Genomic DNA, 40,407 nt, shown 5'->3' with positions numbered 1-40,407 from the left:
GCGACACCGCACCTGCGTCACGGCCACTCGACCACCGAAAGCCCGCGACACCGCACCTGCGTCACGGCCACTCGACCACCAAAATCCCGCGACACCGCTCACCCTCGCGGGGGTATCGAGACCAGGAACGCCGCAGGGGCGGGGCCGCCTGGCCCCGCCCCTGTCTTCACCGGCCCGTCAGCCGGGGTCGAGGCGGCTGACGAAGTCTGTGGTGGCGCTACTCGGTGGGGACCCGGAGCTGCTGGCCGGCCACGAGCACGGTGGAGTCGAGGCCGTTGAGACGCTCGATGCGGGAGATCATCGAGCGGACCTGACCGTCCTCGGAGGCGTCGGCCGCGATCTCCCAGAGGGTGTCGCCCGTGCCGACCGTGACCACGGTCGTCGGCTCGGCCGCGCCGGGCTCCGGAGTGGCTACCGAGCCGGCAGCCAGGACGAGGCCGATCCCGAGCACTACCGCCAGGCCGAGCAGGAACACCACGAGCCGGCCGCGGCGGGTGAGCCGGAGCTCCCCGCGGGTCGTCGGCAGGGTGCTCAGTCGGACGGGGCTCAGCTGGATCGTGCTCATTGGGACCTCCTGGGGAAGTGGCGGTCAGCCTCGGTGCCTGACCACGACCGCATGTCTAACGGCGGCCACCGACAGTCCGGTGCGGGCCAGCTGGTCGATCAGACGTTCGATCGAACATGTGTACGAGGTTAGAGCAGGTGTTCGAACGAAATCAAGGGCTCGACGAACATTCGTTCGAACGAGAACAGCCCGACACGCCGTTCGAACACGTGTTTGAAGCAGGGCGGTCGGATCGGTACGGTGTGGCCACGAGCATCCCGGCGAAAGGCGTCACCATGGCCAGCAAGAAGAACGTCAGCGAGCTGCCCGACGGGCCGCCGGACGCGACGGGCCTGACCCCGCGTCAGCAGCGCGTGCTCGCCCACATCAAGGACAGCATCGAGAAGCGCGGCTACCCGCCGAGCATGCGTGAGATCGGCGACGCCGTCGGCCTCACGAGCTCCTCGAGCGTGGCCCACCAGCTGAAGTCCCTCGAGGAGAAGGGCTTCCTCAAGCGCGACCCGCACCGACCGCGGGCGCTGGAGGTCTTCCTGCCCGAGGTGATGGCCGCCCGCCGCACGCTCTCCAGCGCCGAGGAGACGTCGTACGACGAGACCGGCCTCGGCGACTCCGCCCCGACGCCGGCCAACGTGCCCCTGCTCGGCCGGATCGCCGCCGGCGGCCCGATCCTCGCCGAGGAGCGCTACGAGGAGGTCTTCCCGCTCCCCCGTCAGCTGGTCGGGGAGGGCGAGCTCTTCCTGCTGGAGGTCGCCGGCGACTCGATGGTCGACGCCGCCATCTGCGACGGCGACTACGTCGTGATCCGCAAGGAGCAGACCGCGGAGAACGGTGACATCGTCGCCGCCCTGCTCGACGGCGAGGCCACCGTGAAGACCTTCAAGCGCAAGGACGGCAAGGTCTGGCTGATGCCCCACAACGAGGCCTACGACCCGATCGACGGCACCCACGCGACGATCCTCGGCAAGGTCACGGCGGTGCTGCGACGAGTCTGATCCGGGTGGGTGGGCGTGCGAGGATGACGCGTCCGCCTTCCCCTTGGATGGAGATCTCGTTGCGCGCTCGTCACCGTTCGCTGCTCGCCACCGTCGGCGCCGTCGCCGTCGCCGCCGCCCTGTTGAGCCCTCCCGGGGCTGCTCGCGCGGCTGACGACCCCGCCGTCGTGCCGATCACCGAGCCGACGGCGGCAGCCGACGCCACCGCCCGCGCCGTCGAGGTGCTGGAGCAGGCCGACTCGATCGTGAGCGGTGAGGTCGACGGCCGGGACGCGAGCCTGGCCCTGCTGGAGCTGGCCCGCACGCGCTCGGCCCTCCCCGCGGCGCGCCGCGCGGAGGCCGATCGGATCCTGGCCCGTCCGACCGACACCCCGGACACCGACGCCGGCGGCCGGTTCGGCTACGCCGCCAACGCACTCCCGACCCAGGCCTGCCAGGGCGGCTTCTGCGTGCACTGGGCCCGCGCCACCTCCGACGCCCCGGACCTGACCGACGCCGACGCGAACGGTCGGCCCGACTACGTCGACCGGGTCTTCGCGACGCTGCTGAAGGTCAGTGGCACCTACGTCGCCGCCGGCTACCGCAAGCCGGTCTCCGACGGGACCCGCGGTGGCGGGACCAACCAGTTCGACGTCTACCTCGTCGACACCGGCCGCGAGGGCCTCTACGGCTACTGCGTCCCCGAGGGCGTGACGTCCAGCACCCAGCGCAGCGCGCAGGCCTACTGCTCGCTCGACAACGACTTCGCCAGCAAGCAGTTCCCGGCCAACACCCCGGTCCACAACCTGCAGGTCACCACGGCCCACGAGTACTTCCACGCCGTCCAGTTCGCCTACGACATCAGCGACGACCTCTGGTTCCTCGAGTCGACGGCGACCTGGGCCGAGGACGAGGTGTACGACGCCGTCAACGACAACATCCAGTACCTCCGCAACAGCCCGATGTCGCAGCCGCGCACCCCGATCGACAAGGGCCAGGACCTGCGCGTCTACGGCAGCTGGATCTTCTTCCGCTACCTCAGCGAGCTGGAGCCGGGCTCGCGCGGCGGGATGCCGACCATCGTCCGCGACATCCTGACCAGGGCCGCCGGACCGGCGTACTCGCTGCAGGCGGTGCGAGCGGTGCTGAAGGAGCGCGGTCGGTCGATGACGGCCACGGTCGCCCGCTTCTCGGCGGCCAACCGGCACCCGGCACGCACCTACCGCGAGGGCGCTCGCTACCCCGTGACCCGGCCCGAGGGCACCGCGCGCGTCGCCCGCAACCAGCTCCGCCGCGCGTCGCTGAAGCTGAACCACCTCAGCAGCGGCACCGTGCGCTACCGGCCCGGCAAGCGGACCAACCGGGCGAGCGCCCGGCTGCGGATCGCGGTCGACCTCCCCCGCCGGACCCGGCCGACCGCCGCCGTGGTCACGGTGCGCCGGGAGTCGGGCAAGATCTCCTCTCGCCTGGTGCGGCTCCGGCCCTCCGGGGCCGGTCTCCTGAGCGTCCCCTTCGTCGACGGCCGGATCGCCTACGTCGACGTCACCCTCGTCAACGCCGGCACCCGCTACGCGTGCGGCCGCGGCACGGTCTACTCCTGTCAGGGCCGTTCGCTCGACGACGGTCTGCGGCTGCGGGTGCGGGTGCGCGCCGTCACCCGCTGAGCGGCTGCCGGATGAACAACGCGTGACGTCCGCGGTCAGGGCGTCACGCGGGCGCTGACGGGTCGTTGGACGATCCGTGACCGCCTCCGGACCTGACCACGTCCTCCCGCTGCCCCGCCGTACCGTGCTCGCCACCGGCGCGGCGGGGACCGCGCTCACGGCGACTTCGCTGGTGGCCGGCGAGCCCACCGCGGAGGCAGCGCGCCCCGGCGCGCGCTTCTTCCGGCACGGCGTCGCCTCGGGTGACCCGCTGCCGCACCGGGTGGTGATCTGGACCCGGGTCACGCCGACCCCGGCCGCACAGCCCGGCTCCGGCAAGGGCCCTCGGGTCCGGGTCGGCTGGGAGGTGGCGACCGACCGCCGGTTCCGGCGCGTCGTACGACGGGGTGCGTTCGCGACCGGCCCGAGCCGCGACCACACGGTCAAGGTCGACGTCACCGGGCTGGAGCCGGCCCGCTGGTACTACTACCGGTTCACCTACCGCGGCGCCCGGAGCCGGCTGGGACGGTTCCGCACCGCCCCGGACCACGACGCGCTGCCCAGCCACGTCCGCTTCGGGGTGGTGTCCTGCGCCAACTGGCAGGCCGGCTACTTCGGGGCCTATCGCGGGCTCGCCGCCCGCGACGACCTGCACGCGGTCGTGCACCTGGGCGACTACTTCTACGAGTACGCACCCGGTCAGTACGGCGCCGGCTCCGACGACGCCGACGTACGCCGGCACGTGCCGGCAAAGGAGGTCGTCAGCCTCGCCGACTACCGCCGACGACACGCGCAGTACCAGACCGACCCGGACCTCCAGGCCCTGCACGCCCGCTACCCGTGGATCGTCACCTGGGACGACCACGAGGTCACCAACGACCAGTGGAGCGGCGGTGCTGAGAACCACACCCCCGGCGGGGGCCCGAACGGCGAGGGCGACTTCCGGCGGCGCCGCGCCCGGGCCCACCGGGCGTACGACGAGTGGATGCCGGTCCGCCTCGACGGGACCGCGCGGCTCGGCGACGGCGACCGGCTGTTCCGGCGGCTGCGCTTCGGCCAGCTCCTCGAGCTGAGCATGCTCGACCTGCGCAGCTACCGCAGCGAGCTGGTCTCGACCCCGGCCGTGGACGCCGGCGTCAGCGATCCCGACCGCACGATCCTGGGCGGCCGGCAGCTGGCCTGGCTGAAGTCGTCGCTGAGCCGCGAGCGGGCGCAGTGGAACATCGTCGGCAACCCGGTGATGATCGCGCCGCTCGGCCTCGGCGGGCTCCCCGACGAGCTGATCGCGCCGCTGAACTCCTTCCTCGACCCTGTTCCCCGAGGACGGGGTCACCATCAACACCGACCAGTGGGACGGCTACACCGCCGACCGCAACGAGATCTTCGGCCACCTGCGTGACCACCAGGTCACCGACACCGTCTTCATCACCGGGGACATCCACGGCGCCTGGGCCGCCGACCTTCCGTACGACGCGTCGACGGACCCGCTCACGGGGTCGGCCGGCGTCGAGTTCGTCTGCACGTCGGTGACCTCCAACAATCTCAAGGACGCGCTCGGCACCCCGCGGCGCAGTCCGGTCAACCTGGCCGCCGAGCAGGCGATCCTGGCCGCCAACCGGCACCTGAAGTACCTCAACTTCGACGACCACGGGTTCTCCGTCCTCGATGTGACCCCGGAGCGGGCGCAGATGGACTGGTACGTCATCGGCTCCCGGAGCACGCGCCGCACGCCGGTCACCTGGGCGCGGTCCTTCCAGACCCGGGCCGGCACCGGCCGGGTCGTGGCGGTCGACCGACCGGTGGGTCGCTGATGTGCCGGGACGGCACCCCAGGTGCCTTCGAGCGCGGCCTGGCCGAGGTCCGCACCGGGCGTCGTACCCTCCTGCAGGCGGGTGGCGCCGGACTGGTCTTCTCCGCCGTCGCGGGCCTGCCCGAGGTCGCCGAGGCGGCGGTGCGCGCCGGTCGTCGGGCCTACGTGCTGGTCATCGACGGCTGCCGGCCCGACGAGATCGACAGCGGGCTGACCCCGAACCTGCGGGCGCTGCGGGACGGCGGCCTGCGGTTCCCGCGGGCCTCCGCGATGCCGATCGCGGAGACCATCCCCAACCACGTGATGATGATGACCGGGGTCCGGCCCGACCGCAGCGGCGTCCCCGCCAACGCGGTCTACGACCGGCGTGAGCGGGCGGTCCGCGACCTCGACCGGGCCTCCGACATCCGGGTCGACACGATCATCGAGCGGCTGAACCGGCGTGGGCTGCGGACCGGGACCGTGCTCAGCAAGGAATACCTGTACGGCGTGTTCGGCGGCCGGGCGACGTACCGCTGGGAGCCGGCGCCGATCATCCCCGTCTCGGGGCACGCCCCCGACCTGTTCACCATGCGCGCGGCCCTGGACATGCTCGACGACCTCGACCCGCACCTGATGTTCGTCAACCTCGGCGACATCGACCGGTTCGGTCACGTCGACCTGACCGGCGGGTCGCTGAAGGCGCTGCGCCGGGTGGCGCTGGCCGGCACCGACCGGCTGGTCGGGCGGTTCGTGGACCGGCTGAAAAAGACCGAGCGCTGGGAGCGTTCGATGGTCGTCGTGCTCGCCGACCACTCGATGGACTGGTCGACGCCGGGCAACCTGATCTCCCTGCAGCCGGTGCTGGCGGCCGACCCGTTCCTGGCCGGCCGCTTCGTGATCGCCGACAACGGCGGCGCCGACCTCGTCTACTGGACCGGCCCGGCCTCGCAGCGCAGCCAGGCGGTGGCCCGGATCCGGCGGCACGCGGCGGGCGTCCCGGGCGTGCTGGCGTCCTACGACCGTCGTACCAAGGGTCTGCGGCTCGGCCCGGAGGCCGGCGACGTCGTCGTCTACTGCCGGGCCGGTTGGCGCTTCAGCGACCCCGACCCGACCAGCAATCCGATCCCCGGCAACCACGGCCACCCGGCGACCCGGGCGATCCCGTTCTTCATCTCCGGCGGGCACCCGGTGGTCCCGCGACGCCGGGTCTCGTCGGCCCATGCCCGGACCGTCGACGTCGCACCGACCGTCGCCCGGTTCTTCGGCCTGCGCCGGCCGCGGCGGGGATGGGACGGTCGCTCGCGGCTGTGAGCATCGGCATCCGGCCGACGGATCCGGCCCCGGCGGTCGAGCGGTGAGCTGTCCACCTCGTCAGCCCCCGGGTCGGTGCATGGAGCACCGCCACTCCGGGCGCCGTGCCCGGACACGCCGTACGGCGGTGTGCTGTCCACCGGAACGACCCTCGGTCGGGTGGACCACTCACCGCCCAGGCCTCGCCCCGCGACGACTCAGCGGGCGGTGGCGGACAGGCGGGCCAGGGCCTTGCGGACGACGGCCGGGTCGGTGGTGGTCCACATCGGCGGCAGGCTGGAGCGCAGGAAGCCGCCGTAGCGGGCGGTGGCCAGCCGGGGGTCGAGGACGGCAACGACGCCACGGTCGGAGGTGGTGCGGATCAACCGGCCGGCGCCCTGGGCCATCAGGAGGGCGGCGTGGGTGGCGGCGACCTGCATGAAGCCGTTGCCGCCGGCCTTGTCGGCGGCCTTCTGGCGCGCCGACATCAGCGGGTCGTCGGGCCGCGGGAACGGGATCCGGTCGATGAGCACCAGCTGGCAGGTGTCGCCCGGGACGTCGAGGCCCTGCCACAGCGACAGAGTGCCGAACAGGCAGGTGTGGGGGTCGGCGACGAACTGCTTGGCCAGCTCGGGGAGTTGGGCGTCGCCCTGGGCGAGGGTGGTCAGGTGGGGCAGCCGCTCGCGGACCGCCTCGGCCGCGGTCTCGGCGGCCCGCCGCGACGAGAAGAGCCCGAGGGTGCGGCCCTCGGCGGCGTCGACCAGCTCGACGATCTCGTCGAGCTGAGCCTTCACCAGCCCGTCGCGCCCGGGCGGCGGCAGGTGGCGGGCGACGTAGAGGATCGCCTGCTGGCCGTAGTCGAACGGCGAGCCGACGTCGATGCCCCGCCAGGGCAGGCCGGTGCCGGACGCGTGGGCGTCGGCGGGCGCGCCCTCCAGGACCCGCTCGGTCGGCTTCAGCCCGACGCCGGTCGCGACCGCCCCGAAGTCGCCGCCGAGCATCAGGGTGGCCGAGGTCAGCACGACGGTCTTGTCGGTGAGCAGCTTGTCGCGCATCGTGCCCCAGACCTGCAGCGGCGCCACGCACAGCCGCGGCGGGATCCGCTCGGTGCCCTCCCCCATCCACAGCACGTCAGCATCGGAGAAGGCGGCCATCCGCTCGGCGGTCGCGAACACCTCCTGCACCGCGCCGCGCGCCTGGGTCCGGCCGGCGTCGGCGTCGCCGTCCTTGTCGGGCTTCGGGTACGCCGAGATGCAGGCCCGGGCCGCGTCCCGCACCAGGACCAGTGCGTCGGCGAGGTCCTCGGGCACCGTCTCGAACCGGCCGGGCGAGGCCTCGCCCATCGCGGACCGGAGCGCGTCGGCCGCGTCGGCCAGGTCGTCGGCCTCGGAGCCGTCGACGTAGCGCTGGGAGCGGCGCGCGGAGCGCTCGACCTCGGCCGCCCACAGCTCGTCGGTGGCGGCCTGGGTGACCCGGGCGGTCAGCTCGTGGGCCTCGTCGACGACGACGACGTCGTAGTCGGGGATCATCGGGACCCCTTCGATCGCATCGATCGCCAGCAGCGAGTGGTTGGTGACGATGAGGTGGGAGCGGTGGGCCTTCTCCTTGGCCAGCTCGGCGAAGCACTCCTGGCCGAACGGGCACTTGGCCGCGCCGAGGCACTCGCGGTGGTTGACGCTGACCTGGCGCCACTCGCGGTCGGTGTGGCGCGGGGCGTGGTCACGCTCGCCGCTGCCGCCGTCCTCGGCCGTCTTCTCCGCCCAGGCCCGCAGCTCCAGGATCTTGGCGCCCATCGAGCCCTCGGGCATCTGCACCAGCGCCCCCTGGTCGTCCGGGACGCCCTCGCGGACGCGGTGCAGGCACGCGTAGTTGGACCGGCCCTTCAGCACGGCGTACGACGTGTCGACGCCCGGCGTGCCCTTGACCGCCTCGGCCAGCCGCGGCAGGTCGCGCTCGACCAGCTGGTGCTGGAGGGCGAGCGTCGCGGTGGCGACCACGACCCGCTCGCGGTGCAGCAGGCTGGGCACGAGGTAGCCCAGCGACTTGCCCGTGCCGGTGCCGGCCTGGACGAGCAGGTGGCGCTCGTCCTCCATCGCCGCCGCGACCGCTTCGGCCATCGCGACCTGCCCGTCGCGCTGCTGACCGCCCAGCGCCTCGACGGCGGCGGTCAGCACCTGCGTCACGGCGGGGGTCTCGGGCACCCGTGAACCCTAGACGCCCGGACCGACGCCCGCGGCGGCTGTCCCCAGGCCGCCGCGGGAAGCCCCGGTGGACCCGGCTAGAACCGCAGGTGCTCCAGGTAGAGCCGACCGACGGCGGCGCTGGTCAGCGGGCTGACGTCGGGGGTGTCGTTCTCGACGATGTACTCCTCGACGCGGTGCCGGCGCAGGATCCGGGCGAAGTCCACGACGCCCGTGCCGAGGTCGCTCATGTCCCCGGTGGCGGCGTCGCGGTCCTTGACGTGGAACTGGCGCACCTCCTGCGGAGCCCGCCGTACGACGTCGATGGCGAAGCGGTCCGGGTCCGCCGCGCCGGTGTTCACCCCACCCGTGTAGGCCCAGTAGAGGTCGACCTCCAGGTGCACGAGCCGCGGGTCGAGCCGCTCGGTCAGGACCTCCCACGGCGTCACCCCGCCGCCCAGGTCGGTCGTGAACTCGTGGGCGTGGTTGTGGTAGCCGTAGCGCAGACCGTAGCGCTTCGCGAGGGCCGCCTCCTCGTTCATCCGGTCGGCCCAGCCCTGCCACTCGGCGAGGCTGTTGGAGGCGAGGTAGGGCACCACGACGTAGCGCTGGCCCAGGGTCGCGGCGTTCTCCAGCTTGGTGCGCAGCGCGGTCCGGTCGGCGCTGAGGCCGTCGTGGCTGGACGTGGCCCGGATGCCGAGCCCGTCCAGGAAGGTGCGCAGCTGGGCGGCGGTGCGTCCGTAGTAGCCGGCCAGCTCGACGCGGGTGTAGCCGTACTGCGCGAGCCGCTGCAGCACGACGTCGAAGCCCGGCTGCCCGCCCAGGGCGGCGCGCAGCGTGTAGAGCTGGATGCTGATCCTGTCGTGCGGCACGCCGCGCGAGCGGCCGTCCCCGTGGCGGCCGCCCGCGGCGGCGGTCGAGGCGAGCCCCGAGGCCAACCCGGAGCCGGCCGCGGCGACCCCGGCGGCACCGAGCGCCGCTCCCCTGAACAATGAGCGGCGACTGGCGCCCTTCTCCTCCAGCGAGCGGCGCAGCGCGCCCTCGCCGTCGTAGCCGAAGCACATGACGGTGGTTCCTTTCCCGAGAGTGGTGGTGCAGGTGAGTCAGTCGTCGGTGGCGAACGCCGCGTCGAAGGCGGCCGTGGGGGCGTCGAAGGCGAGTCCGCGCACGAACTCGAGGGCCTCGGGCGCACCGCGCAGCCGGTCCATGCCGGCGTCCTCCCACTCGATGGAGATCGGGCCGTCGTACCCGATCGTGTTGAGCATCCGGAAGCACTGCTCCCAGGGCACGTCGCCGTGGCCCGTGGAGACGAAGTCCCAGCCGCGCCGCGGGTCGGCCCACGGCAGGTGCGAGCCGAGCCGGCCGTTGCGGCCGTTGCCGGTCTGCCTCTTCGCGTCCTTGCAGTCCACGTGGTAGATCCGGTCCTGGAAGTCCCAGAGGAACCCGACCGGGTCGAGGTCCTGCCAGACGAAGTGCGACGGGTCCCAGTTGAGGCCGAACGCCTCGCGGTGGCCGATCGCCTCCATGGCGGCTTTGGTCGTCCAGTAGTCGTAGGCGATCTCGGACGGGTGCACCTCGTGGGCGAAGCGCACGCCGCACTCGTCGAAGACGTCGAGGATCGGGTTCCAGCGGTCCGCGAAGTCGCGGTAGCCGGCGGCCACCATCTCCTCGGTGGCCGGCGGGAACATCGCGACGTACTTCCAGATCGAGGAGCCGGTGAAGCCGACCACGGTCTTCACACCGAGCCGCTGAGCGGTCCGGGCGGTCATCTTCATCTCCTCCGCGGCCCGCTGGCGGACGCCCTCGGGGTCGCCGTCGCCCCAGATCCGCGACGGCAGGATCGCCTGGTGCCGCGCGTCGATCGGGTCGTCGCAGACCGCCTGGCCCTTCAGGTGGTTGGAGATCGCGAACAGCTGCAGCCCGTGCTGCTCGAGCAGGTCGAGCTTGCCCTGCACGTAGGCGTCGTCCTCGGCCGCCTGCCACGGATCGAGGTGGTCGCCCCAGCAGGCGATCTCGAGGCCGTCGTACCCCCAGCCGGCGGCGAGCTTCACGACCTCCTCGAAGGGCAGGTCGGCCCACTGGCCGGTGAACAGGGTGATCGGGCGGCTCATGTCGGGATCTCCTGCCAGGTGCGGGTGTCGGAGCTGGACTCGACGGCGGCGAGCACGCGCTGGACCTGCAGGCCGTCGGCGAAGGTGGGAGCGGGGTCGGTGCCCGCGGCGATCGCGTTCACCAGGTCGACGACCTGGTGAGTGAAGCCGTGCTCGTAGCCGAGACCGTGACCGGGCGGCCACCAGGCCTCGACGTAGGGGTGCTCGGGCTCGGTGACGAGGATCCGGCGGAAGCCCGCGGTCTCGGCCGGCTCGGAGGCGTCGTACAGCTCCAGGACGTTCATGTCCTCGAAGTCGAAGGCCAGCGAGCCCGCCGAGCCGTTGAGCTCGATCCGGATCGAGTTCTTGCGGCCGGTGGCGAACCGGGTGGCCTCGAAGATGCCCAGCGCGCCACCGGTGAAGCGGCCGATGAACACCGCGGCGTCGTCGACGGTGACCGCGCCACGGTCGCCGTCAGCGGTCGGCCGCTCCTTCACGAAGGTCTCCAGCTGCGCGGACACCTCGAGGATCCGGTCGCCGGTGATGTGCTGGGTCAGGTCGATGATGTGCGCGCCGATGTCGCCGAGCGCGCCGGAGCCGGCCTTCTCCTTGTCGAGGCGCCAGGTCAGCGGGGCCTCGGGGTCGGAGATCCAGTCCTGGAGGTACGACGCCCGCACGTGCCGGATCTCCCCGATCCGACCCTGCTCGACGAGCCGGCGGGCCAGCGCGATCGCCGGCACCCGCCGGTAGGTGAAGCCGACCATCGCCCGCACCCCACGCTCCGCGGCGGAGGCAGCAGCCGCGGCCATCTCCTCGGCCTCGGCCACCGAGTTGGCCAGCGGCTTCTCGCACAGCACGTGCTTGCCGGCGGCGAGTGCGGCGATCGCGATCTCGGCGTGGGTGTCCCCCGGCGTGCAGACGTCGACCACGTCGATGTCGTCGCGGGCCACGACGGCCCGCCAGTCGGAGGAGCTCTGGGCCCAGCCGAGCCGGTCGGCGGCGTCCGCGGCACGAGCGGCGTCGCGCCCGACGGCGACCGTCATCACCGGGTCGAGCGGGAGGTCGAAGAAGCGGGGCGCGCTGCGCCAGGCCTGCGAGTGGGCGGCGCCCATGAAGGCGTGCCCGATCATGGCGACGCGCAGGGGTCGAACGGGGTCGGTCATCAGGGATCCTCCCGGATGGGGGGCGTGCCCGCCCCGGGAGAGAGGGGCGGGCACGCCATTCGTGGGCGACGGTCAGGAGTCGAAGCAGAGGTCCCGGTACTCGGCCACGTTGTCGGCCGAGACCACCGGTGCGTTCAGCACGACCCGCTTCGGCACCTCGACCTGGACCAGGTCGGAGAGCCCCTTGCCCTGGGCGATCAGTCGCGCCAGCTTGATGCCGTCGGCGGCCTGGGTCGGCGGGTAGATGACCGTGGCCTCCATCTCGCCGGCCTCGATCCAGTCCATCGCGTTGCAGGAGCCAGCGCCGCCGATGAAGGCGAACTCGTCGCGCTCGGCGGCGTCGAAGGCCGCCTTCACGCCCACGCCCTGGTCGTCGTCGTGGTTCCAGATGATGTCGATCTTGTCCTCGGCCTGCAGCAGGTTCGCCGCGACCTCCTCGCCGGACTCGACGGTGAACTCGGCGGCGACGCGACGGTCGACCTCCTGGTCGCACGCCTCCAGCGCGTCCGCGAAGCCCTGCGAGCGGTCCTGGGTCAGCGGCAGGGCGTCGATGCCGGCGATCTCGGCGATGACCGGGTCGGAGATGTCGTTGTCCTCGATCAGGCCGCAGGCGTAGGTGCCGGCCGAGACGCCCATGCCGTAGTTGTCGCCGAGCACGGTGGTGCGGGCGGCGAACGGCGAGGAGAACTCGCGGTCGACGTTGATCACCGGGATGCCGGCCTCCATGGCCTGGATGGCGGTCTCGGTGAGCGCGGCCCCGTCGGTCGGGAGGAGCACGATCGCGTCGACGCCGTCGTTGATGAAGGTCTCGACCTGGGCGATCTGCGCGCTGGGGTCGTTGGTGCCCTCGGCGAACTTCAGCTCGATGTCGTCGTACTTCTCAGCGGCCTCCTGGGCGCTGCTGTTGATGGCGGCGAGCCATCCGTGGTCGGCCGCCGGTCCCGAGAAGCCGATGGTGACCGTGTCGCCGGTGTCGTCGTTCGAGCTCACCGTGCTGGCGGTGGTCTCGTTGTCACCGGAGTCCTCCGGCTCGTTGCTGGTGCAGGCGCTGAGCACCAGGCAGGCGACCGCCGCGACGGCGACGCCGACGAGCGGGCCCCGGCGACGCGGAAGGGGACGTGCGGACATGGTTTCTCCTCGGGTTGTGTGGTGCTGGACGGCGTGGGCGGGTGCCACGCCGCCCTAGGTGGTGTGGGAAGAACGGCCGGCGAGGCGCTGCTGGAGCAGCACGGCGACGACGATGATCAGGCCCTTCGCGACGGCCTGGGCCGAGCTCGAGAGGTCGTTCTGGACGAAGACGTTCGAGAGCGTGGTGAAGATCAGCACGCCGAGCACGGTGCCGACGATCGTCCCGCGGCCACCGCTCAGCAGCGTGCCGCCGATGACCACCGCGGCGATCGCGTCCAGCTCCCAGAGCGTGCCGTGGGTCGACGACCCGGTGGTGGTCCGGGCCGTGATCATGACGGCGGCGATGCCGCAACACAGGCCCACGAGGCCGAAAATCATCACCGTGTGCCGGCGGACGTTGATGCCGGCCAGGCGGGCGGCCTCGGGGTTGCCGCCGACCGCGACGGTGCGACGCCCGAACGTCGTGCGGTTGAGCAGCACCCAGCCGATCACGGAGACCAGCGCGAACATCCACACCAGCATGGGGATGCCGATGAGGTCCGCGCGGAAGAAGTCGGCGAAGCCGTCGACCTTGACGATCTGGGTACGCCGGTCCGCGATGATCTCGGCGAGTCCGCGGGCCGACGCCAGCATGGCCAGGGTGGCGATGAACGACACGATGCCGCCGTAGGCGACCAGCAGGCCGTTCACGAGCCCACACGCGACGCCGACGAGGAGCGCCGTGCCGACCATGACGATCCAGTGGATGTCCTCGGCCATGGTCTGGGTGGCGAGGGTGGTGCACCAGACGCTGGCCAGGGCCGCGATCGCGCCGACCGAGAGGTCGATGTGGCCCGCCGTGATGACGAAGGTCATGCCGATGCTGACGACCCCGATGACCGAGGCCAGGCGCAGGATCGTCAGGAGGTTGTCGACGCTCGCGAAGTTGTCGCCGGCCGTCGCGACGCCGACCACGCACAGCACGATCAGGGCGACGACCAGGCCCAGGTTGCGCCCGACCCCGCTGCCCATCACCGCGGCCAGCGAGCTCTGGGGAGTCGCGGTGTGGAGTGCGGCCTTCTCGACGCGCACGCTGTCCTGGCTCATGCCGGAACCTTTCCTTCCATGACGAGATCGAGGACCGTGGCCTCGTCGATCGCAGTGGCGGCGGACTCGTGGACGACGGCGCCCTCCCGGACGACGAGCACCCGGTCCGCCAGGCCGAGCACCTCCTCGATCTCGCTGGAGACGACCACGACGGCGACGCCGCGATCGGCCAGGGACCGGACGAGCTGGTAGATCTCCGAGCGGGCCCCGACGTCGACACCGCGGGTGGGCTCGTCGAGGAGCAGGACCCGGCACTCGCGCATCAGCCAGCGGGCGAGCACGATCTTCTGCTGGTTGCCGCCCGACAGCGTGCGGACCGCCCGGGTGACCCCGGTCGGGCGTACGTCGAGGCTGGTGGTCAGCGCCTCGGCCTCGCGCTGCTCCGCGCCGCGGTCCAGGAACCCGAACCGGGCGAAGCGCGACATCGACGAGACGGTCACGTTCTTGAAGACGGCCTCGTCGAGCAGCAGGCCCTGGCTCTTGCGCTCCTCGGGTGCGAGCCCGATCCCGGCCCGGACGGCCCGGTCCACCGAGCCGCGGCGCAGCGGCTTGCCGTCCACCGCGACCGTGCCGGCCGAGGCGCGGCGGGCGCCGTACACGGTCTCCAGGATCTCGGAGCGACCGGCGCCGACCAGGCCCGCGAGCCCGACGATCTCGCCGGCGTGGACGGTGAGGTCGACGTCGCGGAAGACGCCGGCGTGGGCCAGCCCGCGCACCTCGAGCACCGGGGCGCCCCGGTCGCGCTGCTCCGCGGAGCGCTCGGGGAAGACGTACTCGATCGAGCGGCCGGTCATCAGCTGGATCAGTCGGCTGGTGGGCGTCTCCTCGACCGGCAGTCCGGTGGCGACGGTGACGCCGTCCTTCAGCACGGTGATCCGGTCGCCGATGGCGCGGATCTCCTCGAGGCGGTGGGAGATGTAGACGATGGCGACGCCCTCGGCGGTGAGGCCGCGGATCACCCGGAAGAGGTTGTCGACCTCGCCCTGGTCGAGGACCGCGGACGGCTCGTCGAGCACCAGGAGCCGGGTGTCGTGCGAGAGCGCCCGGGCCATGCTGACGACCTGCTGGCCGGCCGGCGAGAGGTCACCGACCAGGCGGTTCGGCGAGATCTCGGCGTGACCCAGGCGGGCGAGCAGGTCGCGGACGATGTTGTTGGTGCGCTGCCGCTGCGTCAGGCCGCCGCGGGAGAGCTCGTGGCCCAGGAACACGTTCTCCGCGACGCTGAGGTGCGGGACCAGGTCGAGCTCCTGGTAGATGGTCGCGATGCCGGCCTTGATCGCCGCCATCGGGGAGCCGAGGCTGATCTCCTCGCCGTCCCAGACGATGGTGCCCTCGTCGGGCTGGTGAGCCCCGGCCAGCACCTTGATCAGGGTCGACTTGCCGGCGCCGTTCTGGCCGAGCAGGCAGTGCACCTCGCCCGCCCGTACGTCGAGGTCGACCCCGCCGAGAGCCCGGACGCCCGGGAACTCCTTGACGATGCCGCTCATCCGGAGCAGCGGTCGATCGGTCATGCGCACCTCGTCCACCTCGGGCCGAACGAGTGACGGCTGTCACTCGTGGCGTCAAGGTAGGACGGCCAGGACCAAACTTGCAAGCGTTTCAGCGAAAGTAATGAAACTTGAGTGCAAACTTTCGCAACTGTCTGGACAAAGTCAGTTCACGGACTCCGGGGCGTAGACGGAGTCGCTGATGAGCCGGGCCGCGCCGACCACGCCGCCCTCGTCCCCCATCTCGCTGAGCACGATGGGCAGGCTCCCGGTGGCCAGGGAGAGCGAACGGCCGTACGTCACGCCCCGGATCTCGGCGAGGAACGGGTGCCCCAGCCCGGTCACCCCACCGCCGATGACGATCATGCCGGGGTTGAAGAACGACACCAGGGTGGCGAGCACCTGGCCGACCCGGCTGCCGCCGCCGCGGATCAGCTGCACGGCCGAGGCGTCGCCCCGCTGCACGGCCAGCCCCACGTCGGCCGCGGTCAGCACGCCGTTGGCCTCCAGCACCTCGGCCAGGAAGGGCGACTCACCGGCCCGGGCGGCCACGGTCGCGTCGCGGGCCAGGGCCGCGCCGCCGGCGTACGCCTCGAGACAGCCGATGTTGCCGCACGCGCAGGTCGGACCCTCGTCGGAGACCCGGATGTGGCCGATGTCGCCCGCGCAGCCGTCGACGCCGCGGTAGAGCTCGCCGTCGATGACGATGCCGCAGCCGATGCCGGTCCCGATCTTCACGAACAGGAAGTCCCGCGCCCGGCGGGCCACCCCGCTGTGCTGCTCGCCGATGGCCAGCAGGTTGACGTCGTTGTCGAGCAGCACCGGGCAGCCGAGCTCGCGCGAGACCGCGTCACGGACCGGGTAGCCGTCCCAGCCCGGCATGATCGGCGGGGTCACCGACATGCCCCGGTCGAAGTCGACCGGACCGGGTACGCCGATCCCCGCGCCCGCGGGCTGCTCCACCCCCAGCTCGTCGAGGACCTCGCGCACCCCCGCCAGGGCGATCCCCAGGACCTCCTCGGGGCCCTGCCGGATGTCACAGCCCAGCTGGCGCGTGGCCAGGGTCGCCAGCCGGCCGTCGGTCACGCCGACGGTCATGCCGGTGGCTCCGATGGCGATCCCGACGAAGCGGATGTCCTCGGCCAGGTCGACCATCGTCGAGCGCCGCCCGCCGCGCGAGGCCGCCGGCCCCGCCTCCTGGGCCAGGCCGAGCTCGAGCAGCCGGCCCACCTCGGCCGCCACCGTCGTCCGCGAGACCTGCAGGCGGTCCGCGAGCTGGGCCTTCGACAGCGGCCCCTCGTCACGCAGCCGCGTGAGCAACCGGGCCTGGATGGCGCTCTCCGCCCGACCCGCCAACGAATGTCGCACGGGTCGATACTCGCACGCCGCTACGGGACCAGCGCGCCGATCTGCTCGGCGACGTGGTCGCCGAACTGGCGGTGTCCGTCGGCGGTCAGGTGCAGCCGGTCCTCGAGGTAGGGCAGGTCGAGGCCGGTCATGGCGACGTACGTCGCGCCGTACTGGTCGCTCAGGCGGGCCAGGAGCGCGTCGATCGCCGGCACCCGACCGGCCCGGGAAGGGGCCAGGGCCGGGCCGACCACGACGAGCTGGCGGTCACCGACCACGCGGACCAGCCGCTGGAAGCCCGCGGTGATCGCCGCCGGGCTCTGGTCCCAGTCGTTGAGACCGCCCTCGACCACGACCGGGCCGGTGCGGACGTCGCGGACCGCCTCCCGGGCCCGGGCCGCGAAGGCCACGCCCTCGCAGGGGCTGGCCGCGCGGCTGAACCCGGAGCCGGAGAACCCGGCCACGTGCACGCGGCCCGGCAGCCGGCTGGGCCAGGAGTCGACCGCGTCGTCGAGGCCCAGGCCGGCGGAGTAGGAGTCGCCGACGACCAGCACGTCGGCGCCGGACCCGGTCACCTGGGCGGCGCGGGCGAGCGACTCGGCGGCGAACCGGTCGCAGCGGCTCTCGTCGGCCCCGGCGCGGGCCGTCACCCAGCCGGCCGACACGGTCGCCAGCAGCACCACGACGGCGAACAGCGTCACGCGCGCGCGGGCCGAGCCCGCGACCCCCCGGAGGACCACGGCACCAGTCTGGGGCCACGACCCCCAGGGACACATGACCCGTTGGAACTAAAGAGGGACTAGACCAAAGTTCAGACGAGGTAGTCCGCGAGCTCTCCCGCGAGCGCCTCGCTGGCCCGTCCGGTGACCCGGGTGCCGTCGGCGGTGTGCTCGAGGGAGCCGATCTCGCCCTGCTGGTGGATCTTGTTGACCAGGTCGCCGCGCGCGTAGGGCACCAGCGCGTCGAACTCGATCGACGGCCGGGGCAGCTCGGACTCGACCAGCGCGATCGCCTCGGCGATGCCCTCGCCGGTCTTGGCGGAGACCACGATGCAGTGCGGCTCGCGCTGCTGCAGCCGGGCCAGGACCAGCGGGTCGGCCGCGTCGGCCTTGTTGACCACGATGATCTCGGGGACCCCGGTCGCCTCGATCTCGGCGAACACCTCGCGGACGGCCGCGATCTGGCCCTCCGGGTCGGGGTGGGAGCCGTCGACCACGTGCAGGATCAGGTCGGCGTCGGCGACCTCCTCCAGCGTCGACCGGAACGCCTCGACGAGCTGGTGGGGCAGGTGCCGGACGAACCCGACGGTGTCGCTCATGGTGTAGACCCGACCGTCGGCGGTCGTCGTACGACGGGTGGTGGGGTCGAGCGTGGCGAAGAGGGCGTCCTCGACCAGGACGCCGGCACCGGTGAGCCGGTTGAGCAGCGAGGACTTGCCGGCGTTGGTGTAGCCGGCGATCGCCACGGCGGGGATCTGGTGGCGCTGCCGCTCCTGCCGCTTGGTGTCGCGGGTGCCCTTCATCTCCTTCAGGTCCCGGCGGAGCTTGGCGATCTTGGTGTTGATCCGGCGGCGGTCGTTCTCGATCTTGGTCTCACCGGGACCACGGCTGCCGATGCCGGCACCGCCGGCGACCCGGCCACCGGCCTGGCGCGACAGGTTGCCGCCCCAGCCGCGCAGCCGCTGCTTCATGTAGTTGAGCTGGGCCAGCTCGGTCTGCGCCTGAGCCTCGCCGGAGCGGGCGTGCTGGGCGAAGATGTCGAGGATCAGCGCGGTCCGGTCGACGACCTTGACCTTCAGCTTGTCCTCGAGGTTGCGCAGCTGGCTCGGCGCGAGCTCGCCGTCGCAGATCACCGTGTCGGCGCCGGTGGCCTGCACGATCTCGGCGATCCCCTCGACCTTGCCGCGGCCGACGTACGTCGCGGGGTCGGGGGTCTGGCGGCGCTGGTAGATCGCCTCGAGCACCTCGGAGCCGGCCGTCTCGGCCAGCAGCGCGAGCTCGGCCATCGAGTTCTCGGCGTCCTCGGTGGTGCCCTGCGTCCAGACGCCGACCAGGACGACCTTCTCCAGCCGCAGCTGGCGGTACTCGACCTCGGTGATGTCCTCGAGCTCGGTGCGCAGGCTCGCGACCCGGCGGAGCTGGTGGCGCTCGGCGAGCTCCATCGCGCCCACCGTGGGCTCTTCCTCGGGGTCGGGCAGGCTCAGGTCGGGCTCGTCATAGCCGGACTCGGCGTCGTCCTCCCAGTCGGAGGTCTCGGCGAGCTCGGGGGCGAGGGTGAAGTCAGATGCGTTCGTCATACGCCTTCCAGAGTAGGTCTCTCCTTCAACGCGCGCGACGGGTTAACTCTTCCCCGTGAGACTGCCGCCGCTGCCGACCGACCTCCGCCTGCTCGGACTCACCGGCGCACCGGGCGTCGGCAAGTCCACCCTGGCCGCGGCGCTGGGCCTGCCGGTGGTGCCGATGGACGGCTTCCACTACGCCGACGTCGAGCTCGTACGGCGGGGGCTGCGCGAGCGCAAGGGCGCGCCGGAGACCTTCGACGCCGAGGGGTACGCCGCCCTGCTACGCCGGGTCCGCGCCGGCGAGCCCGGCGTCGTCGCGCCGATGTTCGAGCGCGGCCTGGAGCAGCCGCTGGCCGGCGCGATCGCCGTCCCGGCGGACGGGACGGTCGTGACCGAGGGCAACTACCTGCTGCTCGACGAGCCGCGCTGGCGGGCGGTGCGCGCCGAGGTCGAGGTGGTCTGGCACCTGCACGTCGACGACGTCGTACGACGGGAGCGGCTGGTCGCCCGGCACGTGCGGTTCGGGAAGTCGCCGGAGGCGGCGGCCGCCTGGGTCGAGCGGGTCGACGAGCCGAACGCCCGGCTGGTCGACGCGGCCGCCGCGCGGGCCGACGTCGTCGTCGACCTCACGACCTGGGCTCCGCCGCGAACCGACCCGGCGTGAGACCGGTCGCCGTCCGGAAGTCGCGCGAGAAGTGGGCCTGGTCGCTGTAGCCGAGCTCGGCGGCCACCCGGGCCAGGTCGACGTCCGTGCCCGCGGCCAGCCGCTCGGCGGCCTCGTGGAGGCGGCGGCGCTGGACCAGCCACTTCGGGGTCAGGCCGAGTCGACTGCGGGTCAGCCGCTGGAGGGACCGCTCGGAGAGCGCGAACTTCTCGCACACCTGGCCGACCCGCTGCACCCGCGGGTCGCCCTCGACGTGCTCGACGACCGCGTTGACCAGCAGTCCCTCCTCGTCGACCGGGAGCAGGTCGCGCAGCGCGCGCTCCACGGCGGCGACCGCGGCCCGCTGGGCGCCGTCGTCACGCGGGTCGTCACCGACGGCGGCGCGGACCGCCGCCGCCAGCGCCGCGCCGTCGAGGCCGTGCGCCTCGGCCAGCGGGACGGCGGAGTCGGTCAGCCGGTCCACGCTCCCGCCGGCGAGTGCGCGGCCGACCGCGGGCTGCAGCATCGTGCCGACCGCCCAGCCGTCTCCCGTCAGCGCCTGCACGGACATCCCGCGCTGCGGCCCGACCAGCAGCGCGTAGTCGTGGGCGACGACCAGCAGGCAGACGGGGTACTGCAGGACCCGCTGCTCGCTCACCCGCCCCTCCGGCAGGGACCACACCGGCAGCCAGTAGCGGCGGACCACGTCGGCCAGGTCGGGGCTCGGCGAGAACCGGAAGATCGGCGGCGTGTAGCCGGTCTCGTCGCGCAGGTGGGCCCGTTCGCTCGGGTCGATCCGGTCGGGCATGTGTCGGATTCTTGCAAGAGCCGCCGACACCGGTGGCCCAGGCTGGGGGCATGACTCCCCTCGACGACTTCCTGACCCACGCCGGCCCCTTCAGCGACGTCGTCGCCGCGGGCGGCGACTGGTCGGCACCCAGCCCCTGCGCCGGCTGGAGCGCCCGGGACGTGCTCGACCACGTCGTCGACACCGAGCGCGAGTTCTTCGAGCGGCACGAGGCGGGCCTGGGACCGCGGCCCGACGGCGAGCCCGCGACCGTCTGGGCCACGCACCTCGACGCGGTCCGTGCCGCGGCCACGCCCGAGCTGCTGGCGCGCGAGTACGACTCCGTCTTCGGCCGTACGACGGTCGCCGCGACCCTGGCCTCGTTCTACGGCTTCGACCTGGTCGTGCACCGCTGGGACCTGGCCCGCGGGCTGGGCGGCGACACGACCTTCACCGAGCCCGAGCTGGACCTGATCGAGGCGGCGCTGCCCGGCTTCGGCGAGCACCTGTACGCCGACGGGGTGTGCGCGGCCGCCGTACCCGTGCCGGAGGACGCGTCGCGTCAGGTCCGGCTGCTGGGGACGATGGGGCGCGACGCGACGTCGACCGGCTGAGGCTCCAGGTCGGTCGACCAGAGCGCGGCGCCCGACCCGTCGTGCAGGGTGACGGTCAGCAGGCCGTCGGCGGCGATCGCCACGTGGCCGAAGAACTGGTTGCCGGCCCGCGGTGACTGCCGGCGGCCGGAGTCGTTGCCCTTCGCAAAGACCACCTCGGCCCCGAAGGTGGCGTCCGGCTCCTTGACCGGGAACGTCTCCGCGGCGATCGGCCCGGAGACGAACTCCCAGAACGGGTCGAAGTCGGTGAAGGCCGTGGCCCGCTCGGGGCGGTGGTGGTGCGCCGCGGTGTAGTGCACGTCGGCGGTCAGCCAGACGACGTTGCGCACCCCGGCGGCCTTGAACGCCGCCAGCACCCGCGCGATCTCCTCCTCGCGGCCGGCCGGGGCACCCGGGTCGCCGTTGCCCACGCTGTCCAGGTCGTCGGCGTGGTTGGAGCGCAGCGAGAGCGGCAGGTCGGCCGAGATCACCTTCCAGGTGGCGGTGGACCGGGTCACCTCGTCGATCAGCCAGCGCTCCTGGGCCCGCCCGAGGATGCCCGCCTCCCCCGCGACGCCGGCGACGTCGTTGGCCCCTCGGTGGCTGCGCATGTCGAGGCAGAACAGGTCGAGGTGCGCGCCGCGCGGGACCCGCCGGTAGATCCGGGTCGCGGCGAACCCGTCCCCGCCACCGTGGACCAGCCGACGGACCGGCACCGGCTGGTACTCCTGCCAGGCCCGCCGGCCTCGCCGGGCGAGCACGTCGCAGCGGCGCTCGGTGTAGCGCTCGTCGTCGTGCAGCTCACCCGGGTACCAGTTGTTCAGCGTCTCGTGGTCGTCCCACTGGGCGACGGTCGGCACCTCGGCGTACAGGGCCCGGACATGCACGTCGGTGAGCGTGTAGCGGTGCCGGCCGCGGAAGTCCTCCAGCGTCTCGGAGACGTGCGCGACGGCGTCGGTCATCTCGTTGCGCCAGACCTGCCCGTCGTCCTCGACGACCCGCTCCTCCATCGGCTCGTCGCCGTAGATCGTGTCGCCGGAGTGCAGGAAGAAGTCGGGACGGGTAGCCAGCATGGCCGAGTACGCCGTCAGGCCGCCCAGGTCGGGGTTGATCCCCCACCCCTGCCCGCAGGTGTCTCCGGACCAGACGAACGACGTCGCCGCGGGGTGGATCGGCGCGGTGCGGAACCCGATCCGCTCGGTGCGGCCCCGGGTGCCGTCCGGCGCGGTGAACCAGACGTCGGCGTCGTACTGCCGCCCGGGCGCCAGCCCGGTCAGGTGCAGCCTCGCCGTGTGGTCGCTGCGCGCGTCGGTCCACGGCCCGCGCAGCGAGCGCAGGGTGCGGCCGTTGCTGCGCAGCCGCAGCGTCATCCGGCCCTCGTCACCCGCCCGCGCCCACACGACCGCCGAGTCGGTGGTCACCTCCCCGGAGCGTGCCCCGGTCGGGAGATCGATGCGGTCGCGGACCTGCGCCGGGGCCCCCCGGCCCCACCCGCCGGCCACGAGGGCCGGAGCGGCGCCGATCCCGATCCCCGCGAGGAGGGTCGTCCGTCGTCCGAGCTGGACCATGGGGTCAGCCCAGCGCCGTCACCTGACGGCCGACCCACCGGCAGGTGACGGGTCGACCAACAGGACCCGGCCACTCGTCGGTCTCTCGCGAGCCCCCGGCAACCCACCTCGTTGGCCGAGTAGCGAGCGCCAGCGACCCACCTCGTTGGTCGAGTAGCGAGCGCCAGCGAGCGTATCGAGACCCCCGGTCCAGATCTCGGTACGCCCGTCGCGAGCTCCTTCGTCGCTCGCGGGGCTACTCGATCTGGCGCCTGGTCTCGTCGGCGGCGACTCCGTCGCCGCCGACGAGGGCGCTCACTTCGGGGGCATCCGGATGCCGCCGTCGACGCGGACCGTCTCGGCGTTCATGTAGGAGTTGGTCAGGCACTCGACGACCATCGACGCGAGCTCGTCGGGGGTGCCGAGCCGCTTGGGGAACAGCACGCTCTCGCCGAGCTTGGCCTTGAACGCCTCCGACTCCGGGCCCTCGCCGTAGATCGGGGTCTCGATCAGGCCCGGGGCGACGGTGTTGAGACGGATCGCGGCGGCGGAGAGGTCGCGGGCGACCGGCAGGGTCATCCCGACGACGCCCCCCTTCGAGGCGGAGTACGACGCCTGCCCGATCTGGCCGTCGAACGCCGCGACGCTGGCCAGGTTGACGATCGCGCCGCGGTCGCCGGATTCGGTCGGCTCCTGGGTGCTCATCACGGTGGCGGCCTGGCGGACCACGTCGAAGGTGCCGACCAGGTTGATCGCGACGACCCGCTTGAACGAGTCCAGGTCGTGGGCGGACTCCAGCTGGCCGTCGCGGCCGATGGTGCGCTGGGCCCAGCCGATGCCGGCGGAGTTGACCACCGAGCGCAGCGGCGCGATCTCGGCGGCCGCCTTCACAGCGGCGGCGATCTGCTCCGTGCTCGTCACGTCGACCTGGGCGAACACGCCGCCGATCTCCGCGGCGAGCGCCTCGCCCTTCTCGGCCTGCAGGTCGGCGACGACGACGATCGCCCCGCGCGCGGCCAGCTGGCGGGCGACCGCGGCGCCGATGCCGGAGGCGCCGCCGGTGACGATGGCACTGGTTCCCTTGATGTCCATGCCGCGGAGCATAGCCACCGCGACAGTGGTGCTGTCAGGGTCGCGATCGCGGCGGCCCGTCGTACTTCTCGGGGGATCCCGGACGTTCCTGGGGGTTGCTTTGCCCGGGAACGTCCTACTTACCCGGTGATCCGGGGAAGTAGGACACCCCCCGGCTCAGAGGTCCGTGACGCCCCGCGCCACGATCACGGCCGGCCCGGTGAGCAGGACCCGGTTGGCGGCGGTCCAGGTCACGGTGAGGGTGCCGCCGGGCACGTCGACCCGGTACGACGTGTCGCCGGCCGGGGCGTCCCCGGCGACCAGCCCGTCGCGGAGCGCCGCCGCGACCATCACGGCGCACGCGCCGGTGCCGCAGGACCGGGTCTCGCCCGAGCCCCGCTCGTGGACCCGCATGGCGACGTGCCGCTCGCCCCGGTCGACGACGAACTCGACGTTCACGCCGTGCGGGTAGACCGCCGCGTCGTGGACCGGCGCCTCCAGCAGCGGCCCGGCGTCGTCGAGCGAGGACACGAACGTGACGGCGTGCGGGTTGCCCATGTCGACGTGCCGGGCCGTCCAGGTGCTCGGCCCCACCGACACCGGGGACTCCCCCAGCACCCGCGGCGTGCCCATGTCGGCGGTGACCAGCTCACCGTCGACGCGCAGCACCTTCACCCCGTCGCGGGTGCCGACGGCGAACGGCTGCGATCCGTCGACCAGGCCCTCGTCGACCAGGTGGCGGGCGAAGACCCGGATGCCGTTGCCGCACATCTCCGAGAGCGACCCGTCGGAGTTGCGGTAGTCCATGAACCACTGCTCGCCCTCGCGCACGACGCGCAGCACGCCGTCCCCGCCGATGCCGGCCCGGCGGTCGCACAGTGCGCGCACCCGCTCGGGCGACAGGTCGCCGTGGACGCTGCCGTCGTGGTCGGGCAGCAGCACGAAGTCGTTCTCGGTGCCGTGCCCCTTCAGGAACGGGTAGTCAGGCATAGAGGCCCTTGCTGTACGTCGCGTCCGAGTAGTAGTCGTCGAGCTGCTCCAGGCTCATCCCGGTCGGCTCGACCCGCTGGGTCACCACCGCCCGCCGGGGTACGACGCCCTCCGGGTCCCAGGTCTCGGGCCTCCACAGACCCGAGCGCAGGAACGCCTTGGCGCAGTGGAAGAACAGCTCCTCGATCTCCACGACGACCGCCAGCACCGGCCGGTGGCCCTTGACCACCATCTCGTCGAAGAACGGCGCGTCGCCGACCAGCCGCGCGCGGCCGTTGACGCGGAGGGTGTCGCCCCGCCCGGGGATGAAGAAGTTCAGCCCCACGTGGGGGTTCTGCAGGATGTTCTTGTAGCCGTCGGCCCGGCGGTTGCCGGGCCGCTCGGCCAGCGCGATCGTCCGGTCGTCGAGCACGTGCACCAGCGACCCGGCCGGGTCGCCCTTCGGCGAGGCGTCGCACTCGCCGGACGCCGAGGCGGTGGCCAGCACGCAGAACGGCGACGCCGCGAGCCAGTCGCGGTCGACGTCGAGCAGGGCCGGGCGGGCCTTGTCACGGGCCCGGTCGGTGGGCAGGCCCAGGAGCGTCACGAGCTCGTCGACGGTCGTGATCTCGGTCCAGGCGGTGGTCGACACCCCCCAACGATACGTGCGGTGTCACCGCTCCCGTTGGTTGAGGAGGGACGAAGTCCCGTCTCGACACCTTGTCAGCCGGGGGCCTCGATCGACGCCGAGTCCTGGCAAGACGGGTTTCGAGACGGTTGCTGCGCAACCTCCTCAACCACCGGGGAGGGGTGGTCAGCGCTTGCGGGGCCTCACGACCCCGGCCGCCCCGCCGCCGCGTCGGTCCGGCTCCGCGACCGCGACCAGCCGACGGCCGCGGATGCCGATCGCGGTCGCGGCCCCGATCTCGGCTTGGCTGGTGAACGCGTCGCCGGCGGGCACCAGCGAGTGGCCGTAGGCCTCCAGCGCGGCGCCGTACCGGGTGATGAAGGCCGGCTCGGCAGTGACGTCAGCGGTGTTGCGCTGGGCGGCCCGCGGGGCGGCCATGGCCTGCGGCAGGCTCATGCCGAGGTCGAGCCGGTTGACGAGCATCTGCAGCACCGTCGTGATGATCGTCGAGCCACCGGGCGAGCCGAGGGCGAGGACCGGCTTCCCCTTCTTCGTGACGATGGTCGGCGACATCGACGAGCGCGGGCGCTTGACGGGCTGGATCCGGTTGGGGTCGTCGGCCTCGTAGACCGTCGAGAAGTCGGTCAGCTCGTTGTTGAGCAGGAACCCGCGTCCCGGGACGACGATGCCGGAGCCGCCGGTCTGCTCGATGGTGAGTGTGTACTCGACGACGTTGCCCCACTTGTCGACCACGGTGAGGTTGGTCGTGGAGATGTTCTCGGTGTCCTCGGCCGGCTCGGCGGTGGCCGGCGCCGACGGCCCGCACTTCCCGTCGTACGACGAGACGTCGCCCGCGGCGATCGGCTTCGGCAGCGCCTGGTCGGCGTCGATCGCGCAGGCCCGCTCGCGGGCGAACCGCTGGCTGAGCAGGTCCTTCAGCGGGACCTTCGTGAAGCGCGGGTCACCGACGTACTCGCCCCGGTCGGCGAACGCGAGCGCGCTGGCCTCCAGGTAGCGGTGCAGGGCGGCGGGCCGCTGCAGCTTCCCGAGGTCGGAGCCCTCGAGGATGTTGAGCGCCTCGCCGACGGTCGAGCCGCCGCTGGACGACGGCGGCATGCCGTGCACCTGGTAGCCGCGGTAGGCGACCTGGGTGGCCCGGCCCGCGACGGTGCGGTAGCGCTTCAGGTCGCGGGCCGTCATGAAGCCTCGCGGGACCGGCAGCGTGGTGCTCTTCGTCTTCGGGGGCTTGCGGACGGTGCGCGCGATCTGCCGAGCCAGCTTGCCCTCGTAGAACGCCCGGGTCCCGCGCTTCGCGAGCAGGTCGTAGGTGTCGGCGAGGTCGGGGTTGCGGAAGGTCGAGCCGACCCGCGGCGCCCGGCCCTTCTTCAGGAACAGCCGCTTGGTCGTGCGGAACGCCGCGAAGCGCTCCTGGTTGTCGACCGTCTGGTCGCGGAACGTCTTGTCCACGCGGAAGCCCTTCCGGGCGATCCGGGTCGCCGGCGCGAGGGTCTCGGCCAGCGACCAGGTGCCCCAGCGGTCCAGGGCCCGCTCCCAGGTCGCCGGTGTCCCGGGCACGCCGACCGAGACGCCGCTGGTCACCAGGTCGGGGGTGAACGGGTAGGGCTCGCCGGTCTTCGGGTCGACGAACGCGTCGCGCGGCATCTTCCGCGGAGCGGTCTCGCGGCCGTCGATCGTGCGGACCTTGCCGGTCTTGGCGTCGTACACGACGAAGTAGCCGCCGCCACCGATGCCGGCGCTGTAGGGCTCGGTCACGCCGAGCGCGGCGGCGGTCGCGACCGCGGCGTCGACAGCGTTGCCGCCGGCTTTCAGGACGCGGAGGCCGACCTGCGTGGCGTACGGGTCGACGGACGCGACCGCGCCGCCGGACCCGCGTGCGGTCGGCTTCTTGGGTACGGCGGCCGCGGGCGCGGCGCTCGTCGCCACGAGCGCGCCCGCGGGCAGGGCGAGGGTGAGGAGTACGGCGGGGAGCCGCCCGAGAGAACTGGTCATCTGTCGCCGTTACCCCGGAACCCGTGCTCCCACCACCTCGTAGCGTGCGCACAGGAAGGCCCCGTTCACGCCGTGCTCGACCAGCCGCAGGTCGAACGGCCGCGTGAACAGGGGCCGCCCGGAGCCGAGGGTGACCGGCGCGATCGACAGCACCAACTCGTCGAGGAGCCCGGCCGCCGCGAACTGCGCGGCCAGGTCGCCGCCGCCCACGACCCAGAGGTCCTTCCCGCCGGCGGCCTCGACCATCGCCGTGTGCACCTCGCGCACGTCGCCCCGTGCGAACCGAACGTCGGCACCCTGGATCATCGGCAGGTCGGCGTGCGTCATCACCCAGGCCGGCATGTCGTAGGACCAGGCCTCGCCCTCGCTCGCGAGGTGGTCGCGGACCCACTCGTAGGTGGTACGCCCCATCACGATCGCGCCGACGTCCTGGATGAACTCCTCGTAGCCCATCGGGCCGTCCTCGTCCTGGGGCTGGCTCAGCAGCCAGTCCAGCGAGTCCTGCGCGTCGGCGATGAACCCGTCGAGGGTGGTCGCGGTGTAGAAGGTGGTCTTCACTGGTCTCCTCCGCTGCGCTGCCGCAGCCACATGATCGGATCGCCCGCCGGCCACTCGCTGCCGAGCAGCCGCCGGGCCTGGAGCCGCCCGTGGGCGGAGTAGGTGAGCACGTGCGCGAGCACGCTGCCGAGCACGAAGCTCTCGGGCGGGTCGCAGAGCGCATCGACGAGCCGGTCGCCCCAGGCGCCCCGGCGGTCGACGTCGCGGACCATCGCGAGCCACCGCGGCGCGACTGCGTCGTACCGCTCGAGGAGGGCCGGTACGTCGCTCGTGGTGCTGACCGGGCCGGTCGGGTGGTCGTGGCCCTCGATCGCCGCGAGCCAGACCTCCTTGCTGCCGACCAGCTCGGTCAGCAGCTCGCGGAGCTCCGCGGTGACCTCGGCCCCCTTCGCCAGCTCCAGGAGCTCCCGGGTGTCGTCGAGGTCGTGCTCGACCATCAACGCCGTCACCGTGCCCGCGGACGGCTGCGCCGCTGCCCCGGTCCCCTCGATCCACAGCGAGGTCGGCGGGTGGAAGTGGATGCCGTTCGGGGCCGGCAGCCAGTGCTGGCCGGGCTCGCGCGCGACGGACCCCGGCGACTCGCCGTACGCCCGCTGGAAGGCGCGGCCGAACCCCTCGACCGACTCGTAGCCGGCCGCGAACGCCGCGTCCGTCACCGAGCTCCCCTGCCGCAGCTGCCAGGCGGCCCGCTCCAGCATCACCCGCCGCCGCATCGCCACCGGCGGCTCGCCCGTGCCCCGGCTGAGCTGACGGCTGAAGTGGTACGGCGACGCGTAGGCCCCGCCCGCCATGTCGCCCAGCGTGCGGTGGTCCTCGTCGAGCACCGCGTCGAGCAGCTCGCGCAGCCGGTCCCTCCCGGTCTCGGTCCCGCCTGAGTCGGTCATGGCGCCAGTCTCGCTCCGACCGGCCCGGCCGCGCCTGACCGATCTTGCTCCGATGAGTCGGGGGGTCGGACCGGGTCCCGACGCCCGTCCGAGGCACCTGATGAGCGGTACGGGGAGGGGCATACGTGTGCCCCTCCTTATACCGCTCGGACGGCCGTCAGCGCCTGCTCCACCCGGTCCGGGTCGTCGTAGTCGACCCAGACGATCCGCGGGTCCTTGCGGAACCACCCGTCCTGGCGCCGGGCGAACCGGCGGGTCGCGAAGACCGTCCGGTTCCGCGCCTCGGCGAGGGTGAGCTCGCCGCGCAGGTGCGCCACCACCTCCCGGTAGCCGATCGCCACGGACGCCGTCCGACCGTCGGCCAGCCCCTCGGCGAGCAGCCGCTCGACCTCGGCGACGAACCCGTCGGCGAACATCGCGTCGACCCGCTGCTCGATCCGCGCGTCGAGGGTCGGCCGGTCGATGTCGACGCCGATCTGGACGGTGCGGGGGTCGGCGTACTCCAGGGTCGGGAGGGAGGCGCTGTAGGGCCGACCCGTGAGCTCGATGACCTCGAGCGCGCGGACCGTACGGCGACCGTTCTCGACGAGCATCCGCGAGGCCGCCTCCGGGTCGAGCGAGCGCAGCCGTTCGAAGAGGACCGCCGGCCCGACCTCGGCGAGCTCCGCCTCCAGGCGCGCCCGGACCCCCTCGTCGGTCGCGGGGAACTCGAAGCGGTCCAGGATCGCCCGGGTGTAGAGCGCCGAGCCGCCGACCAGCACCGGCGTCGTGCCGCGGCCGCGCAGATCGGCGACGCAGTCGCGCGCCCACCCCTGGAACTCCGCGACGGTCGCCGAGTCGCGCACCGAGCGGGTGTCGAGCAGGTGGTGCGGGACGCCCCGACGCTCGGCCGGCGGCAGCTTCGCCGTCCCGACGTCCATGCCGCGGTACACCTGCATCGCGTCGGTGTTGACCACCTCCCCGCCGAGCCGCTCGGCCAGGTCCAGCGAGAGCGACGTCTTGCCCGACGCGGTCGCGCCGACGACGGCCACGATCGGCACGTCGACGGGGTTCGGCACGTGGCTAGTGTGGCAAGACGGGTACGGGACCCGCACACCGACCGTTCAGCGACAGGGGAGGGAACGATGAGCTTCTTCGACAAGGCCAAGGACAAGCTGTCCGACGCCGTGGACAAGCACGGCGACAAGATCAGCCAGGGCATCGACAAGGCGGCCGCCGAGGCCGACAAGCGCACCGGCGGCAAGCACGCCGACAAGATCCGCAACGCCTCCGCCAAGGCCAAGGACGCGCTCGACAAGCTGGACAAGAAGGACGACGGCGACCTCGGACCCGGCAGCACCCCGGGGAACCCTGGGACGCCGCCGCGATGAACCAGAAGCAGCACGACGACCTCGACGCGCCGACCCCGCCGGGCGGGCCGCAGCGCACCGACGCCCCCGACGGTCACGACACGCCCGGCGAGGCCGCGACCGCGCCCGCACCGAGCACGCCCGCCGCCGGCACCGACGTCCCCGAGCCCTCCGGCGACCGTCCCGAGCAGGACGCCGCCGAGCGCGACGAGCAGGAGGAGAACGCCGAGACCTCCCTGGACCAGCCGTCCCAGTGACCCAGGAACCAGTGACCCAGGAACCAGTGACCCAGGAACCAGCGACCGACGAACCAGCGACCGACGAACCAGCGACGGACGAACCAGCGACGGACGAACCAGCGACGGAGGAGCGGTTCGTCGTCGTCCCGGCGGCCTACGTCTACCTGCTCCGCGACGGGGTCGGCGGCCCCGAGGTCCTGCTCCAGCTGCGCCAGGGCACGCCGTACATGGACGGGCACTGGGCCGCGGCCGCCGCGGGCCACGTGGAGCGCGGAGAGACGGCGTACGACGCCGCGCACCGCGAGGCGCTCGAGGAGATCGGGGTCCGCGACCTGGACCTTGCGTTCCTCACCACCATGCAGCGCACCCGCGGCGGCGAGGCCATCGACGAGCGGGTCGACTTCTTCTTCACCGCCCGCTCCTGGACGGGGGACCCGCGGGTGGTCGAGCCGACGAAGTGCGCCGAGATCCGCTGGTTCCCCCTCGACGCCCTCCCGGACCCGGTCGTGCCGCACGAGCGCGCCGTGTTGGAGCTGATCGGCCCGGGTACCGCTCCGGCGTACACCACGTTCGGCTTCTGAGGAGGATGCGTTGAGCGACGACACGACGACCGACCTGGGCCCGAAGCCCGAGCCCGAGATCGAGCCCGGCGAGCCCAACCCCGGCGGCGTCGACGCCGTCCCGGAGACCGAGGACGCGCTGCCCGCCGACCTGACGACCGCAGAGAACCCGGCGGTCGACACCGAGTCGATGCCCGACGAGGTCCAGTCCGGCGAGGACACCTCCACCGAGGCCACCAAGGAGGGCCAGGACGGCCAGGACGTCCCGGCCGAGGAGGAGTCCCCGGCGTGACGTCCGAGGAGCCGCGCGACGGCGACATGGGCGTCAGCAGCGAGCGGGTCGGCCCGACCGGGCCCGGCCAGGTCGGCTCCAGCGGTGTCCGCGACGTGACCCCCGCCGAGCCCGCCGACGACGCTCCCCCGGAGCAGTCCTCCGGCGGCCCCGAGGTCAACCCGGATCCGCCGGTGCCGCCCCGAGCGGGCTACTCCAGCAAGGACCCGCGCTCGGGCTGAGCGGCGTCAGCGGCAGGCGGGCGCGTCCGGCAGCGGCGCGGGGACGCCGATCGACGGCATGCCCAGCCCGACCCCGGCCGGCGTCGCGGGCGCGGCGTTGCGGCGCTCCCACGCGTCGCCCGACCGGGTACGCCGGACCGCGAGGACCGGCCCGTCCGCGACCAGGTGGTGCGGGGCGCCGTACGTGACCTGGACGGTGACCATGTCACCCGGCCGGACCCCGTCCGCGCCCTCCGGGTTGAAGTGCACGAGCCGGTTGTCGGGCGCGCGCCCGGAGAGCCGCAGGGTCGCGGCGTCCTTGCGGCCCTCGCCCTCGGAGACCATCAGCTCGAGGGTGCGACCGACGATCCGCTTGTTCTCCTCCTCGGCGATCTCGTTGACCAGGGCGACCAGCCGGCCGTAGCGGTCTTTCACGACGTCCGGCGGCACCTGCTCGTCGAGCGTCGCGGCCGGGGTGCCGGGGCGCTTGGAGTACTGGAAGGTGAAGGCGCTGGAGAAGCGCGACTCGCGCACCACCCGCAGCGTCTCGAGGAAGTCCTCCTCGGTCTCGCCGGGGAAGCCCACGATGATGTCGGTGGTGATCGCGGCGTCGGGCATCGCAGCCCGGACCCGCTCGATGATCCCGAGGTACTTCGACGATCGGTAGGAGCGCCGCATCGCCTTGAGCATCCGGTCCGAGCCGGACTGCAGCGGCATGTGGAGCGAGGGCATCACGGTGGGTGTCTCGGCCATCGCCTCGATCACGTCGTCGGTGAACTCGGCCGGGTGCGGCGAGGTGAACCGGACCCGCTCCAGCCCCTCGATCTCGCCACACGCGCGCAGCAGCTTGCTGAACGCCTGCCGGTCACCGAACTCCACGCCGTAGGCGTTCACGTTCTGACCGAGCAGCGTCACCTCGGTGACCCCCTCGGCGACCAGCGCACGGACCTCGGCCAGCACATCGCCCGGACGGCGGTCCTTCTCCTTGCCGCGCAGCGCGGGGACGATGCAGAAGGTGCAGGTGTTGTTGCAGCCGACCGAGATCGAGACCCACGCGGCGTACGCCGACTCGCGCTTGGTCGGCAGCGTCGAGGGGAAGACGTCGAGCGACTCGAGGATCTCGACCTGCGCCTCCTCCTGCACCCGGGCCCGCTCCAGCAGCACCGGCAGCGACCCGATGTTGTGGGTGCCGAAGACCACGTCGACGTACGGCGCCTTCTGGGTGATCGTCGAGCGGTCCTTCTGGGCCAGACAGCCCCCGACGGCGATCTGCATCCCGGGGTTGGCGGCCTTGACCGGCGCGAGGTGCGACAGGTTGCCGTAGAGCTTGTTGTCGGCGTTCTCGCGCACCGCGCAGGTGTTGAACACGACCACGTCGGCCTGCTCGCCCGCGGGCGCGGCGGCGTACCCCGCGTCCTCCAGCAGGCCGGTGAGCCGCTCGGAGTCGTGGACGTTCATCTGGCACCCGTAGGTGCGGACCTCGTACGTGCGCGCCATGACCCGACGAGGGTACGGCTCCGTCCCCGGACGAGTGAAAAGCAGAGCCGGCCGCTAGCCGGGTCCGAGCAGCTCGTCGACCGCGGTGGCCACCTGCGGACGCAACGACCGGACGAACGTCGCCGTCAGGTGGTGGGTGTCCCACAGCGTGATCACCCCACCGACCACCGCACGGCAGATGTCGTCGGGGCACAACCAGGGCCGGAGGTCGAAGACGCCTACCCCGTCGTCGGTCCTGGCCATCTCGGTGGCGACATCGCCCTCCGGGTCCCAGACGTCGGCCTCGGCGAGCGGGCGGTCGCAGGCGGCGAGGTCGTCCGGGTGGAGGTCGATGCACTGCGGGACGGTCTCCTTCTCGTGGCGTCGGGGGTTGTCCCGCATCACCAGGACCCTGCTCCCGGCGTCCCGCCACGTGGTGATGATCCGGCGGTACGACGCCTCGGTCTCGCGCTGGTTCTCGTCCTCCTGGTCGTCGCCGTCCAGTCCGACGAGCGGGATGAGGGTGCGGTTGGCCAGGACCACCAGGTCGAAGTCCTGGTCGGCGACCTCGGAGATCGCTCGCTGGTTGAACGTCTCGCAGTTGTCGGTCTGGACCTTCTCCGGGAAGGCCACCGGCCGGTCCGAGGTGTGGCACTCGAAGGCGAAGTACGTCGTGAGGCTCCACCCCCGCTGCCGGGCGATGGCCCGGAAGACGGGCAGCCAGTGCGCCCCGTGGGAGTTGCCGACCATCGCGACCTTGAGGGCGCCCGGATCGTCGCTGCCGTAGTGGCAGGCCGGGTCGGCCAGCAGCCCGGTGGTGCTGGACATGCAGTTCCGGTCCCGGACGGCCTTGTTGTCCTCGGACGCGAAGACGGTCGAGGTCGCCAGCTCCTGGCCGTCCAGGTCACACTCGTTGGTCACGGCCCGAGCGCCGAAGCACGGGTCATCGCGGTCGGCGCTGCCCGGCGGCCGCACGGCCTCCTGGGCCTGGTCCCGCAGGGCGACAGCACCGCCGGTGACCAGCAGCGCCCCGACCAGCGCGAAGACGAAGCTGCGGCGCAGCGGAAGCCCGAGCGGTCGCTGACCACGCAGGGGGTCCTCCACGAGCACCTTGGTCAGCTGGGAGAGCAGCAGGACCACCGCCAGCGCCACCACCAGCTGCCAGGTCGTCGGCTCGCTCTCGAGTGCGAACGGGAGCAGGACCACGACGGGCCAGTGCCACAGGTAGACGGCGTACGACACGTCGCCGAGGGCCTGCACGGGTCGAAGTCCCATCACCCTGAGCGGCGACAGCGGCCCGCGTGGGACCGCGGCCGCGATCACCAGGGCCGCGCCGAGCACCGGGAGCAGGGCGGCGAAGCCGGGGAAGGCCGTCGCACCGTCGTAGGTGACGGCCGCGACCGCCATCATCGCGAGGCCCGACCAGACGGCGACGATCCGCACCGTCCGGCCGAGTCCGCCGAGCAGAGGAAGGACCACGGCCACCAGGCCACCGACCCCGAGCTCCCAGATCCGGGTCCAGGTCACGAAGTACGACGCAGCGTCGTCGCGGCCCAGGACCGACCAGACGAGCGACACCCCGAGCACGACCGTCACCGCGACCCCGGCGCACGCCCTGACGCTGCGGCCGGAACGCCGGGCCACCAGGGCGGCCACCAGGACGAGGACCGGCCACCCCAGGTAGAACTGCTCCTCGATCGACAGGGACCAGTAGTGCTGGACCGGGGTGGCGACGTTGTCCGCGGCGAGGTAGTCCACCGACTCCTCCGCCAGCACCCAGTTCTGCACGTAGAGCGCCGATGCCACGGCCTGCTTCGCGGTCGCTGCCCACATGCTGGCCGGCGCGAGCCACCAGGTGGCGGCCAGGGTCGTCAGGAGGACGGTGAAGGCGGCGGGGAGCAGCCGCCGGATCCGGCGCCCCCAGAAGGCGGCGAGGTCCCTGACGCTCGTCGGCGGCCGCTGGAGCAGGTGGCTGGTGATCAGGAACCCGGAGATCACGAAGAACACGTCGACCCCGACGTAGCCACCGGTGAGCGACGACGGCCAGAAGTGGAAGACCACGACCAGGGCGACCGCGATCGCTCGCAGCGCCTGGATGTCCTGACGGAGCCCTCGCGAGGGCGCCTCCCTCGTCGTCACGGTGTCCCGGGGACGCGGGTCCGTTGCGTGCGCAGATGCCGAGGTCACTGGCAGAAGTATCCACACCGGGTCGCCCAGACGGGATTTCTGGTGCCCGAGGCGGATCGCGTCCTACGCTGCCGACATGTCCTCGCACCTGTCGGTCGGTTCCCGACGCTCGGTGCTGTCTCTGTGGTCCGACGGCTCGGCCCTCTCGATCGCGAGCACCGGGTCGGTCCTCTCGGTCGGGAGCGTGGGCTCGTACGCCTCGTTCCTCTCGATCGGCTCCTCGATGTCGCTCGGATCGGTGCTGTCGCACCAGAGCTCGTGGTCGGTCCTGGCCCACCAGAGCTCGTGGGCGGTGCTGGCCTCGCAGACCCGGGCGGTCCGCCCGGGACGTCGTACGGCGGCGGTCGTCGCCACTGCCGCCGTCCTTCTCGCGGTGCGCGCCCGCCGCTGACCTGCCACTGACCCGGTTGGTCACAGGTCGGTCTCAGTCCGGCCACCCCAGGTCGGGGATGGTTCAAGTGGGCCAGGTCGGGATAGGTTCCCCGGTCATGACGGGTGCACCGCTGGTCGTTCTCGACCATGTCGACAAGTGGTTCGGGGACCTGCACGTCCTGCAGGACATCAACCTCACGGTGGACCGCGGCGAGGTCGTGGTGGTCATCGGACCGTCCGGCTCCGGCAAGTCCACGCTCTGCCGGGCGATCAACCGGCTCGAGGTGATCCAGCAGGGCTCGATCACCCTCGACGGCCAGCCGCTCCCCGCGGAGGGCAAGGAGCTGGCCAACCTGCGCGCCGAGGTCGGCATGGTCTTCCAGAGCTTCAACCTCTTCGCCCACAAGACGATCCTCGAGAACGTCACCCTCGGCCCGATCAAGGTCCGCGGCATCAAGAAGGAGGCGGCGGAGACCCGCGCCCGCGAGCTGCTCGACCGGGTCGGCGTCGGCCACCAGGCCGCCAAGTACCCCGCCCAGCTCTCCGGCGGCCAGCAGCAGCGCGTGGCGATCGCCCGCGCGCTGGCCATGGAGCCGAAGGTGATGCTCTTCGACGAGCCGACCTCCGCCCTCGACCCCGAGATGATCTCCGAGGTCCTCGAGGTCATGGTCGACCTCGCCAAGCGCGGCATGACCATGGTCGTCGTCACCCACGAGATGGGCTTCGCCCGCACCGCGGCCGACCGGGTCGTCTTCATGGCCGACGGCGCCATCGTCGAGGAGAACACCCCCGACGAGTTCTTCACCAACCCCCAGAGCGATCGGGCCAAGGACTTCCTCGGCAAGATCCTCAAGCACTGAAGGAGACAGCATGCGCAGGACGAGATTCGGGATCGCCGCGGCAGGAGTGCTCCTCGCCGGGATGCTCACCGCGTGCGGCGACGCCGGCAGCGACGACGAGGGCCGCGACGTCGAGGCCAAGGAGAACGCCGCCGACGAGTTCGACGCCGGCACCCGCATGAAGGAGCTCGCCGAGGCGGGCAAGATCACCGTCGGCGTGAAGTACGACCAGCCCGGCCTCGGCTTCAAGGGCGCGAACGACGACATCCCGTCGGGCTTCGACGTCGAGATCGCCAAGCTGCTGGTCGCCGACCTCGGCATCGACCCCGCCGACACCAGCGTCGTGACCTACGAGGAGACGATCTCCGACAACCGGGAGCCGTTCCTGGAGTCCGGCAAGGTCGACCTGGTCCTGGCGTCGTACTCCATCACCGACGACCGGCGGAAGGTCGTCGGCCAGACCGGACCGTACTTCGTGACCGGCCAGCAGCTGCTCGTCCCCGCTGACAGCGACGTCGCGAGCATCGATGACCTGAAGGGCCAGGAGGTCTGCTCGGTCACCGGCTCGACCTCGATCGACCGGATCAACGAGGCCGGCGCGAAGGGCGTCGGGTTCGACAGCTACTCCGAGTGCGTCCAGAAGGTCCTCGACGGCACCGTCCAGGGCATGTCGACCGACGGCTCGATCCTGGCCGGCTACGCGGCCGAGAACGAAGGCCAGCTGAAGGTCGTCGGCGACGAGTTCTCCGAGGAGCTGATCGGCGTCGGGTACTCCAAGGAGCACCCGGAGATGTGCGAGTGGATCAACGACGTCCTCGAGGACTCGTTCGAGGACGGTTCCTGGGCCGAGGCGTTCGAGCTGACGCTCGGCCCCTCCGGCGTCGAGACCCCGGACCCGCCGCAGCTGCAGGACTGCGTCGCCTGATCGTCGTGCCCCCCGTCCGGGGCGGCCGTCCGGCCGCCCCGGACCTACTCCCACGAGCTGAGGAAGGATCCCCGCCGTGAACGCGGTCCTCGACAACCTCGACGCGTACTTCAAGGCCTTCGGCTACACGATCTTCCTGTTCCTGGTGGCCGGCGTGCTGTCGACCCTCCTCGGCACGGTCCTGGTCGCGATGCGGGTCGGACCGGTGGCGGTGCTCCGAGGCGCGGCGGCGACCTACGTCACCGTCGTGCGCAACACCCCGCTCGTCATCATGTTCGCGTTCTTCTCCTTCGCGGCGCCGATCTTCGGCATCCAGTTCAAGTGGCTGCAGGTCCATGTCGGGACCTTCGACTTCACGGCGTTCTTCGGTGCGGCCGTGGTCTCCCTGACGCTCTACACCTCGGCCTTCGTGTGCGAGGGACTGCGCGCCGGCGTGAATGCCGTGCCGCTCGGCCAGGTCGAGGCCGCCCGGGCGATCGGCCTCCCGTTCGGGGGCGTGATGTCCCAGGTCGTGCTGCCGCAGGCCTTCCGTGCGGCGCTGCCGCCGCTGGCCAGCGTCCAGATCGCCCTGATCAAGAACACCTCCGTGGCCGCGGTCTTCGGCGTCGCCGAGGCCACCGCCCAGATGCGCACGTTCACCAACAGCTTCTCCTCGGAGCGATTCGGCATCTTCGTCTGCTTCGCCATCGGCTACATCGTCATCGTCGAGGCGTTCTCGTTCCTCGCCACCCGGACCGAGCGTCACTGGAGGGTCGCCCTGTGAGCGCGAGTGTGCTGTTCGACGCCCCGGGACCACGCACGGTCGCCCGGCACCGCGTCTACAACGTCGTCGCCGTGCTGCTGGTCGCCGCCGCGGTGGCCTGGGCGCTGTGGCGCCTCTACGACGACGGCCAGTTCGAGGCCGACAAGTGGGAGGTCTTCACCACCCCCGACTACGTCCGGGTCCTCCTCGTCGACGGTCTCCTCAACACCCTGAAGATGGCGTTCCTCGCGATCCTCGGTGCCGTCGTGCTCGGATTCGTGCTCGGTGTCGGCAAGCTCTCCGAGCACGCCCTGGTCCGCTGGCCCGCCTGGCTGGTCGTCGAGTTCTTCCGCGCCGTCCCGGTGCTGCTGCTGATGGTCTTCACCTGGTACGCGATCGGCATCAACAAGGACGGCAGCCCGTTCTGGGCCGTGGTCATCGCCCTGACCCTCTACAACGGCTCGGTCCTGGCGGAGGTGCTCCGCGCCGGGGTGCTCGCCGTACCGGCCGGCCAGGCGGAGGCGGCGTACGCCATCGGGATGCGCAAGACCCAGGTCATGAACATCATCCTGATGCCGCAGGCGGCGAAGATCATGCTGCCCGCGATCATCAGCCAGTGCGTGGTCGCCCTGAAGGACACCGCACTCGGGATCTTCGTCACCGCCCCGGGCCTGACCTTCGTCTCGAAGCAGATCTACCTGGAGTTCAACAACCGGGTGCCGACCATGATCGTCGTCGCGGCGCTCTACATCGTCGTGAACCTGCTCCTCACCCTGCTCGCGAGCTGGGTGCAGCGTCGCTACGTCGGGGAGAAGAGCCCCCTCGACCTGACGCGGGTCGGCACCATGGACGGCGGACAGAGCACCGCCGTCTGAGCGGCTACTTCCGCGGCGTCACCCAGAGCCGGATGACGCCCTCGATCACCACCGTGCCGTCGTCGCGTACGCCGCGCACCCGCACGGGGAGGTCAGGGTCCTCGGACGTCCACTGCTCGGGGTCGGTCTCGGCGACGCAGGTGACGTCACTGGTGGCCTTGGCGGTGTAGCCGACCTCCATCCCCTTCGGGATCCACCGCTTGTCCGCGGGGATGGTCGCCTCGGCGAGCGCGCCCATGGCGGCCTCGAGGCCGTTGCACAGCGCGATGGCGTGCAGCGTGCCGAGGTGGTTGTGCACGCGACGGCGCTTCGGGATCACCAGCTCGACGTGGTTCGGCTCGAGCACCGTGAAGCGCGGACGGATCGAGGAGAAGTACGGCGCCTTCTGCGCGAAGGCCACCGAGAACACGCGCGTCCCGATCACCGGGACGGCGCTCATCTTCTGCCACAGGGCGAGGACCTGGCTCATACGAGCAACCTTACCGGTCGGTAACTTTCGCCGCTACTGACACGTGTCAAGTCCATTGCTAGCGTCCCGGCGCGTGACCACCGATCCCCAGGGCCAGGCGTTCCCCGAGCTCGCCTGCTACGGCCTCGCCGGCCACTCGGCCTCGCCGGCGGACCTGCTCGACGAGGTCCGGCTCGCCGAGGACCTCGGCCTCGGGGCGGTCTTCCTCTCCGAGCGGTTCAACGTCAAGGACGCAGGCGTCCTGGCCGGAGCAGCGGTGGCGGCGTCGAGCCGGATCGGCATCGGCACCGCCGCCACCAACCACAACACCCGCCACCCGCTCGTCACCGCCACGATGGCCACCACGCTGCACCGGATGAGCGGCGGACGCTACGCGTTCGGCCTGGGCCGGGGCTTCGACCTGCTCTTCGACGTGATGGGTCTCCCCCGCGTCACCGGCGCCCAGCTCGAGGACGCGGTCGGGATCTACCGCCGGCTCTGGCACGGCGAGGCGTTCGGCCACTCCGGGCCCGCCGGCGACTACCCCTACCTCTCGCAGGACCCGTCCTTCGACGAGGACGTCCCGGTACTGATGATGGCGATCGGGCCGAAGAGCCTCGAGCTCGCCGGTCGGGTCGCCGACGGCGTCGTCCTGCACACGTTCCTGTCCGACGAGACCCTGGCCCGCTCGGTCGCGACCGTCCGACGAGCGGCCGAGGAGGCCGGGCGCGACCCGGCCTCGATCCGGGTCTGGTCGGTGCTGGCCACCGTGGAGGACTCGATCCCGGAGGAGCAACGCCTGCGCAAGCTGGTCGGGCGGCTGGCGACGTACCTCCAGGGGTATGGCGAGGTCCTCGTGCGGGCCAACGACTGGGACCTCGCCGCACTCCAGCGCTTCCGGGAGGACCCGTTGCTGCAGGGCTACCCGGGCGCTCTCGACGCGATCGGGACGACCGACGAGCTCACCTACCTCCGCGACCGGGTGCTGCCCGCGGAGTGGCTGGCCGCCTCGGCCACCGGGTCCGCCACCCAGTGCGCGCAGCGGGTCGTCGACCAGCTGGCCGCCGGCGCCGACAGCGTCATCCTGCACGGCGCCACGCCGACCGAGCTCGCCCCCGTCGTCGAGGCGTACGGCGGCCTGCGCCCCGACCTGCCCGCGCTCCCCGTCAATCCGGGCTGGACGCGATGAG

42 protein-coding genes (1 of these 42 cut by a window edge) are annotated in these 40,407 nt (G+C 72.3%); 19 read left to right on the top strand and 23 right to left on the bottom strand.

Annotated elements, in window-relative coordinates; all coding sequences use genetic code 11:
* Window positions 1-217 precede the first annotated feature (217 nt).
* Window positions 218-565: a LysM peptidoglycan-binding domain-containing protein gene (locus tag BLT76_RS21180; protein ID WP_090860299.1), complete on the bottom strand. Its 348-nt coding sequence runs from the start codon at window positions 563-565 to the stop codon at window positions 218-220.
* 275 nt (window positions 566-840) lie between these two features.
* Between BLT76_RS21180 and lexA the strand changes: the two genes are divergently transcribed.
* The 5 genes from lexA to BLT76_RS21160 all read left to right on the top strand — a co-directional run bounded on the left by lexA (window position 841) and on the right by BLT76_RS21160 (window position 6,282).
* A complete protein-coding gene (lexA, locus tag BLT76_RS21175; protein WP_090860298.1) occupies window positions 841-1,557 on the top strand; it encodes a transcriptional repressor LexA in 717 nt (238 codons plus the stop codon).
* A gap of 59 nt (window positions 1,558-1,616) precedes the next feature.
* Window positions 1,617-3,200 carry an MXAN_6640 family putative metalloprotease gene (locus BLT76_RS21170; protein WP_139175752.1) on the top strand — a complete coding sequence of 528 codons (1,584 nt, stop codon included), beginning with the start codon at window positions 1,617-1,619 and terminating at the stop codon, window positions 3,198-3,200.
* A 76-nt stretch (window positions 3,201-3,276) separates the two neighbouring features.
* A complete protein-coding gene (locus BLT76_RS21165; protein WP_280139657.1) occupies window positions 3,277-4,578 on the top strand; it encodes an alkaline phosphatase D family protein in 1,302 nt (433 codons plus the stop codon).
* On the top strand, window positions 4,490-4,990 hold the full coding sequence (locus BLT76_RS26635) for an alkaline phosphatase D family protein (protein WP_257024632.1): 501 nt from the start codon (window positions 4,490-4,492) through the stop codon (window positions 4,988-4,990). The genes BLT76_RS21165 and BLT76_RS26635 overlap by 89 nt, the downstream gene beginning before the upstream one ends.
* Window positions 4,990-6,282 (top strand): alkaline phosphatase family protein, encoded by a 1,293-nt coding sequence (locus BLT76_RS21160; protein WP_090860296.1) that lies wholly within the window; start codon window positions 4,990-4,992, stop codon window positions 6,280-6,282. The genes BLT76_RS26635 and BLT76_RS21160 overlap by 1 nt, the downstream gene beginning before the upstream one ends.
* Before the next feature lie 197 nt (window positions 6,283-6,479).
* Here BLT76_RS21160 and BLT76_RS21155 read toward each other — a convergent pair whose 3' ends face one another.
* The 10 genes from BLT76_RS21155 to hflX all read right to left on the bottom strand — a co-directional run bounded on the left by BLT76_RS21155 (window position 6,480) and on the right by hflX (window position 19,038).
* Window positions 6,480-8,462, bottom strand: coding sequence for an ATP-dependent DNA helicase (locus BLT76_RS21155; protein WP_090860295.1), 1,983 nt, complete (start codon window positions 8,460-8,462; stop codon window positions 6,480-6,482).
* Between the two features lie 77 nt (window positions 8,463-8,539).
* Window positions 8,540-9,505 (bottom strand): sugar phosphate isomerase/epimerase family protein, encoded by a 966-nt coding sequence (locus BLT76_RS21150; protein WP_090860294.1) that lies wholly within the window; start codon window positions 9,503-9,505, stop codon window positions 8,540-8,542.
* A 39-nt stretch (window positions 9,506-9,544) separates the two neighbouring features.
* Entirely contained in the window at window positions 9,545-10,552 is a 1,008-nt protein-coding gene (locus BLT76_RS21145) for a sugar phosphate isomerase/epimerase family protein (protein ID WP_090860293.1), read from the bottom strand.
* The gene (locus BLT76_RS21140) at window positions 10,549-11,694 is read right to left on the bottom strand and encodes a Gfo/Idh/MocA family protein (protein ID WP_090860292.1); all 1,146 of its coding nucleotides are present in this window, start codon (window positions 11,692-11,694) and stop codon (window positions 10,549-10,551) included. Before BLT76_RS21140 ends, BLT76_RS21145 begins: the two co-directional genes overlap by 4 nt.
* 72 nt (window positions 11,695-11,766) lie before the next feature.
* Window positions 11,767-12,822: a substrate-binding domain-containing protein gene (locus tag BLT76_RS21135; protein ID WP_090860291.1), complete on the bottom strand. Its 1,056-nt coding sequence runs from the start codon at window positions 12,820-12,822 to the stop codon at window positions 11,767-11,769.
* A 54-nt stretch (window positions 12,823-12,876) separates the two neighbouring features.
* Window positions 12,877-13,908: an ABC transporter permease gene (locus tag BLT76_RS21130; protein ID WP_090860290.1), complete on the bottom strand. Its 1,032-nt coding sequence runs from the start codon at window positions 13,906-13,908 to the stop codon at window positions 12,877-12,879.
* Entirely contained in the window at window positions 13,905-15,419 is a 1,515-nt protein-coding gene (locus BLT76_RS21125) for a sugar ABC transporter ATP-binding protein (protein WP_211753119.1), read from the bottom strand. The genes BLT76_RS21130 and BLT76_RS21125 overlap by 4 nt, the downstream gene beginning before the upstream one ends.
* Window positions 15,420-15,560: 141 nt before the next feature.
* A complete protein-coding gene (locus tag BLT76_RS21120; protein WP_090860289.1) occupies window positions 15,561-16,763 on the bottom strand; it encodes an ROK family transcriptional regulator in 1,203 nt (400 codons plus the stop codon).
* A gap of 20 nt (window positions 16,764-16,783) precedes the next feature.
* Complete coding sequence (locus tag BLT76_RS21115; RefSeq protein ID WP_170867187.1) at window positions 16,784-17,482, bottom strand: SGNH/GDSL hydrolase family protein; 699 nt, start codon at window positions 17,480-17,482, stop codon at window positions 16,784-16,786.
* 71 nt (window positions 17,483-17,553) lie between these two features.
* The gene (hflX, locus tag BLT76_RS21110; protein ID WP_090860287.1) at window positions 17,554-19,038 is read right to left on the bottom strand and encodes a GTPase HflX; all 1,485 of its coding nucleotides are present in this window, start codon (window positions 19,036-19,038) and stop codon (window positions 17,554-17,556) included.
* Window positions 19,039-19,093: 55 nt separating this feature from the next.
* Between hflX and BLT76_RS21105 the strand changes: the two genes are divergently transcribed.
* Window positions 19,094-19,687, top strand: a complete 594-nt coding sequence (locus BLT76_RS21105) for a nucleoside/nucleotide kinase family protein (RefSeq protein WP_090860286.1) — start codon at window positions 19,094-19,096, stop codon at window positions 19,685-19,687.
* Here BLT76_RS21105 and BLT76_RS21100 read toward each other — a convergent pair.
* Window positions 19,650-20,474, bottom strand: a complete 825-nt coding sequence (locus tag BLT76_RS21100) for a helix-turn-helix domain-containing protein (protein ID WP_090860285.1) — start codon at window positions 20,472-20,474, stop codon at window positions 19,650-19,652. The two genes, BLT76_RS21105 and BLT76_RS21100, sit on opposite strands and share 38 nt — an antisense overlap.
* A 50-nt stretch (window positions 20,475-20,524) precedes the next feature.
* Here BLT76_RS21100 and BLT76_RS21095 point away from each other — a divergent pair, with 50 nt between their 5' ends.
* The gene (locus tag BLT76_RS21095) at window positions 20,525-21,067 is read left to right on the top strand and encodes a maleylpyruvate isomerase family mycothiol-dependent enzyme (protein WP_090860284.1); all 543 of its coding nucleotides are present in this window, start codon (window positions 20,525-20,527) and stop codon (window positions 21,065-21,067) included.
* Here BLT76_RS21095 and BLT76_RS21090 read toward each other — a convergent pair.
* The 8 genes from BLT76_RS21090 to miaA all read right to left on the bottom strand — a co-directional run bounded on the left by BLT76_RS21090 (window position 21,016) and on the right by miaA (window position 29,771).
* A complete protein-coding gene (locus BLT76_RS21090; protein WP_090860283.1) occupies window positions 21,016-22,614 on the bottom strand; it encodes an alkaline phosphatase D family protein in 1,599 nt (532 codons plus the stop codon). The two genes, BLT76_RS21095 and BLT76_RS21090, sit on opposite strands and share 52 nt — an antisense overlap.
* A gap of 294 nt (window positions 22,615-22,908) precedes the next feature.
* Window positions 22,909-23,685 (bottom strand): SDR family NAD(P)-dependent oxidoreductase, encoded by a 777-nt coding sequence (locus BLT76_RS21085; protein WP_170867186.1) that lies wholly within the window; start codon window positions 23,683-23,685, stop codon window positions 22,909-22,911.
* 156 nt (window positions 23,686-23,841) lie between these two features.
* Window positions 23,842-24,654, bottom strand: a complete 813-nt coding sequence (gene dapF / locus BLT76_RS21080; protein WP_090860281.1) for a diaminopimelate epimerase — start codon at window positions 24,652-24,654, stop codon at window positions 23,842-23,844.
* On the bottom strand, window positions 24,647-25,285 hold the full coding sequence (locus BLT76_RS21075; protein WP_090860280.1) for an MSMEG_1061 family FMN-dependent PPOX-type flavoprotein: 639 nt from the start codon (window positions 25,283-25,285) through the stop codon (window positions 24,647-24,649). Before BLT76_RS21075 ends, dapF begins: the two co-directional genes overlap by 8 nt.
* Before the next feature lie 162 nt (window positions 25,286-25,447).
* Window positions 25,448-27,271: a gamma-glutamyltransferase gene (ggt, locus tag BLT76_RS21070; RefSeq protein ID WP_090860279.1), complete on the bottom strand. Its 1,824-nt coding sequence runs from the start codon at window positions 27,269-27,271 to the stop codon at window positions 25,448-25,450.
* A 9-nt stretch (window positions 27,272-27,280) separates the two neighbouring features.
* Window positions 27,281-27,829: a dihydrofolate reductase family protein gene (locus tag BLT76_RS21065; RefSeq protein ID WP_090860278.1), complete on the bottom strand. Its 549-nt coding sequence runs from the start codon at window positions 27,827-27,829 to the stop codon at window positions 27,281-27,283.
* Window positions 27,826-28,713 carry a helix-turn-helix domain-containing protein gene (locus BLT76_RS21060; protein WP_090860277.1) on the bottom strand — a complete coding sequence of 296 codons (888 nt, stop codon included), beginning with the start codon at window positions 28,711-28,713 and terminating at the stop codon, window positions 27,826-27,828. Before BLT76_RS21060 ends, BLT76_RS21065 begins: the two co-directional genes overlap by 4 nt.
* Window positions 28,714-28,850: 137 nt before the next feature.
* Entirely contained in the window at window positions 28,851-29,771 is a 921-nt protein-coding gene (gene miaA / locus BLT76_RS21055; protein ID WP_211753117.1) for a tRNA (adenosine(37)-N6)-dimethylallyltransferase MiaA, read from the bottom strand.
* A gap of 66 nt (window positions 29,772-29,837) precedes the next feature.
* Between miaA and BLT76_RS21050 the strand changes: the two genes are divergently transcribed.
* Genes BLT76_RS21050 through BLT76_RS21030 form a run of 5 tightly spaced genes read left to right on the top strand, consistent with a single transcriptional unit; the run spans window position 29,838 to window position 31,374 of the window.
* Complete coding sequence (locus BLT76_RS21050; protein WP_090860275.1) at window positions 29,838-30,083, top strand: antitoxin; 246 nt, start codon at window positions 29,838-29,840, stop codon at window positions 30,081-30,083.
* Window positions 30,080-30,319 carry a hypothetical protein gene (locus BLT76_RS21045; RefSeq protein WP_090860274.1) on the top strand — a complete coding sequence of 80 codons (240 nt, stop codon included), beginning with the start codon at window positions 30,080-30,082 and terminating at the stop codon, window positions 30,317-30,319. Before BLT76_RS21050 ends, BLT76_RS21045 begins: the two co-directional genes overlap by 4 nt.
* Window positions 30,320-30,345: 26 nt before the next feature.
* Window positions 30,346-30,882 carry an NUDIX hydrolase gene (locus tag BLT76_RS21040; protein ID WP_090860273.1) on the top strand — a complete coding sequence of 179 codons (537 nt, stop codon included), beginning with the start codon at window positions 30,346-30,348 and terminating at the stop codon, window positions 30,880-30,882.
* A gap of 10 nt (window positions 30,883-30,892) precedes the next feature.
* A complete protein-coding gene (locus BLT76_RS21035) occupies window positions 30,893-31,153 on the top strand; it encodes a hypothetical protein (RefSeq protein WP_090860272.1) in 261 nt (86 codons plus the stop codon).
* A complete protein-coding gene (locus tag BLT76_RS21030; RefSeq protein WP_090860271.1) occupies window positions 31,150-31,374 on the top strand; it encodes a hypothetical protein in 225 nt (74 codons plus the stop codon). Before BLT76_RS21035 ends, BLT76_RS21030 begins: the two co-directional genes overlap by 4 nt.
* A gap of 6 nt (window positions 31,375-31,380) precedes the next feature.
* Here the strand turns inward: BLT76_RS21030 and miaB are convergent, their stop codons facing one another.
* Both miaB and BLT76_RS21020 read right to left on the bottom strand, forming a co-directional pair.
* Window positions 31,381-32,850: a tRNA (N6-isopentenyl adenosine(37)-C2)-methylthiotransferase MiaB gene (miaB, locus tag BLT76_RS21025; protein ID WP_090860270.1), complete on the bottom strand. Its 1,470-nt coding sequence runs from the start codon at window positions 32,848-32,850 to the stop codon at window positions 31,381-31,383.
* Window positions 32,851-32,904: 54 nt separating this feature from the next.
* Window positions 32,905-34,968, bottom strand: a complete 2,064-nt coding sequence (locus BLT76_RS21020) for an acyltransferase family protein (RefSeq protein WP_139175750.1) — start codon at window positions 34,966-34,968, stop codon at window positions 32,905-32,907.
* Window positions 34,969-35,092: 124 nt separating this feature from the next.
* Here BLT76_RS21020 and BLT76_RS21015 point away from each other — a divergent pair, with 124 nt between their 5' ends.
* The 5 genes from BLT76_RS21015 to BLT76_RS20995 all read left to right on the top strand — a co-directional run bounded on the left by BLT76_RS21015 (window position 35,093) and on the right by BLT76_RS20995 (window position 38,769).
* A complete protein-coding gene (locus tag BLT76_RS21015; RefSeq protein ID WP_090860268.1) occupies window positions 35,093-35,407 on the top strand; it encodes a hypothetical protein in 315 nt (104 codons plus the stop codon).
* 97 nt (window positions 35,408-35,504) lie between these two features.
* On the top strand, window positions 35,505-36,248 hold the full coding sequence (locus BLT76_RS21010) for an amino acid ABC transporter ATP-binding protein (protein WP_090860267.1): 744 nt from the start codon (window positions 35,505-35,507) through the stop codon (window positions 36,246-36,248).
* Window positions 36,249-36,258: 10 nt separating this feature from the next.
* A complete protein-coding gene (locus tag BLT76_RS21005; RefSeq protein ID WP_090860266.1) occupies window positions 36,259-37,152 on the top strand; it encodes a glutamate ABC transporter substrate-binding protein in 894 nt (297 codons plus the stop codon).
* A gap of 76 nt (window positions 37,153-37,228) precedes the next feature.
* Window positions 37,229-37,915, top strand: coding sequence for an amino acid ABC transporter permease (locus BLT76_RS21000; RefSeq protein ID WP_090860265.1), 687 nt, complete (start codon window positions 37,229-37,231; stop codon window positions 37,913-37,915).
* Complete coding sequence (locus BLT76_RS20995; RefSeq protein WP_139175748.1) at window positions 37,912-38,769, top strand: amino acid ABC transporter permease; 858 nt, start codon at window positions 37,912-37,914, stop codon at window positions 38,767-38,769. The genes BLT76_RS21000 and BLT76_RS20995 overlap by 4 nt, the downstream gene beginning before the upstream one ends.
* A gap of 4 nt (window positions 38,770-38,773) precedes the next feature.
* Here BLT76_RS20995 and BLT76_RS20990 read toward each other — a convergent pair whose 3' ends face one another.
* Window positions 38,774-39,238, bottom strand: coding sequence for a hotdog fold domain-containing protein (locus BLT76_RS20990; protein ID WP_090860263.1), 465 nt, complete (start codon window positions 39,236-39,238; stop codon window positions 38,774-38,776).
* A 73-nt stretch (window positions 39,239-39,311) separates the two neighbouring features.
* Between BLT76_RS20990 and BLT76_RS20985 the strand changes: the two genes are divergently transcribed.
* Both BLT76_RS20985 and BLT76_RS20980 read left to right on the top strand, forming a co-directional pair.
* A complete protein-coding gene (locus BLT76_RS20985) occupies window positions 39,312-40,406 on the top strand; it encodes a TIGR03857 family LLM class F420-dependent oxidoreductase (RefSeq protein ID WP_090860262.1) in 1,095 nt (364 codons plus the stop codon).
* A protein-coding gene (locus BLT76_RS20980) for a phosphotransferase family protein (RefSeq protein WP_090860261.1) crosses the window boundary here: on the top strand, window positions 40,403-40,407 show its beginning. 1,033 nt of this gene lie beyond the right edge of the window; 5 of the gene's 1,038 nt are visible here — the first part of the coding sequence; the start codon lies at window positions 40,403-40,405; its stop codon lies beyond the right edge, outside the window. The genes BLT76_RS20985 and BLT76_RS20980 overlap by 4 nt, the downstream gene beginning before the upstream one ends.

It is taken from the genome of Nocardioides lianchengensis, from assembly GCF_900101465.1.
Lineage (GTDB): Bacteria > Actinomycetota > Actinomycetes > Propionibacteriales > Nocardioidaceae > Nocardioides > Nocardioides lianchengensis.
Note: the sequence above shows the minus strand (reverse complement) of the source record. Positions and strands in the feature narration are given on the sequence as shown.

Excerpts from the sequence above, each read along its gene's own strand:
- BLT76_RS21180 (WP_090860299.1), bottom strand. The coding sequence starts at position 565 with ATGAGCACGATCCAGCTGAGCCCCGTCCGACTGAGCACCCTGCCGACG.
- lexA (WP_090860298.1), top strand. The coding sequence starts at position 841 with ATGGCCAGCAAGAAGAACGTCAGCGAGCTGCCCGACGGGCCGCCGGAC.
- BLT76_RS21160 (WP_090860296.1), top strand. The coding sequence starts at position 4,990 with ATGTGCCGGGACGGCACCCCAGGTGCCTTCGAGCGCGGCCTGGCCGAG.
- BLT76_RS21150 (WP_090860294.1), bottom strand. The coding sequence starts at position 9,505 with ATGTGCTTCGGCTACGACGGCGAGGGCGCGCTGCGCCGCTCGCTGGAG.
- BLT76_RS21145 (WP_090860293.1), bottom strand. The coding sequence starts at position 10,552 with ATGAGCCGCCCGATCACCCTGTTCACCGGCCAGTGGGCCGACCTGCCC.
- BLT76_RS21140 (WP_090860292.1), bottom strand. The coding sequence starts at position 11,694 with ATGACCGACCCCGTTCGACCCCTGCGCGTCGCCATGATCGGGCACGCC.
- BLT76_RS21135 (WP_090860291.1), bottom strand. The coding sequence starts at position 12,822 with ATGTCCGCACGTCCCCTTCCGCGTCGCCGGGGCCCGCTCGTCGGCGTC.
- BLT76_RS21130 (WP_090860290.1), bottom strand. The coding sequence starts at position 13,908 with ATGAGCCAGGACAGCGTGCGCGTCGAGAAGGCCGCACTCCACACCGCG.
- BLT76_RS21125 (WP_211753119.1), bottom strand. The coding sequence starts at position 15,419 with ATGACCGATCGACCGCTGCTCCGGATGAGCGGCATCGTCAAGGAGTTC.
- hflX (WP_090860287.1), bottom strand. The coding sequence starts at position 19,038 with ATGACGAACGCATCTGACTTCACCCTCGCCCCCGAGCTCGCCGAGACC.
- BLT76_RS21100 (WP_090860285.1), bottom strand. The coding sequence starts at position 20,474 with ATGCCCGACCGGATCGACCCGAGCGAACGGGCCCACCTGCGCGACGAG.
- BLT76_RS21095 (WP_090860284.1), top strand. The coding sequence starts at position 20,525 with ATGACTCCCCTCGACGACTTCCTGACCCACGCCGGCCCCTTCAGCGAC.
- BLT76_RS21090 (WP_090860283.1), bottom strand. The coding sequence starts at position 22,614 with ATGGTCCAGCTCGGACGACGGACGACCCTCCTCGCGGGGATCGGGATC.
- BLT76_RS21085 (WP_170867186.1), bottom strand. The coding sequence starts at position 23,685 with ATGGACATCAAGGGAACCAGTGCCATCGTCACCGGCGGCGCCTCCGGC.
- dapF (WP_090860281.1), bottom strand. The coding sequence starts at position 24,654 with ATGCCTGACTACCCGTTCCTGAAGGGGCACGGCACCGAGAACGACTTC.
- ggt (WP_090860279.1), bottom strand. The coding sequence starts at position 27,271 with ATGACCAGTTCTCTCGGGCGGCTCCCCGCCGTACTCCTCACCCTCGCC.
- BLT76_RS21060 (WP_090860277.1), bottom strand. The coding sequence starts at position 28,713 with ATGACCGACTCAGGCGGGACCGAGACCGGGAGGGACCGGCTGCGCGAG.
- BLT76_RS21050 (WP_090860275.1), top strand. The coding sequence starts at position 29,838 with ATGAGCTTCTTCGACAAGGCCAAGGACAAGCTGTCCGACGCCGTGGAC.
- BLT76_RS21045 (WP_090860274.1), top strand. The coding sequence starts at position 30,080 with ATGAACCAGAAGCAGCACGACGACCTCGACGCGCCGACCCCGCCGGGC.
- miaB (WP_090860270.1), bottom strand. The coding sequence starts at position 32,850 with ATGGCGCGCACGTACGAGGTCCGCACCTACGGGTGCCAGATGAACGTC.
- BLT76_RS21015 (WP_090860268.1), top strand. The coding sequence starts at position 35,093 with ATGTCCTCGCACCTGTCGGTCGGTTCCCGACGCTCGGTGCTGTCTCTG.
- BLT76_RS21010 (WP_090860267.1), top strand. The coding sequence starts at position 35,505 with ATGACGGGTGCACCGCTGGTCGTTCTCGACCATGTCGACAAGTGGTTC.
- BLT76_RS21005 (WP_090860266.1), top strand. The coding sequence starts at position 36,259 with ATGCGCAGGACGAGATTCGGGATCGCCGCGGCAGGAGTGCTCCTCGCC.
- BLT76_RS20990 (WP_090860263.1), bottom strand. The coding sequence starts at position 39,238 with ATGAGCCAGGTCCTCGCCCTGTGGCAGAAGATGAGCGCCGTCCCGGTG.